Origin of the sequence: Roseibium sp. HPY-6 (assembly GCF_040530035.1) — a bacterium.
GTDB lineage: Bacteria > Pseudomonadota > Alphaproteobacteria > Rhizobiales > Stappiaceae > Roseibium.
In genome coordinates, this window is sequence record NZ_JBEWCD010000004.1 from 230,687 (window position 1) to 285,192 (window position 54,506).

Below are 54,506 nucleotides of genomic sequence, written 5' to 3' on the forward strand. Positions count from 1 at the left end.
CAGGATCGTGGCGACAAGGATCTGTTTCGCCGATGGCATGAACCCCTGAGCGTTGTTGCCCGGAAGATAAAGCAGCGATTCCGCAATGCGCTGCGCTTCCGCGTATCGGCGTTTTTCCGGCAGCGCTGCAACATCTTCTAAAGGATTGTACCGGTGCGTCTTCTCTTCCTCATCGAAGGGAGCAAACTTGTAGATCAGATCGCCCATCTCTTTGCGCTGACGGCTGGTCTTCTCGAAATTCTCGCCCTTCACATCGAGGCAAATGACACTGCCCGGGTAGGTGAGCAGCGTCGGGATCACCACACCGACACCCTTCCCTGACCCGGTCGGAGCAGCGATGAAGGAATGCGGGATATCCTGACTGCTGATAAATTTACCGCGACCCTTCGGCAGCGAGGTCTTGGCATAGATCGGCCCGGCGACCTTTGCGGCCGGAGAAAGCAACTTGTTTTTCTGAAGGTCTTGAAGGCTCGCCCATCGGGCGGATCCATGACTATCAAGCGACGGCCGGACCCCGAGTGCGATCGCGCCAATCATCCCGGCCAGGCCACCACCACCGCAGATCAGGAGAACATGCGTCCAATAGCGCTCGTTGATCAAATCGCCCCATGGGCTGACCCTGAGCGCATCCAGCAACTGGAATTGGTCAAGCGGAACACCAATCCGAAAATCGACATAGGCACCGGCCAACAAGAACCCGACGATGGCTCCCAGAACCAAACCGAAAAGCCCGAAGAACAAACCGTCCTTGATAATCTGGTTCACAATCCAAACCCATCGTCTCTGCTGTCGCCGCGTTTTTTGCCGGAGTTGTCTGTACCGTGCTCATGACCCGCGCCGCGATCCAGCTTGCCAAGCGCTTGCTGCAATTGCCCCTTGCGCGCACCGGTCGCCTCAGAAAGCTCTGTTTCCAGATAGCGCCGGGCCAATTGAGTTTGCACGGCCGGATCCGCGCTCAGTCCCGAAAGAGCACGAACGTCTCCCTTTTCCAGATCCCGCAACCTGGATCCAGTCAACGTCTCTTTCATTGTATCCGCGAACTGCTCATTGACGGCCTGACCCGGGTCCGATCCACCTCCTGCGCTTGCCAGACTGGAAAGCAATCTTGTTTTTCGACCTTCATAAGCATCAATGTCCCGACGGGCTGCGCTGTAGACTGCGCGGATCTCCTTATGCACTGTCTCAAGGGTAGAAGCCGCCTTTGTCTCACTTGCATCTGACGCCAAACCTTCACGAGCCTGAAAAAAGGACGACAACTCCTTGAGCTCCGCTTTCTTCCAGGCCTCATCGAGACTGCGGGCTACCGGCTCACCGCCTCCATACCGTTCTGCAATGATGTCTGCCCGCAGACCCGTATCAAGAGCTAACCTAACAACGCGCGCATTCGCGCTTTTGGCTATTTCACCAGTGAAATCATCATAGGGGGTTACCCCCTGATAAGCTTTATCTGGAGCTGACCGTCGAAACCCCTTCAACGCGTCCACATCCGCCATGAATTGAGCAGCGTCCATCTTTGCAAGAGATATTCGGCGCTCAGCCTGAGCCTTCTGCGCAACATCCGGCATGGTCGCGATTCCAGCATCAAGTTTCTCAAAATTGCTCAAGATCAGGGCACGCTTGGCGTCTATGGTTTGGTTCATCTCGCGGATCTCCTTGATCGTCACGATCTCGGTTGTAACAAGCTCCCCATAAAACTTATAGCCGCTATCGGTGGTTCGTTTAAGGCCAATTTGATGTGCTGGACCAGATGCTTTGAGACGTCGCCCCTCCTCAATCAATTGGGCTGTCTTTCGCAGAAGCGTGCCATATTTCGGATGGTCTTCACTAAGATAGCTGGCATCATCGCGTGCCTGGCGCACAAAGAGACTTTTCGCAATCTCTGCTTTCAACCGCGATATCGCATCATGCGCTCGCGCCCGCGGGGACCGATCTTCACGACGCGCTCTCTGCACTTCGCAATCCGTATAGGGTCGCTCATCGACACCACGCGCAAACCGCGGCGTTGCTTCAAGCTCAATGCCATGATCAGCGGCAACCCGAACCTGCACGAACCGCATTTCGTCATAATCGAAATGACCCCGCTGCGATACCTTCAGCCAGGATCCTTCTTCAAGACCGCGCCGGTTCACCACAACATGCATATGCGGGTGCTCCCGGTCCGTGTGAAAGGCCGTGTAGTAATCGAAATGATCGCCATATTTGCCGCTGGCAAACATTTCTTCAGCCCAGGCACGGCCCGCAAGATAGGCTGACTTGTGATCAGTACCGATCGGAAAACTGACCGTGAAATGACTTGTGCGATCCGCCTTGCCATCGCCGGCATCGGCGATCTGCCATGAAGTCATCATTTCAGCTTCAGCCGCTTCATCGACAACCCCGCCGAAATACCGCTCCGACCGCTCAAGCTCCACCGTGCCGTCTTTACGCAAATAATCCATCTGATCGCGCAGACCACGCACATCCGATGTGCCACCCCTCCGGATCAACTTTGCCATTGCCTGGGGCTTGCGCGCCAGAAACGCCGTCGTCATCCGGTCGGTCCAATTGCTACCTCCGGACGCTCCGCCGCCACCGCCCTTGGCAATCTTTTCCTGAAGGTCCAACACGTATTTCAACATCGGCCCGCGCATGGTGGCCGGGATCTTCAGCACCGCCCAGTTTTCGCCCATCACCGCATCGACTGGATCCAAAACTTTTTCAGCCATTGCCCAAAGCCTTCGCTAACATCGCTCTGGCATCCGCCTTGCGTTTCTTCACATTGAGCAGAATTTGAACCTGTGTCTCTACCCGGGTGAACAACTTTCCAAGCCCTTTCCGATCCTCCATGAATGCAACAAAGTCCGGCTCGCCAGTCTTGTTCGCCTGTTTTGCCAGCTGATTGATGTTGGTCGCGATCCCCGAAACCTGACGTGTCAGGTCTCTCAAGACATTCGTGGTCGCCGTGTCGTAGTCCAAAAACCCGTTCGCCTTAAGAACCAGCGTGCGCAAAACGCGGTTCCGTTTCACCTTTAATTCCGCGCACAGCGCATCCAGCTCAGCCACTTCAGATGCGCGCATCCGCACGCTGAACACCATCCAATCGTCCGCGTCGGCGGTCGATTTCGCGCTGCCTTTTGTCTGATTTCCGTCTTCCGCTTCGCTGCTCATGGCTGCCTTGGTTGGGGTTTGAGTTGTTGGTGTCGTCGCCGAAAGGCGGTCTTCGTCTGCTCGCCCTCGGGCGCTGGTGGGGTACGTGGCAAGAGGGGCGCCAGCCCCTCCGCAGCAAATGTGTTACATTTGCAATATCCTGCCACGTAACACCAATAGAAAGTCTACGACACCAACCATATGCAGTGCAAGTCAAAGCTTGCGCTCTTCCGAATCCCAAACCCTCGTTCGGATTCTTGCGCTTCTACGCCCGTCTCAAATGTTGGCTTGTCAGCATATCAATGTGTCAAACTGTTTTAATGTTGAGATGTCAGGCTGTGCTTCTGTTGATTTGTTGAAACATCAATTTGTCATCTGGTCGAATTGTTAGGACGTTGGAATGTAGATAAGTTGTGATGTCTGGATTTTATAACATCTGGTTGTCTTAGTGTTGCCATATCAAGATGTGCTGATGAGCAAACATCTCGACTTTCCGAAACCTCCACATTCGATCAGATCCCAACATGAAAATCGTCACCTTCATGTCCTTCAAAGGCGGCGCGGGAAAGACAACCGCGCTCATGGCAATTGCCTCCTGCCTCATCAAGCGCGGCAAAAAAATCGCAATCTTCGAAGCCGATATCAACCGACCAATCTCGCGGTGGCGCAACAACGCCAAGGCAAAAGAAACATGGGACGACGCGTGCCAGGTTTTCATTGCAGAAACGCTGGACGCGTTTGAAAGCGCATACGCTCAAGCCGAAGAAAACGGCACTGAACTCGTCCTGGTCGACGCCCAGGGTGGCGGCACCGATCTCAACGACACAATTCTCGTCAATTCAAAGTTCGTCGTCTTGCCGACGGCCCTCACCTCCCTAGACACGGACGAAACCTTGGAGACCTATCAGCACGCCGTGAAGCTCGCGATGCGTGAGCAAATCGCCTTATCCGCCGCCATCCTCAAGACAAGGGTTCCAACCGGCAAACTGACCGTCGCACAAAACCGCACCAACGATCTACTCGACAAGCTTCCCGTCTTCACGAGTGCTTTGCACAGCCGCAATGCATTTGAAGACATGAAATTCCGCGGTCTCCTCCACAAGAGCCTCGAAAAAACCATCGCCAATCCCAACGACAAGCTCTTCGCCAAAAACTTCCAGACCGCGATAGATGAAGCAGATGCGATCACGCTCGACATCCTGGGTGAGTTAGAGGGATAGATGGCGATCAGGAAACCGACTATTTCCCATGCAGAACTTCGCAAGCGAATGCGGGACGAAGACGAAGGAATTTTATCAAGTGAAGCTGCTTCGCCATCTCAAAGCAAAACCCGTGATGGATCGGGAAACATAAAAGCGGATCCCGCAGAAGAAAACCGCGCACCCGTGGATCCGGCCCCGCCAGCCAAAGCCAACAAAAGACCCAAACAGCAGTCATCGGCACAATGCGAAACGTCAAACACCGCCGTCGTATCTGAGCGACAGACCATTGCCGTTACAGCACCAATACCGGAAAGAGGAGTTTCAAAGCTTTTCGATGCTCTTCTGAAAAACCACGATGAACAAGAAGCCCTCCGCCTTGTTCTGAACAAGGCACTCCCGCTTTACGAAACCGCTTTGTTGGATGGCTCGTTCCAAAAATCGCTGATAGACTATCCTGCAAGATCGACGACGGCGACAACTCGCCGGTCCTTGAAGCATGAGGCAATAAACGTCGCAAAGCAGGCCTTTGATCCTCTAGATGTCTACACCGCGAACAAGATTGGCAGGATAATCGCGACAGCAGCCCTTGCCGCTTTTTTTGAAAACGAAAAACAAAAATAGGCTGTGCCAAACCGCCCGCCTTTCCCACAGTCCTACGGCTTCTCTTCGGCGCTTGATGGGGAGCGCGTTCAGCCTCCGGAATGCTCCGCCTGCTTTTCCTCAAAAGCAGGCTACGGCCCTAAAGGGCTGGAAAAGGCTATTGCCATCGCCAAATTCTACGCTGTCGCGAGGGAAATGGGCCGCTCTTAAGAGCGGCCCACTGGAGTTCAGCTCCAGGGAATGATCGCCTGCACCGATGGATCGTCCTGACCGGCGGCCTGGCCGAGATTGGCCTTGAAGCTGCGGCTTGGAATATCAAGCGAGAAGTAACGCTTGCGGGTCTCCTTGGAGACGTTCTGCCAGATGGCGCCGCAGTCAATGCGGTGGCCGGCCGGGGAGCGGCCGTAGAGCCGGTGCGTCGGGGCTTTGTCGTTGCCGCTGGTGACGGGTTCCGCTTCAATTGTCAGGTCCCAATCGAGTGTTGCAATGGTGCCGGTGGCCTTGGAACCGATCAGTTCGTCGCTTTCGAAGTGAAGAATGTTAGCCAACATCGCCGTGTCTCCTTGTTTGGCGTTTCGATGGCGATGACAAGACGGGCGCGCCACGCGACGGCAACCGGCAGGGGAAGGGGCGGAGGCGGCTTTTTTGATCCGCGCGGAATTGGCCAAAGGCCAAGGGGAAAAAAGCCGCCGACAACCTTTTGCCGGAAGCGGCGCCCGTCAAATCTCCATCATCCAGAAACGCCCATCCAGGAGACACATGAATGCCTGGCCAGCCAACGGATTCGAAAGGTGAACCGGGTCGTTCCGATGCTGTCGGGTCTTTACCGATGATCAGACAAGACAAAGGGGCGTTGCCCCTCGCCCCGTCAAGGCGCGGCTCCCGTGGCTCGGCCTTCCGGCCTGCGCCCGCCGCTTCTCGCTTGACGGTGCACACCCCACTGTTCGCCACGAGGCAGGAGTGCAAGTGACTTGCACTCCATATTTCAAAAAGACCGTGACACGGTCTCGCAGATCGGAAAGGTCCGGACCTTCAGCGGGGATCCTGGAACCTCTGAAGGATCTCCTCATGCAACTCTTCGGCCGTCAGGTCTCCGGCAATGAACCGGGCACAAGAGACTTCAAGCGCGCTGTCATGCTGATATCCCTGCCGCTTGATGGAGGCAATTGCCTGCTCGACAGCCTTGCGCCGCACTTCAACGGCAGCATCAGAACGCATTGAACGGTCGGGCACCATGTTAAGAAGACCAGATATCAGATTTGGAAGGGCGATCTAACTCACAGACCGTACCCTTCCTCCCGGCGCGAGGGCCGCCGCAATACGGATTTAGATTGCTGTTCACCGGGATCTTCCGATGCAACCAGGCCGCGATCCTTGGCCTTGACCCTTTCAAGCGTCTCTTTGAAGCTTTGCGCATTGTAGATAAGCTGCTGTTGGGCCTCGTTGCCTTCCCTTGCGGCCTTCTGCAGGCGGTCAAGGTGCTTTTCCTTCAACGCAAGATCGTTGGTCGCCTCGATCTTGCGGGCCTCATCAGTGATGACCACGTCAACCGCCCAGGGCTTCGGAGACTTCAGCGACAATGACATGTCGCTTTTATCGACCACCTCCCGGATATTGGCGCCCTCGCCTTCAAAGAGCTGCACCCTGTCCGCCTTCGCAATGACGTCCGTAAGCGATTTCAGGGCGCTGCGCATCTCATCATCGATCCCAGACTTGCCGGCGAACTTTACATGAACCTCGAACCCGGCCTGTTTGGCCTGATCGATCAGATTGTTCGTCTGTTCATCGCCAAGCGCGCTTGCGATCGTCAGCGAAGTCCCCTTCCCGATCGCTGCCAACTGGCCCGGCCGGTCGGTCACCAGCTCGGATGAAGACCCGAGCTTGGTGTCACGCATGACCGCGTCACGGCTGGCGCTGTCCGGACCGGTGACCAGCGTCAGCACGGGCCGTTCATCCGGTTTGGACATACCCGGAAGCCCGGTGAAGACCTCTTGCCGCTCTGAAAGACTGAGAGACCCTTCCCGCACGAAGGGCTTGAGATAGCTGTCCAGGGCGTTGGAGCCGGGAATGTTGATCTCGTTGGTCAACGCGACCAGATATTCCATCTTGTTGGTCTTCGACCAATCGACGTGGATCCCGGCCCGGGCTGCCAACTCGCCATGAACCGCCATCAACGTCCGGCCGTTACCATCCAGGAACGGGTGCGCGTAGGCCAGATTGCCCATCACTTCACCCGGCGAGGCCCTCATTGTCTCCGGGTTGTTCCCCATGGCCAGGGCATAATCGACGCCGCGCTCGGTATGGCTCGATGGCATGAAGGCCACGGGCCCCTTTGTAATCATCCCGCCAAGGTCTCGTTTCGATGGATCGCCTGTGAGCGCAGTTTCTTCGCGGCCGACAGCAAAGCGGTCCTTGCCCGCCCACGGATACATGTCCTTGAACAGGGTCTCGTGGGTTTTGAGCACATCCTGATAAGTGAGCGGCTTGCCGGTCTGCAGATCGCCAAGCGCTTCTTTGATATTTGAAATCACAGACCGGTGTTCCAGCCGTTTGACCATCTCAGGATCGGAGACCCCTGCGATATTGCGCAAGTAGCCTTCTTCGGCGTGATCGCCGAAGGGATCAAAGGCCATTTATTTGGCCGCTAGCTCAGTCAGATACCGGGCGTGCAGACGGGTCAGATCCTTGCCGTCATAAAGGCCAAGCTTCCCGACATTGGCCAGCATTTGTTCTACCTCATCGAGCTGGACATCGTCGCCGGCGAGACGCGCCATGTCACCGGCATACTTGTCGAGATCCGAGACACTGGCACCAACACCATGCTTGGCGGCAAGCGCCTGAATGATCTGGAGCGCGGATTGCGCCTGATCGTTCCAGTCAACAGCCTGAAGCCGCTCTTCAGAAGACGTCATTTCAAGCATGACAAACCTCACTCTTCTATTCACTCTATATGCTTGTTTTCTATAGCATAAAACGAGTTTTCAGGCCAGCCCGGGACACTCATAAACCGGCAGGAAACCTTGATTTATTGCGGTGTCGCATAGGTCGGAACCGGGGCCCGGAAAACGGCATCTGAGCCATAGATCCGCTGGAATTCCTCATAACCCTCTTTCAGATCGGAAAACGCCTGTGACCGCTCCTGTTCCAGGCACAGCATGTAAGCCTCAAGCTCTTCCAGATAGGTCTGGAACTCTTCCCGGGCCGCTTCATAAAGCGGATCCGACTTGGAAAGCTGATAGTCGAACGGTTTTTCCGGCAGATAGCAGAAAGCGTCCTGCGCCAGAACAGGCGCAGGACCAAGTGCGCTTCCTGCAAGAGCCGCGGTCAGTACCAATCGAAAGATCCGCATCAGCGTTCGATAACGGTTCCGTTGCCGGTGTTGACGTAATACCGCGGCGAAGTGAACGCTGCAGCAGAGCCCGGCTCGACCGTCACCTGTGTGGTGAAGTTGACATGGGTGGCCGCGCTCTTGCCCTCATAGACCGTGATATAGTCATCGCCCTGGCGCACACGCCGCTTGTCGGTGTAGCAGAACGCGTCCGTACGATAGCGGTTATCATCATCGTCTTCCCGGTAGTAGAGCTGCTTTCCCTCCGGGCACAGATAACTGCTGCGGTCCGAAAGGCGGCGCGCATCGGCATCCACGGCTTCATAGGAGCCGCCGTCTTCATAGGTGCAGATCCCGAACGGGCTTTTGCCCTTCCTGAGCCGTTTGAACATATAAGACTTGGCATCGCCGCAGGTTGCCGGGAACCCGCCAGCCAGGCACAAAATGACTTTGCAATCCATGTCATAGTCCTGGGCCTGACCGGGTGCGGCAAGAAAGGCGGCAGCGGCGGCAAACGGCCCGGCACCGGCCAGTAAGGAAATTGATTTCATCAATCCCGTCTCCAAAAAGGATATCTTGAACTAAGCCCCGTAGGTTGAATCTATCGCACAGCACAATCTATTCGTACAGAACAAAAAAGGGGTTCCTGCTTGCGTCAAATGTCCTACGTTAGCAACACGGCAGACTTGGAGCACCCCCGGTTCATTGCTCTCCGCGAGGCCGTACCGGATGGCAGTGATAAGGCTCCCGCGTCCCGTAAGTGGGGCGCGGGAGCGCTCTCATTGTCCGGACCGGTGCAGACATAATCGCGCCGCCAAATCATCAACGGATGGTCAGACTGACCCCGAATTGACGTCACAAAGCCCCGACACTCTTCCTGTGTGCTCATCGGACGATGCTGCCGATGAAGTTGCTCAACTGAGTTTAAGGAGACTATCCATGTCCAAACGTCTTGCATCTGCTGTTGTCCTCGGTGTTCTGTCCGTATCCGCTGCAACATCCGCGCTTGCCGCCGACTTCAAAGAAATGGACACCGACCAGGACGGCTTTCTGTCCCTGACCGAACTGTCGGTCGCCGGCGTTCCGGTCACAGAAGAGACTTACAAAGCTGCCGATGCCAACCAGGACAATCTTCTGGACGAAGCCGAATTCGGCAGTGTTACGCAATAAGGTCTTTTAGGCAGCCGTAATCGTCCGCAAGCGTTTGTTGGCTCCTTCCTCCCGCCAATTGAACCCATGTTTGCAGGACGGTTTTCTCGGCCGGTGCACTCACAAGAGTGCGCCGGCTTCTTCATGTGGGTTGCAGAAACTCGGACGGGAGTTCAAGGCGCTCGATGCGCTGACGCGGTGGACTGGAAAGGGAAAGACATTGCCGCTCGCCAGCCAGTCCAGATGCTCATAAACCGCAGAGGGCTCCCATCCGGTATCGGCGAACATCGCGCAATCTGGCGTGGGACCAATCTCGCCATGAGACACCATGAGGGCCAGGGTCGCACTTTGAACCCCTGCTCCCAACCATAAGACACGCAAATCAGCGTTCGGGACCGTTTCACTCACACCTGGCCAGGTCAGGTGTTTGAACCCGTTTTCACCATTCACATCCATAAGATTTTCCTTGAGTTGGACACAAGAAATCGCATGGCCGCTTCGGGGACGTACCTCGAGACAAGCAAAGCATTGTCTCGTTACGGGTGGGTGGGGATCTGAAGGGGCGGGGCCACCGGGGGCGCCCCTTTTCCGTGTTTGGCGGCCGCTCGATGCGGTGGGCAAACACCCACGGCTTGGCGACTGCGGGCCTCGATCAAGAAGAAATGCCGGTCACGGGGTAGAAAACCCGCGACCGGCGAACAGCTGATTACTCAGCCGCCTCGGGAAAAGGCGTGACGGTCAAATCTCCGTCTTTGTGTTCCGACGCTGTAGGTTCGCCGCAACGGACCGGTTCAGGCAACCAGTTCTTATCTTTTAGGTACTTTTCTGCAAAAGCTGCCCCCTCTGCTTTTTTCATGGAAGCAATACCATCGGCAAAAGAGTCCCCGCAAGCCTCGGCAACCGCTGCCTGAATGCCGGTCCGGTTCAGATGGCGGAAATAGTTCTCCGCCTCCGGCTTGAAATACCGGTGCATGTCGATGCCGACGGCCGTGCCAATCTGGTTGGCGTGGATAGTTTCATTTGGTTTGTCCACCTTCCCTTCAACGGTGTTGAGCGAATGAGATGCGACCCATGCCAGAAGGGTCAAAAGTTCGGACTGACTTTGATCGATACACCAGTCCCAAAGGTCAGCCGGATTGCCCGGAATATGGCTGGTAAAGTTCTCAGACAGGGTTTCCAGCTCCGCCAAGGCCACACAGTTTTCCGGCTGTTTCATGGAGCTGGCAAGATCCGTGTGGGTCAAGGATACCTCAAGCGCCGAATGCTGGCCGATGCCGTAATGACCGGGATAAGCAAGCCGCAAAAGGAAGGCATGCACTACACTCGCCAGAGCGATATCCGCGTTATTAGCAAGTTCCAGTCTGAGAGCTGCTGTTTTCTGGGCTGTCAGGTCTTCAGTGAGGGTTGCCGAATGTTTGAGAGCTGGCGCTTCATCACAAGCGCCCTGCTCCATGTTTTCATTGGAAGGCTTTGACTGGTCCTCATCCGGTGTATCCTCTGGCTTCACAAGACCCCGCTCAACGCGCAACGCGCCACCATGGGTAAGGCTCACAAGAGCGCCGGAATGCTCAAGGTCTTCCGGGGCATAAAGTTCTTGTTCCAGAAGGCTCTCAATTGCCGTGATTTTCTCGCCAAGCTCGTTTAGCTCTGCGTCGTTCTCCGCTGATTGGTCTTCCCGCTCCAACGTCTGATAGCGGGCTTCGAGCGCTTCCAGTTCTTCGGCCTGCTGTTCCGTCAATTCCACATCTTGAGGGTAAACCCGGCTGTAACCTGACAACTGATCATAATCGAGTTCAAAAACCCACTCGACCCATTTCCACCCCTCGGCCTTTACCGTTTCCGCTTCTGCCGCCAGCTTTTCGTCCACTAGCTTGGCAAGCAGGGCGCTGTCCATGGCAAAGCCGCCTGAATGATCGTCAAACAGATCGCGCTTCACATGGCCGCCTGCCTGTTCGTAAGTCTCCAGTCCACCAATGAACCTGATCCGTTTATCGGTGCCCTTGATCCCCTCCCCTTTGAGCGCTTCTTTGATCATGTGCGCGTGGCGATGATAGCTCGGAAGCTCGTTCCAGACCCGCACCTGTTCGTCATGATCGCCGGAGATGGTGAAGGCCGCAAGCTGATCAAGGGTCATCTTGTCCTTCCGGAACAACTCCCGTAGCTCCGGGGACACCCGTCCAAGGGCCAGTCGCTTTTTGACAATGCTTTCTGTGGTGCCAAACTTCGCCGCAATATCGGCAACGGGCTGTCCATCGTCGGCCAGATCCCGGAAGGCTTCGAATTGGTCTGCCGGGTTCATGCTCTCGCGCATGATGTTTTCGGCAAGGCTGAGTTCCTGAGCTTCTTCCTTGCTGATCACCTTGACCGGCACGAGATGGTCAGGATTGATTTTATCCTGTTCAGCCAGATAGAGGGCGGCGTGGTATCTGCGGCCACCAGCGGAGACAAAATAACGCCCGTTGCCCTTGGCCCTGCGAACAAGCAGGTTTTGCACGATGCCATGGGCTGCGATGCTGCCTGCAAATTCCTCAATGCTCTTCTGGCTGTAGGTTTTGCGCACGTTCAGCGGATCGACTTCGAGCTTGTTGAGTGCGACAAAAGTGATTTGATCGTTGGACATGATGGTAACTCCGGTTGCCGTGATCGGCTTAAATGAGATGTTTGGGAAGAATGGGGGAGCGGGCTGGTCCCGCTCCCTGATCTGCGCTTAGGCGGCACGGGACCCTTTGAGTTCCGCCATTTTCTCGGTCAAAACCCAAAGGGCTTTGTTGAGCTTGATATCCTGTTCGATACCGTTGACGGTGCGGGTGCGGCTCCGGCGGCGTCTGCCTTGCGCATCCCGGCTCACAGCCCAAATGCCGCCCCGGATCATGTTCTCTTGCGTGACGTTGAACGTGGTCCAAAGGTCTTTGCTGCGGTCATCGCGGCGGCGCGGCTCTAAAAGCTGTTCCGGTTTGACAGGGGTCTTTGTTTCCCCCTCTGCATCGCCAAACCGCAGAACATGGGCGGCTTCGGCAAAGGCGTGACGCTCATCTGAATTGAGGGTCAGACCCGACCAGTCGGCGGGTGCAACAAGGGCCTTTTCGGCTTCACCCATGACACGGTAGGTGCCTTCAATCACCTTGCCCGGAACATCGCCGCTATGACGCACTTTCACGCTGTCGAAGGTCGATGTTTGAGTGACCAAGGAATTGAGGCAACAGACCCGGAACAATCCGGCCATCAGGTCATAGGCGGATGTGCCGTCATTGGCGTTCTTCAGAAGGATTTCGCAGACCGTATCGCCGACACTGTATTTCTGATCATCATCCAAGCGCCGCAGTCTGATCAGGTGTTTGGTGAAGTTGGTTTTGCTTTCATCGCGTGTGCGGGATTGCTTCGCGCCAACCGGCATGAAGCCTTCATCCATCAAGCCGCGCAGGATGTCGATGGTCGGGATGGGCTGAAAGCGGTCTGACCGGCTTTCGTGGGCTTCCGTTGTAAAGATAGACGGTGCCAGCCGTCTTAGTTCGTCTTCGTTGAGCGCACGCCCATGATCAAATCGGGCTGTGTGGGCATAAACTGTCATGTGGGTTTTCTCCTTTTCCCTATTCCGCGAAGCGGGTTCTGTCCCGAAGGGGCAGGAGCCCGGCTCCTGCTCCTGAGACTTCGGCGGCGAGAACGAAGGGGAGAGGGACAAGGGGAAAATCCGGAGGGGGATCTCCCACCGGGACGGCCGGGTGCAGATCCTCGGGCCCGTGGGGCACGTGGATCCGCACCCGGTCCTGCAGGAATGGAGAGCGCCGGCGTTGCCGGCGATCGCAATGACGAAGGATGGGGAGACCGGATTTTGCCCTTGTGGGAGAGGGGAAGCCGCGCGGCCCCTTTCCCGCCAACAAGTGACAATGACCGCGACAGCGGACCTTAGATCAGGGCAAGCGGAGCGCGCAGGACCATAGTCCGGAGACAAGAGGGATTGTGACCGGATGGCGGAGACGGGCGCTTGCGGCTGGCTCCGTGAGCGGAGCGAATAGAGCCCGGCCCAACGGGATTGCAATTATTAATTAATATTGCTACGCAAAACACGGAATGATTGTCCCCGGATCCTCTCGTCGATCCACTCATTCCCTCCTTGCGAACCCCGGTCGGCACTGACCGGGGTTTTTTCAAGGTTCCGCGGCTGAAATTAGATCAGCCTGACAGTTTTGCGAGGCGCGGTGGCGTTTCGTAGGAAAAACGAAACTTGAACGCCCCGGTATTGTCGACAAGAAGGTCGCAAATGGTCCAGGGGTGAGAACTTGGTTGTGCGGCAGCCATTTCGGAGCGCAACTCTTTGAACAGTCCGCGCAGATCGATGCCGAGCCGAATTTGTTCGCACTGCCCGCCTATATGGACATCGCCGTCAGGGCTGAGCACAAGATCACCGTCAATGGTGTCAATTTCGATATTCACTTCCGCTCGGTCAAATGCGTCTGGCAGTTCGGAAATAAGTTTGCGGGCAATCGCTTCCTGAAGAGCTTGCACCATCGTTATTCCTTTGATTTGCAAGTGTTTAGTCAACGACCTGAGGACTTTGAAACTCTGTATTTGTAACAATGTAGACAGGAGCCCCAACGAGGTTGTCACCAACCTGGTCAGGTTTCAAATGCGCGTAACCGAAAAAATAGCAGCCGTTTTCGAACAGCACGATCGACCCTAAGTGCATGCGGTGCTTCCAACCTGATATCTCGACTGGCAAGGGTGTCACACGCGCCCAGTCATCATCGAAAACAGCGCTGAATTGTGCAGTGATCTCGGCCTCGGAGAGATCTGCGTCCACAGCGAAGGGTCCAAAGACCTGGGCGTCTTGATAGTGTTCCTCGGCATAATCCCACAGCGGGCGCAAAATCTTGCGCGACAATGCGGTTGTCTTTGTGCCGAACGGGACGCGATCGTGTGACGTCAGAACGTCATCGACGGAGAGACAAGGTGCCTCCTCGCTCCAAAATCCGGATGGAAACCCGTTGCAGGCGTAGGCGGATGTTTCCCCTGCAAGTATGAAACATTGAACCAACGAAAAGATCGTCACTGATCTAAGCGTGAGTTGTCTCATTTGAGTCATTGTGGACTTCGCTCCATCAACGGGCTGCCAGAACGTCTTTCTTCCCAATGGATTGTTGCAGCCGACCTGCAGCGCAATTTTCATTTCAAATAGTCTGAGGATGGTACAAAGGTATGACGCCCACTCAAGCTCGCACTTAGTGGAACGTCCGCGCAGCGGAAACGCCCCGAATTATGGGGCAATATTGCCATGGATGCCTAGAAAAATCCGGTGAAGGAGGTGAATTCACCATCGCTGTTCAATGTTGCGTGGCTGGTACCCTGCATCATTTCAGCGCCGTTTTTGCCGCGCAAGGTCCAGCGCGCCAAGGTGTGATTGTGATGGCTTTTGACATCAACAATCTCGAAAAATCCGCCCGGAACGTCCTTTTGAAAGTTGGAGATGTGCGCGGAAAATGCAGCCCGACCTACAACCTCCGCTGTGGGGTCAGTGTAGGTGACGTCTTCCGACACAAGTGTTGCCAGAGTGGCGTCGCGCGCTTCATCCGGCTGGGACCATGTTTTAGCGTAAATACCCCATTTTTCATCAAGCATCGATAACTCCTATGATCGCTGTGATTTCGTCTTTGATAGTGGCGCGCAAAGACGCTTTGTCGTGGCCGTGCCGGATTAGTACCAGCAAGCCCTGATAGTAAGTGAGCAGTCGCAGCGACATGCCGTCCGCCTGAGCTTCGCTAACATCCTGTATTGCCAATATCGTAGCCTTGAAGGCCGTTAGGAACGCTGCAAAGCCATCGTCAATCGCAGTTCTTGCAGCTGTGTCCTGCCCTGCGAATTCAATGGCGCTGTTCGTCAACAGACAGCCAAATGCACCATCATTCGGCTCTTCCAACAAAGATTGAAAGAGCGAGATCAAGCCTGCAAGAGAGTTTGGATTTGCCAGATGCGTACGAATGCGGCTCTTAACAACGGTCTCGTTGTAGTGGTCTAACACTCGCGCGAACACGGCATCCTTGTTGCCAAAGCTGTTGTATAGACTACCGGACGACAACCCTGTCTCCGCTTCCAGTGTTTTCACGGAAACCCCGCCATATCCATACCGTCGAAAGATATGGCTAGCTGCTGTCAGCGCTTTTCCTTCGTCGAATTCTTGAGGACGTCCCACGATTCATATCCATTTTAAAACAGTCGTTTTAAAATATACATTTTAGAATGACTGTCAACCACTGTGATGCGGGCGGCTTGTGAAATCCCGTAGGTTCTAAAGTCCGCACCGATGGACGGTGTTTACGACAGATTGGTGAGAGCAGCGGCGTTCATTTCAGCTCCTCCAGGAGGGATACTGAAGGTTCGTGACCCTGATCAGCAGCCAGGTTGAGCAGGACCTCCGCCCAGCCCCAATCGGTGTCGTTTTCGATGAGGTAGATTGCCAGATTGTAGCCGCCATCCAGATCACCTGCCTGGAAGGCCTTCATCAGCCAATAGATGCAGTCATTTTTGTTGGCTTCGAAGTCGGCCTGGCAGAACAGATTGCCCAGGTTGAAGAAGGCGGGCACGAATTCGGCGGCGGCACTTTCGCCATAGTAGTCCATGGCGGTGTCGAGGTCCTTCTCGACAACCTCTCCCGTTTCGTAGAAGACGCCGACGTTGTAAGATCCGGCCGGACTGCCTTTGCGGCTTGCGAACTCATAGAGCCGAAACGCGATTTCCAGATTTCCGCCCTCCTTGGCTTTCTCAGCCGCGTTCAGAATGCTCGGGATCCCCTGTTTCTCAAACAGGCAATTGATTTTTCGGGAGTCGTCGATCTCGATTTCGCATGCGTCGGGAAACAACGGGTTTTCAATGTTCGATGGATTGGCCTGAAGTGGTGTCGGCGAGCTAGACAGAGCGGCGACGAGACACACTGCATAAAGAGGCTGTTTGGTTGACATTCGGCTGGTTCCGTTTTCCCGTTCGGGAATAGAGCTGCAGCCCCCAGAGCTCTTCCCGTCACACGATCATCTGAACGTCATAGGCGATCAATCGCCACGCTTTCAATCCTAGATTATTGCTGCTGTGCAAAAACCCGGAATGCTCGTTTGCCTCGACCATCTCTCTTTGATGGTTTTGTTCCCGTTTCAACCGCGGTCGGCACTGGCCGGTGTCTTTTATCGCGCCTCCAAGACATTGGATGTATTGATAGTGTGGCACCACTTGGGCACGTCACAGGCGCATCGGAAAGTGTGGTCAGCGCCACGTGCATTTGACGCTCGGCTCCGTAAAGCGGACTGTCAGGGCTGAAGCCGGTCTCTTTTGGCCCTCTGATCACATCGAATATGCCGACGATGGACGGTACGGCCTTGAGGGTCGGCGCAACCTTGTGCTTCAGGAATGTCCCCGCCCGGATCCAAGATCCCGGCTCCTCGCGGACCAAATTCCTGATCACTGCGGTTCTCCACTGGCGTTTCGATCCGGACGGGATGCCCCTCGCCTCTTGGCGGCCGTTCTTTTGGTCCATCGGCAATTCGAACAAGAGGACCAAGACGATGACCGACACCAACCTGACCAACTACATTCAGTTCGCCGGCGACAAGCTGACAGGCAACATTGCAACACTCTCCTTTGACGTCGATGTGAGCGGCGAGGCCTTTCACAGCGACAATGACAAAGCCCCGAAGTTCCAGCTCTTTGCCAAAAGTCCTGCGGGACGCCGGATCCAGATCGGCGGCATTTGGGAGCGGACCAACGCAAAGGGAGATCCCTTCTTCACTCTGACGATCAACACCGGTCACTCAAAGTTCTACGCGAACCTTGGCCGGTATCCGGGCCAGGACGATGACACGCTGCAAGCGGTCATCCCGAATGACTATCTGAACAGCGATCGCCGGGGGTAACCCCGGCGAAAGCCGCCGCATGGCGGGGGCGCATTAGGCCCCTGCACCCAGGATTGGATCGCACTGAACTTTGTTGACATGCTTGATAGGTCAAGACATTGGACAAGCGATCAACGCTGCATGGTGCAACTGACATCGAATGATCCTAAGCGACCAGAGTTAGAAGTCCTTATGAATGCAATTGATATCACCTACGACATTGATCCAGCGCTCTATCGACGCGCGGTAACGCAGCCTCTCAAGGCCCGCAATCGCACAGTGACGGTGGCGCGCAACCTTCTTGCGACAGCCTGCGCGTGCGGCGTTTTAGTGGCACTTAACTTCTTATTGTTCGATGGCGTGTCGATTGTGCCTCTGAGTGTCGGGTTTACACTCGGAGCAAGTATTGTTTTCGTAACCTGGTGGAAACAACACCGCACATTGGTCAAGATCCACGAACAATACAGTGAAAGCGGCGGAACTTCTCGTTTCACTGCAGATTCCACGGGGATCGTGGTTGAGCGCCCCGGCATCGAGAGCCGTATCGCATGGTCTCTAGTGCGTGATGTGCGCCGTATCGAAGGTGCCGTTTTGATCGAATTGCCAACCGCACGCGTGATCTTACCGGAGACTGCTTTGAAGGACAGAGACAGCGCGGATCTTGTATCGCAGTTAAATGCGTGGAAGGGTTCAAATTAATCTATCCTGGCCAGGATCATGGCAGTCTGCAGGCGGTTATTCCGAACGACCATCTGAACAGCGATCGCCGGGGTTGATCCCCGGCGAAAGCCCGTTGTGAGCGCATGAAGCCCCCCGCATTCCGGAAGGGATGCGGGGGTTGCTCTTGTCAGCCGGTTTTGGCGTCTTTCGTGTTGTCATTGTCGGATTTTAGTGGAACGCTCACTCCGAAGCGAATGCTGAACAGTGGCGGCAGTCCGAGTGCTACGCTGATGCTTAACTGACCGTTGGTGCGGCCTTTCTTCAGCAGCTTGCCGAAATAAGCGTAGGCGTTGCGGCTGGTGCGTTTCAGGTAAGAAAAGATCTTTTTCATGGGTGTCTCCGTTTTGTTGAATTTGCCTGATTGCAAAGCAACGAGACGCGGCGGACAGCGGACATATGCACCGCTTGCGGCCGCAACGAAGTGGAGGACCCTTCAGGGTTGCAGATATCCGCGAGCCGCGTACGTTCGCGCCGCAAATCATCAAAGTCTTCAACAAACGAGATGCCTGAAAGTCTTCTCCCTGGAACGCACCAGACGGAACGACCGCTTCCGCTTGGCAAGCTGCTGAAGAAAGGCTGCGGGCCCAAACGCATCGGCTCATATTGATCTGACTGCCGCCACTGTTCGGTATTCACGGGCACGGCGTCTTGAGCTTCTTGCATCAATGACACGAACAGCCAAAACCGGCTGATAAGAGCAGGCCACCCTCCGGGTGCTCTTCTTCATGCGTGGGGGTGGGAAGTATTGAGGGGTGGGGCCGTTTGGGGCGCCCTTGATCCGTTTTTCAGGCGTTCGATGCGCCTGAAAAACGGCCGCGGCTTGGCGATTTCCGAAAGATGTTTTGTGTTGTCCGTAGGTTGTGAGCAAGCCTGCTTAGGACGAACGGTAGTCACGCCTCAATAGTTCAAACTTGGCAATAAGGTCGTCGATAAGCTCAAGTTCTTCTGGCGTCAGCTCAAACTTTAGACCGGCAAAAACCGTTTCGACGCCATTAATTCGGATTTGTTCGCTTTCGCTCAAGGGCTTTTCGAGCGTTATGAAAAACCTATACCCTTCAATAAGTTCGTGCAGGACTTCTCTAACGTCCCGAACGGGTTGCATATTCATTGGCCAATTCCTCCATATATCGGCCTCACGATTCTAGGGATTGCGAGCCGGTATGCTTTGCAAACTTGGCGATTTCGGGAAAATGTCTTATATTAGGTTCCGGAGTGGGATGGCAGGTTTCCCCGCCACCCCGTTTCCTTACACTATGAATTGGACCCGTATTCGCACTGTCCAGGTGGTACGGGTCTTTTTCATTGTAAGGGAAACGCTAATGGGCATGAACCACATTGCATTTCCTCCGTTAGAACGGCAAGGCTGTTGCCACAGCCGGGCTAGCCTATCTGGCCCGGTCGCGCCGCTGGACCGGCGCTGCTGCTTTTGCCGCTCAAAACTGAATCAGTCTTTCGATGTCTTAAACCGAATGATCTTGGTGTGGACCCGGCACGTTGAGAAAGTGTCAACGGGCAGGGTTTCCAGCGTGTCCGCCTCCTTGTGAATGTAAGTGATGGGGACCAGCGCAACAAGTGTGGCCGGTTCCGCGTGACCGTTCCGCCCCAGGAGCGACAGAGCGGCGCGGATATGTTTGCCTACCTGCGAAAAGGGCGGGTTCATCAGGATACGAGGAAACGCAACTTTGCCTTTCGCCTCCTCTGAGTAGTCCAGAAAACAGGACTGGATGACCGGCACACCGAGGGTTGCGACTTTGGCCGCAAGCTTGTGGTGGCGCTCAATGGCGGTTATTTCGGACGGGCTATGACCGGAAGCGAGCAACGCGCAGACAAGCGCGCCCGTCCCGGCGCTCGGTTCCAGAGTGTTGTAATCACCAGCTGACCCGAGATAGCCCACCATGCGCCGCGCAACGCTTTCCGGCGTTACATGGCATTCGCTGAATTTGTCGATGATAAGGGGCTCTGCAATTTCCAGCGTTTTGGGGATGGCCCGTGGGCTTCGCTGCTGAACGGGAATGAACATTGGTTTTTTGGGACGGGCATAGACGGATTTTTTCATGAGCCTTGCCTTTTTTTGAAGCGTCTGAGCTGCTGCAAACAATCTGCGGCTTCGCAGCGGGTGATGTCTTTTGAGATCATCAGGCACCATTTTGGGAACAGCTTCACGGTGCGGTTTGGATAGATCCGCATGATTGCATTCGGAAAGTCGTAGCTTCTGAAAGCGTCAAATCGGCACTTAAGCATGGGGTTGCCTCGTGTTTTCGCGTTCGGATCGATGAGAAACGAGGGGGCCAAGCCCCCTCCTCCCGCCGTTCAAGCAGCTTCCGGGTTGCCTTTGAGGCTTTCCGGTGTTTCGTGTGTCTTGGAATCGGTGAGGAACACGGCAACGCGCGGGCTGGAATAGTACGGGCCTTTGTGGTCCGGATCGGGAGCAACCTTAAACCGGAAGGTTCCGCAAAGGCTGGTTTCCACCCACCGGGCATCGCTGTGAATGGCCGCGTATTGCGCCTTGGTCATTTCCACCTGACGGAATGTGCGGGTTTCGCCGGCGTGGTAGCGGTTTGGCGCGACAAGCTCCCCTGCCCTGAAATTCAGGATCGGCGGCAAAGCCGATTTCTTTTCCGGCACCGAATAGCCGACGCTTTGCATCAAGTCCCGCCATTGATCGGCGGTAAGATCAAGGCTCTCCCCGTTTGCAATATGAAGGGGGAGCGGTGCGGAACTGGTCAGTTCAAATCCGGTTTCGCTTTTCTTGGCCGCTGGCTTGTGGGCTCCATGTTCGCGGGCGAAAGCTTGCAAGATGACGGGTGTCAGTTCGCCTTCGTATCGCTCGACCGGTCCCAACAAATCCCGTTCATAGGCGAGCCGGTTCAAGATATGGTCGATCCAACGGCGGCGGGAAGGGTTTTCCAGGATCGCTTGCGCATTTTTCATCGAGATGTTGCGCAATTCCTGTGCGGCCAACTTTCCTTCTCGGAAGGCGGTCGCATGGTCCCAATAGACCAGATCTCCGGTTTTCAGGCGCTTGTTCGACAGGGCTGTGATGGCTTCGTCGCTTGTGTTTTTCTCCCAGACTTTCAGGCAGAGCCCGGCATGATTTAGGGACCGTTGAATGTCCCTGAGGTCTGCGAGCAGTGTTTTGATACGGTTTGCACGGGTCCGCGGACTGTTTTTCATGTTGGCGAAGCGTTCGACGCCTGCGGCTTTCCACTGCCAATACTGCACGGCCTTTGACGCCCTTACGGATTTATCCATGGCGTTGTGCATGCGTTCTTGTGTTTTGCGGGCTTTGCGCTCCGATTGATGGCCAACAAGGATGGGTTGGCCCATATAGAAAGCTTGGCTTAGATCGTCGGCGACACGCGCGAAGGCGTTTGACTGACGGTCGCGTTTCTCTGCCAGCGCGTCCAACCGTTCGGCTTTCGCTTCGGCCCTTTCGGCGAGTGTGGTCAGTTCCGGGTCTATCTCGCCTGCGAGTTCCAGGCAAAAGTCTTCGCGGGCGGGCGTCCACTTTGGTGCAACGAACAGCTCCTGTTTGGGCGCCCATTTAAAACCCATCTCTTTGACGCGGGCGTATGTTTCTGAATCCAGCCGACGGTCTGCATAAAGACGCAGTTTGTTGTCTTCCGGGCTATAGGTTGCGCTGAAGATTGACTGTTCCATGATCTCCCCTCCCCTTAGTTCGCAAAGGCTAGGCAAACGGCGAAAAGGCCGCACAGGAACAAGCCGAGCCCGATCAGCTCACAGATCATTTTCAAGACCATCATTTGGGTTTTCTCCTTTTCCCTTTTTTCCGCGGAACGCGGGTTCTTGCCCGATCAGGGCAGGAGTCCGGCTCCTGCTCCTGAGACTTCGGCGGCGAGAACGAAGGGGAGAGGGACAAGGGGAAAATCCGGAGGGGGATCGCCCACCGGGACGGCCGGGTGCAGATCCGCCCATGCGGATCCGCACCAGGTCCTGCACGATTGGAAGACGCCGGTTCAGCCGGCGGCTGGAATGAGGAAGGATGGGGAGACCGGATTTTGCCCTTGTGGGAGAGGGGAAGCCGCGCGGCCCCTTTCCCGCCAGGTCAACGAACGACGGCGGCAGCGGGCCTTATCTCAGGGCAAGCGGAGCGCGCAGGACGAATGTCCGCAAGGCAAGAGGGATCGTGACCGGATGGCGGAGACGGGCGCTTGCGCCTGGCTTCGTGCGCACAGCGCGTAGAGCCCGGCCCAACGGGATTGCGCATAATAAATTGATGTTGCTCTCAAAAAACACAGAACGATTGTTTTGCGAACCTTTTCGACATGCCCTTATTTGTTCTTATGATCCTCGGCCAAAAAATAGGCGGTGTTTTTCACGACAATTCAACGGATGGCACCTGGCAACATTGGACGACCTTAATGAAGACCAAAGCTGATCTATTCACTCTGACGTGCAACACTTGTGTAAATTGAAGACGATAGCTGAAATGAGCCGGTGTTTCGCCCGTAAACCGCAGCGTCCCATTGAACCATTTGTCTTGTATTGGACTGTCGATAACGGGCAAATTCGCTTTGTTGCCAAGCGTTCTGTGGTATGATTCGTACCTATTGGGGCAAAGCGGTATCGGAGCAGGCAATGGCGGCGGTGAATTGCCGAAGAGATGACGAGCAGCCTGCACAACTAGAGCTACCTTTCTTCGCGCCCCACACACCAGCGTCTAAGGTTGGTCAACCGGAAAATTCGAAATCTAATCGCATCACGTTTCCGCAGACATACCAGCTCCCGCTTTTTGACTTTAAAGAGCTGCGCAAAGCACACCATCTTTCAAAATTGCGAAGATCAAAGAAGCCTTCTGAAGGTCTTGGGACCGAGCATGAAATTCAAGTATGTCCGTTTCATGCAGGTCTTGGGCGTGAGGTCTGTTTTGATGAACTAGACAACAGGCCTATCAGGTTTGTTCCTCGAAACCTACACGGTTATCTTGATCGCCACTTTCCGTCATTCGTGGTGAAACGACTTGAACTGTTCGACTTGTCTATTGCGTTGGCCGACGAGGGAAAGACGCGCGTTGGGGACGTGGTCCAGATGCGTCACGCGGAAATCGAGGAACTTCTAAACGGCTGCTCAAAGCGGATGGAGTCGCTTTTGACACTGCTTAATGAGGTCGGCCTTGATTTGGATATGAAAACGCCAGGTTGGAAAAGCCCAGGTGGATTGTTCCATTCTCGCTGGTGACTAGCCGCAATCACACACTTCGTAGTCAGATGTGCGTTTGTGGCCCAGCTTCTGCTTGCCAGGTCGAGCTCGAACGTCACCGACATTCACATTGTCTGGCAGATCATCGTCGATTGAAGATTTAATCGCCCTGGCTGTTTCGTATGTAACAGTGTGGCCATTCGCGAGTTCCGCAATTACCGTCTTCTGTGATTGCTTTGACGCCCTTCGCAGTGTTTCTTGGGCGGCCTTGTCCTTTGCAATATGTTGGTTATAGAAATCCGCATCGAAATCGTTGATATTCCAGCAGGCTGGAATGATGGACATGAAACGGTAGATATCTTCTGCTGCGTTAATGTCTTGCAGAGTACGTCCACTCGCGAGCATCTTTTCGGCGGCCAGTTCACACGCCATGATGATAACGGCAGCTTTCTGAAAAAAGAGCGGCTTATGGTTGCGTGCAGCATTAAACTGCTGGCGCGCGATTTGACCGGTCCAGTTGTTATTGGAATTGGGCATATCAGACCAGTTGGTTCGATCTGAAACGGCTTGCACGGCCTCTTCTTTATAGCCAGCGAGCGAGTTTGCGTTGAGGCTTGTCGAACGCATGAACCAGAGGACCCCACCAACATAAAAGCGTGGTTGAGTTCCGTGATCGAATTCCCAGTTGCTATAGCAACTGGCGCCACTTGTTGTGGGATCGTCTGCTATAGGATGGAACAACAAGTCCTCGTAGTTGGCCGGTCGAACTGCTTGGCGTTGCTGTTGGATAATGTTGGCCAGGTAGTCCACTCGTTCCTCCATAGGGTCATGTGTAGCGCAAACAAGTGCGTTGCTTGCCCAAAAAAGCCCCCAACAATTTCGTTCGAATTTAAGACCATCTTTCTGTAACAGTCGTGTGACAGGGCAAACTTACCCTTTGTAAGGGTGACTTGCCCTTACACGACCCATCAAGCACAGACATCGCTGAACTTGCTCTAAGCCAACTTTGATTTTGTCAGGGTATGTGGGCCTAACACAGGGCGCAGCAGCACAATGCGCGGCCTGTTTGACGACATAAGTCTATGATTTTAGGTAATTTTGTGGCTTTGCAGAAGGCTATCGAAGAGGCACTATTATCGTATGCCAACGGGCCAATATACGTTCGGCAAGGAAGGATTTGGGCGACGCCTCGGTCTGCAAACTAAGTCCGCCGCCCAATCTCTCCGACTAAATGTGGTCGTACCGAGAGGACTTAATAATGCTCTACAAGGCGCTGACTTGCAATGTTCTGATTGTCACAGCGATGGCAGCAGCAATCCACCTTAAGCTGTATTACGCCATCGACACGGTACTGTATGTGAGTCTCAATATCGCTTTGTCGGTGTGCTACGGCATTCTGGCCGTCGCTGTGATCCGGCATCGCAAGGAAATCGAGGCTCAGGCAATGATGATGCTGATGGTCGTCTATAACAGCACCGCTGTCTTGAAAATCTGTCAAATAATAATGCTCTACTGAGGGTAGAGATTACCTAGAAAAAGGCCGGAGGACGCTCCGGTCTTTTTTGCGTTGTAGGGTTGATGCAAACGGTCTGAAATTTGAAGTGGATCTGTGGCTGGGCCTAGAAAACGCATACCAATGTGACCAGAACGAGAGCACTTCTGACGATAAGTTGCCAAACAAGGCTCCGCTCGACGTTGACCCCAATCGAACGGTGTTCGCGCCGAGCCAGACGATGAGACAAGTCCTGCGCATTTGCACTCTTTACGGAAAGTTGGGGCTTTACCACACAAGATCTCCTTTGTTTCGAGTACGGCAAGACACAATCCAGCGATACCGATCGCAGATGACGCCTACAGTCTCCCCCACTTCCATCGAGGCTTACTTCGCGGCCAGTCCAAACAGCGACTTCGCCAACGCGAGTTTTCCTTCCGCAGCCCGATCGCAACACGCGCGGAAGTATCCGCCTGGTGAACTAATTTTTTCCGGATCGCGCAGGGCCTTTTCAGTTACCATTGTCAGAATGGCGGCAGCCGCCTGCCTTCCTAGCCGGCCGCAAGCCTCAGCGTAGGCAGCTTCGCTGAGGCCTATCCCAACGCGCATGACCTCCGCCGCTGACATCAATTCCGGCCAGTTAGCCAACGAGAGCCCAAAATCGCTTTGAACGGTCTTGGACGCGCTTTCCAATAAGGAGATCGAAACTGCGTCCAGAAGTGCTTGCGGTCGGAAATCCGCTCCATTAGAGGGGTTCTTCGGGTGTTTGGAGGCTGTTTTACCCCCTTCCGGCTCCGCTTGCTCCTTTTCAGGAGCTATTTCGACGCTGTAGGCGTCGTTAGATTTTAAGTCAACTTCATCCGCGTTAGCGGATGTCCGATTATTTAAGTAAGAGTCAAGTGAGCTTGTATTAGATATAGGGGTGACACTTTTGTCATGCTCGCCTGACTTTTTATTTGTTTTTGCTCGGTTTTCGGCTGCCTGAGCCGCGGCAACATCTTCAAGCAATAAATCGTACAAGTCCTGCAGCGCGACAGCCTTCTCCTGGATATCCCCCTCCCCTGCAAAGATTACGTCCATCTGGCATTGAAAATCCGAAAGAGACAGATCGGACGTGACATTTAGGATATCGATTATCGCTCGAGAAACCCTGGCAACTGTGCGTTTCGCTTCCCGTCTGGCATTTAGTTCAGCCTGCCATTCATCTGCCATCCGCTTGATTTCATGATAACGAATGCGTGCCGGCGTAAAATCGAGACCGTAAGCAAAAGTAATATCGCCTCTTCCGTTCCGATGCACCCAACGACGACCTGTAGAACTATCTCTGTAGGCGAGCACCTGCGCTTCAACGAGCTGCTTGATGGCGCGGATCACAGTGCGCTCGCTCCGGCCGACATAAGACGCCAGCTTTTCGTTGGAGATCGCGACGATCGGTCGGGCTGCGCCCTTCCAGTCTTCTGACTTCGACAGCCCGAGCAGAATGTCGAGCACATGATATGCTGTTGAACTGAGTGCCAGCGGTTGAGCAGCTCTTTTGAGAGCAATTGCGACTTCTGACTTTCCGACGTCTGGAATGTCGTTTGACATAGCCAGGCGTTGAGATGCAAGGATCCCAGGCGTTATCTTCCGGAAGGAAGAAACGTTCGAAACAGTAGGCATAAAAACCTCCGTTCGCCGTAGCCAAGTGGACTGCGGCGCTGATTTATTTGGGAGGTTCAGTGATGGGAAATCGGCACAAATCCACTGTTCACACAAGATCGATCTTGCGTGTGATTCGGAATTCGCCTAAAACAAGGACGTGTTGAGGTTCCTGTTTGGGTTTTCCCGGCTGAACCGTGATTAAAGAGATCGAACGGTTGCCGCCGTTTCGGTCTCTTTTCATTTTGCCCTAACTTTTCACCCGTTCCTCCGTTTTCGTTCCAGTGTCTTTACCTATCGGCTGTAGGCAGCTTACGGGTCTCGTAAAGACCGCTGTCCCCAGTGTTCACCAAGCGGGTCACAACGTCATGGTGCCCACAACTATTGCCTAGCCTTTTTTGTCATAGTTTCGTCGTTGCGCTGCCGTTCGAAATCCTTGTAGAGATCCAGCAAATTGTCGCCAAGCCATTGGCCAAAGGCCGATTCCACTTTCGGGATGGAAATCGTCGTCGCCGAAGCCGATGTTTTTATTCTGGCAAAAACCTTTCCGTTTGAATCGACGTCGACAATCGAAGCGTCAGGGCGCACGACATTTTTGTCACGTGATTTGGCAGCACGCGTTGCCATTGAAATCCTGTCCTGCCCGGAAGCCGCTTTAAACTCGTCGCTTTCCAGGAGTTTACGGACTCGCTTTTCGGCATCTGGGTTACCAAATTGCTTGGCAAGGTCCAGCCAGGCGGGTCGACCCACATTTTTGGCTCGGCCGATCGCATAGATGATGTCATGCGGAATGCTGTCGGCAATTTTCCGCATATTTGAAATCACCGTTTGAACCTGCCCTAGAACAGGCTGCATTTCCCGTTGCTTGAGACCCGCCTTGCGCAGCTGCTCGGCCCACAGCACCATTTCGGCAAAAGTCAAGTTCTCACGCACACCGTTTTCTAGGGATTGCTCCTTGATCAGCTCCGCATCACTTAGCTCGCGGACATACGCTTTGACCTTGAATGTCTCAGGTCGAGCGGACTCACTCATCAGTGATTGAATGGCCAACAAACGCCTATGACCGTAAGCAAGCTGGTACCGGTCTTTTTCGCTCGCGTGCGGTCGCACAAGGACGGGGATTTTCTGACCTTCGTCGTGAATGGAAAGCTTCAGTTCCTCAAGAGCGTCGCCAGCCTCTTCATCCGTCTCAAACCGGTCGGAGAATGGGCTCGGATCAATTTTAGAAGGATCTAGCGATACTATGCTGTCCTCGCGCATATGCGACAGAGCACGCCCCATGGAACTCACCACCGGCGCCGTCGTTGCCTTTTGGCTCCGCGCCGGCGCGTCGCTATTTTCACCTGCTGCTGCAGCGGCATCGGACATCATTTTGACGATAGACTTCTTCATCATCAAACTTCCCTATCCCAGACACCCTTGATTAAGTCGAGAATTTCCGCATTCACACGGTCAGCACTTTCAAGAGCTCGTTTCAAGGTTTCGCGACCAACTTCACCTGGCTCAATCTCATAAAGGCTCTTTTTGGCAACGCCAGCCGATGCGATTGCAGTAGACTCAACTGCTTCGGCGACAAGAACATCTGTTCCGAAAAGATCCCGCATGGTGCCAGACATGATTTTTTGCGGACCGTCATTTGGATTTACACGGGTCAGCAGGAATTTCGTGAAGTCGTGTTCGAAGACAGCTCCACCTTCGGAAAGTGTATGTGTCACATCGGCAATCATCTTCAGAAACTGCGAACAAGACGACACATCGAGCATCGCCGGATGGACGGTGATGATAAGGCCTGTCGCTGCATAAAGAGCCGCCATAGTGGTGTAGCCAAGCGACGGCGGCGTATCGAGAACCACGACGTCGTAATTGTCTTCGACTGACTGGATGACTGCGTCCAGACGCTGGAAGAAGAGACCGTGTTCATCGGTTCGCCGTTCTGCTAAAGCGGTTGGCGTATCGTATTCAAAATCCATGAGACGCAGATTGCCACAGGCAAGGTGGATCCCCGGGAAGTAGGTTTCACGGACGACCTCGGCAAATGGGATGCGATAATTGTCATAACGCAAAGCGTCGTATGCAGTGTCCGTACGTTCGTCATCCCCCTCCCCTGGTCTCAGGTCTCGGTCCGGCTGTATTCCGAACGTCGTCGTCATTGAAGCCTGGGGATCCAGATCGACGCAAAGGACCCTATAGCCCTGTAGGGCCAGGTAATGAGCCAGATGAACCGATGTTGTCGTTTTGGAACTTCCGCCCTTGAAATTTGCCGCAGCGATCACTTGCAGCTTCTCGCCACGGCGACGCTTGGGCACCAGACGCAATGCATCGTCTGGACGCAGGTCTGCAAGGAAGCTGCGCAGTTCCCAGACCTGGTCAACGGTATAAATCCGGCGATTGTTTTCAGCCCGATGCGGCTGAGGTCCCCTCCCCTCCAGCGTCAAAGTTCGGAGCGTGCTTTCAGGAACGCCCAGCAGACGCACCAGGTCGGTGGTTGAAAACGTCCTGCCAAAAACCTTGCGCGCTTCCGGCGGATAGGTCATCTCGCGCATGGTCTGCAAACGATCTGACAGCCGATGCGTGAAATTCTCGATCTTTGCGGTCGTATCGCGTTCACCGGATATTTGCTCGATAACGGCCATGAATGCCCTCTGACGGTTTATGACCCATAGTGACAGATCACTCCGTCAGAGTGATGCCGGATTCCCACCAAACCTGCAAGGCATTTTTCGTTAACAAATACCTAACGGAGTTATCGTGGGGGCAAAACGGCATGACAAAGAAGCGGCAGCATGTATGCCGCCACGCATTTCCCGTCCGAAAACGACACCTAAAGAGGCCGAAACAAGCAATTGAGTCGGCGGAGCCTGCTTCAAAAAGAGGGCGAAATAGCGTCCGAATTGACAGCCTTGGAAAATCATCAATAGTGCTTAAGAAGAACAGAGTCTGATTCTATAAGATTATTGTGGCCTTTGACGGTGTGATCTCTTTCAATTCAACACAACAACACTGGGGAAACCATGACTGACAATCCGATCGAGACCAACATCATCGACCTGACCGCGGATGTTGTCGTCTCCTATGTCTCGAACAACACGGTTCCCGCGGCAGAGCTGCCTGCTCTGATCCAACAAGTTCACACCGCGCTTCATCAAACGGCCAGCAAAGCCAACGAGCCGGAAGTCGAAGAGCTCAAGCCTGCTGTTCCGATCAAAAAATCCATCACTGATGACCACATCATCTGCCTAGAAGACGGCAAGAAATTCAAGTCCCTGAAGCGTCACATCAGAACGCACTACAATCTGACACCAGATGAGTACCGTGAGCGTTGGGGATTGGGTGCCGACTATCCGATGGTCGCACCGAACTATGCGGCAGCGCGATCGGAACTCGCGCGTAAAATGGGTCTTGGGCAACAGCGCAAGAAAACTACGAAGAAAAAGAAGTAATTCACTCAATCTGAATTTTTGACAATAAAGTGTCGCCGTGGGTGCGCGTCTGCCATGTTTGGGAAAGACAAAAAGGACGCTTTGGTTCGTTCGTTGGGGCGGCGCTCTTGCGGAATTCAGCTTTGCTAAGTCGTAGGCCCGCGCTGCAAAACTTTACAACAATTTCAGAGGAGCTCTCCAGGCGACAACTTGCTTCTCAACTTTTGGCGGAACCAGTGTAGCAAGAGCGACAAAGCGCTGTGCAAAGGTCGCGATGTCCGGACCCGAAGATGCTGCGGAGTGTAACTCGGTAGCGTCAATAAATTGAGTGGCAAGTACACTTTTACTAGTTGTGTCGATTGACTATCCCTCGCTCGGAGGTGGTTCATTTTCTTGGGGGCCTCGGGCACAGGCAATCCCATCTACCACTGAGTTCGGCATCGCCGCGCTGAAAGCCGGCAGGAGCGCTTACCGAGCGACACAAACAGATCACATCGAGGCACTCTCCATGGCTTCACGTAAGGGACGCCTGATCGACAAGAACTGCCTCCTCCACACTCAGGCCCCGCTACTGATCATCGACGAGACCCGTTTGGGCTAACCACATCACAGAACGTCAAATACACTACGTTCTGCCAATGAGACATGGCCTGTAATGTCCTCGCACCAAATCGACAAACCTCGCTCGAACTGGGCCTGAGGGTTGCTGATCAGGTCGAACAACTCTTGTTGTAGACCTGATTGGCCGATCTGTAGTTTGCAATAGGCCAGGTAATGCGACAACCGTGTCAGCTTGAAGATTCTTTGATTCTGGTCATAAAACCTCAGGTCCAGATGGTTCAAAATGGTTTTGTTGTCTGTGGCGATCGACGCGATACGTAGCCGCCAGAGATGCGGGTCGAATATGTCATCCCCGTCCTCCACCGAACCTGGGTTCCAATTCGAGAAGCGGGGTCGCAAATAGGCTTCAAATGGCAACAATGCTTGCGCATCGGATGCATATCCAGCAGCTGCTACAATGGGCGGCAGCCTTAAAGAAAGCGCTTTGTAATGCGCATCAGGCGGAACGCTGGGGAACGGTGCCCAATTCCGGACGGTGCGAATAAGGGACAAGTAATCGGGATGTGGCAATATGTCTGTCCACCAATCCTGCGTGCCCGACAATGCCCTTCGATCTGGTCCTGCCATCCTCGAATACAGAAAGACATGCAAACTGCCAGTTGCGGGCTCTGCGACGCAGCGAACCATTTGAACAACCGGTGGGGTAAAGCGCCGCACGCGTTGACCGAAACTGAAAAGCGCATTTGGTGTGGTTGGTATCCCTCCCCCACCACTGATCACCTGCATCGTCGCCTGCTGAGAAGGCCGCAGCGCGCTGACCTCGTCACCGCGCTTGTCAGCAAATGTGGCGATCTCACCCCAAGGGCCCCTGCGCCGAACGTGAAAGGCCAGGCGTTCGTTGTAAGGCGAGCGGACAGTGGTTGTTGCGACATCCTGGTTGTTGGCGAAGGCGAGAGACTGGCTGGTTTCCTCCCAGATCATGGGGCTGTCTTCCGCGAAAATCGCGTCAAAATCCTCGCGTCGAAAGGTTTCAGGCCGGATGTCTGGCATTAGATAGAACTGGCAGCGGCTGTCGACACGGTCGTAAATTCCAAGATGCAGGAACCGTTCGGAAACGTCCCATGCTGTCTCGCCTATAAAACGCCAATCATGGCGGTAGGCTTGCGCTGGAGCCTTGCGTGAACTACGTAGTGCGCGTGCTTCGGGCGCTTCGATGTTGTTGGCGGGCAGGTATTTCTGGACCCAACGCCCCGGCACTTTCTGGCGGGCCCAGGGCATCTGCGCCGTACCGAGAAAAACCAGGCTCATATCCTCGCGGAATTGCAATGTCCGCGGCAAAATTGTGGATCCAGAGCCGGTGATATCTGCCCATTGGAGCCCTGCGGAATCGACCATCACACCTGGCGGAAAGTCTCGCCAGCGCCATGTGCGATCCATTGTCCCAAAACTTGCGTTGATCGTGTAAAGGACTGGTCGTTCGCGGCCATCAGGAGCATCACTGGCTACCAGCTTCCCGGTAACGGCAATGACTTGACGGGAGACTTGCATGCGGCTGTGATCATCAAAACGTGGCGCACCATTGTACCAATGCTGACGGAAGGGACACCACCACTGTCGGATATCGAATGCCCAGTAGCGCTCGTTAAATGTCTGCGAGGTTTTACCCAGCATGCTGTCGACGAGCGCATAAAAGGGCTTGAGCAACGCTCTTGTTGTGGCGCTCAATGCACCTCGGACCACCTGCCCCTGCGCCGAAAATCGCTTGGCCATGGTCCAGTAGTCGTCTTCCATCGACAGCACATGCCAACGGTCTGTCGGATAGGTTTGTTCGTCGACCCATAATACGCCATAAGCGTCGCGCGGATCCTGCCCTTCAAACCTGATTTTGATCTTTGCCAGCATGTAAAAGTTGCAAGTACCGTCGACATAGCCTCCAGCATCCTCGATCGGGCCAAAGATCGCTTGATACATGCGCATGATCCGAGGTCTGAGCGTATCCAATTCGCCGCCGATCGTCTCGTCGTAGGCCCGGTGGCGATATACATGGCCAACCCCAATATCCAGAACGCCATCGATCGCGACGCCCGGTTCAGAGACCTCCTTACCCGTTTTGTCGTCCCAATAGGTGATTGCATCTTCGGTCACAAAGGGCATCCATCGGCGGGACACCCCGCTTGGGTCATAGGGCGGGCGTGGATCGAGCTGATACCATACGTTCTTGTGCACCCGCATCATCATCACGTCAGGAGACAGGCCAAGCTCTTTGAGCGTGCGTGGTAAGGATTGGCCGCCGAGGGTCACAAGATATATCGATATGAAAGTTGCTGCCGCAGCAATCAGTCCGCCGAATATCAGCGTTAATACTGCCAGCGCCCAGCCGATCACTGGCAACCAAACGACGGCCCCCGCAATTGCCCCGGCAGTTACACCCAAAAGCCCAAAAAGAATGACCAGCACCTTGGCAAGGAACCCGGCCTTGATCCTGGGGATGGTGAAGGGTGCGGCGGAGGGGTGATTGTTGAAGTCAGGCAGCACTGGCCACGCCATGCCGGGGGTAACAGTTTGCTCCATTTGCGCATCAAGGCCGTTATAGTAGCCGTCGATTGGGACATCGGGCCCGCCCCGTGGCAGGGTTTCGCTGTTCGACGGATCGACATGCAGAAACTCGTCGCCGATTGACATAAAGAAAAACCTGTTTTTGTCCTTCTGCTTGACAAAAACACGCGCGCCATTGGCAGCAATCAGATCAAATTCCGGCGCTTCCTTCCATTCGCCTTCCCGGCGGCGCTGATAAGTGACGGCGATCGGAACACCTGCGGGCACCGGCGGCTCGCTCAGACCAGCAACGTCCTGGTCGGGGAGGGGATCGAATACAACCTCGTTTGCTGGATTGCGAACCGTCAACCGATTCCCGGCCAGAAAGTACTGACAGGGGCCCGCTGAATCGTGATAGCTAAAGCGGTCTGCGACCAGCGAGGCATTAAAGGCATCGGCCCTGTCCTTGCGGTCCGTCTCAATAGATGGACAAGATGCACCTGAACGCTGGAAATCCATGCCTTCTGGCGACTTTCTCAGATCTGTTCGAGCGCCACCCAGGACATCAAGGTCGCGGAGAATGGCGATCCGTTTTGTAGCGTTAAAGAGTGTGAGCAGCGCCAATAACAGCGCCCTACCGATTTTCGCAGCCATACCAAATCCCTTTATAAAATAACTTTGAGAAAAAGAGGCTGAGTCTCTTTACATATGGCAACCCTAGCTGGTGTGGAACTACTATATCGCCCACATTACGCGAACAAGACATTCAAAACAGAACCCAATCCCCGCTAACAGCCCAACTTGTGCGACATTGAACCCTTCCGCGAGCTGCCTGCCGGCGCAAAACGTCATCTCTTACAACCGTTTATCGAATATAGCAGTTGCTATATCGCACCTCTCAGCGCCGCGATGCTCAATTCGACCAAGCGGAATTTCCACCTTTGATCGGTTTGCGAAGGAGCATTGAATTGATGTTCGGCGACGCGAATTTGGCAAGCATTTGGGACATCTGCAAGGCAAGGGAAAGTTCGCCCTGCTTGAATGCCCACCGTTATAGGCATGTGAAAGACAAGGGTTGCTGTTACGTTGAGCCGGTTACTGCCTTCGCGTTCTTCGTCAAACAATTTGCTTACAGCTGACTGACCTGCATGACTAAGAATCCTCATCAACCCACTCGTAAACTGGCGAAGACCAAGCGTCGAGAGAAGCTTCAACCCAATCACAATGGTTCCTGTTTACACCCAAGGGAATTAACGCGGCCTGCTCGGCGTCGATACGAACTACGATTTAGCGGCCTCTCGCTGACCAAAAAGGTAGGTTAGCAAATCTAGGTATACTACCGTCTCTAGTCTTTCCGCTTTTAGTCGCTCTTCCTAACTGGCGCGCACATTGAAATGCGATTTTTGGCGAAAACGGCAACCAACATCCTTTGTTCGGCAGGGCAGCGTGAGTTCAAACATCTTTATTCAAGGATCCGTGCCGACCGCCGGCGCTGGCAGTTGCCATTGTTGTAGTAGGCAGAGGCTTGGGATAACGATCGATGCCGCGGCTGTTGCATGGCATCATGGAGCGGGATTCCCTGGTTCGCTGCTTGTGTCAAAAAACCAGTGCCCAGTGCGTGCCCACTAAAATCATTGGGATCCAGATCTGCGTCCTTGCAGAGTTTTTTTCAAAATCGCATAGATGGACTGCGGAGACAGCGCGCGCGTTTTAACGTTGCCCCACTGATCGATCGCCCGAAAAACTGGGCCGTCATCAATCCCGGAGGCGTCCAGCCAGACTTGTAGAGCATCGACAGGTTCTGCTAGCAGCAAAACATGGTTGTCGACTTGAGATGCGTCTTTCGGTTTGGGCCGGCGAAGGTGGATGGTGGCACAGGGGAGGGGAGGGCTGTTCGGCTGATCCGGATCGCTTGGCAGCGGATCCTCGAATTGGACACGGTCAATACGGCGTCCCGCAATTTCAGAAAGGCGCCGGCCGCCAGAAGCGAAGTCGAACGTCTAAAGGGTCCGATCGTACGTACTAACAGTTCAAAACTTGAAGGGCCGCTGGTGGTACGAGCACCACGCGCTTGTATAGAACAATCGCCCTAAATTACGCGGCCATCCTGACAAAACCTTTCTGAACGCAGCCACTATTAAAGTGCACACTCAGCACCGGTCGGGTAGCGCCGTCCTCATCCACGCAAGTAAAAAATCGCACCCGAATGAGACAAAGTGGTCAATAAGTCTTTGATTGAAAATAGCAGGTTATTTGTTCCCTTCATTTTCACCTTAAAGTTGATATAACCTAGAGTTGTTAAAGAAGTTGATCAAATCCTTTATAAAATTCGGAGATCGAAATGGCTATATCACTGCGAGTTGTTGGAATTTTTTACCGTTCTGACGTAGAGTTGCCATCAGGCGGATCTGTAAAAGACGTACTTGATGCGGCAAGTGCGCAAATCACACCCGGCAATTCTTTTTCGTATTCAACTGTCACGACAAATGGAATGACCTCTCCCAACATGTTTCGCGCATTTTATGAGGCGTCGTTCAAAAGCGGGTCCAGCGGTATTGAATACCCGAGCGGTGAATACATGCTCGCGGAAGACCTTTTGGCGCGACCGGCATACTCGGTTTGGCAATACTATATTTTTGACGCAGATGGGAAATTTATAAATCGCGACAAAGGTTTCGTACCGTTTGACGACAGTGCCAACGCCAGAGTTGAGGACGGGCAGTCCGTAACATGGCGACTTGTAAACGTCCTTGCCGAGCCAACCACACGCACAGCGCCTAGATTGGTTCGCGCTTTGACTTCCTAAAGTTGCAACCCTGTCTTTAGAAGCAGCACTTAGTGGGCGCAATGCGCTTACTGAGTGCTCAATTTATTGCTGCAATTTTAAATTGATTGGAACCGTCATTAGATATGCTTGGTGATTTTTGGGATGTTTTGACAAACGCGGTTATGTTGGTCGGGGTTGGAGTAACAGCCGACACTCTTGTCAGAAACTCGATAAGACAAAAGTACTCCGAGCTCACATTTCAGTATAGGGAAAATTTTGTTTCAGAATCTGCTCAGGTTATTGTTGACTTGTTTTCAATCGTTTTTGAGGGAAAAAACGGTCGTATTTCGATTCTGCGATCATTGCTTGCTTCGTTGGTTTTGTTCCTTACGCTTTCAGTTATTGTTTCTAGTGTTGCTGGTCGAAGTTTAGTTCAGCTCTTCACAAATGCGTCTCCTGAAAACTTGATTGGTCTTGGTGCGGTCATTGTTGCCAACGGAATTGGTGACTACCTGTCGCTGATTCAGACTAAGTTCTTTATGAAGAAACTGATTGGATCGAACCGAATTGTTCAATTGATTGGTTTGTTAGTCGATATCGTGCTCACGTTCATCATTATCGCAGGTTTCATAGCGATATTCTTTTGGACCCTTGCAAAGATAGATGGACGAACAAGTTGGGAAGGTTGGAGGCCAATTCTTTGGCAGATGTGTCACCAAGCAAACTCTACGTTTATCGTATTCGCAGAAAACCCTAAGGACTATCTCGAGACTTGTTCGCCGATTATGCGAAGCGATCCAAATATATCCGGCCCAGCTCCGAATTTTGAGCACATTTTCAATGCGACCGCGCTCTTGACAACATTCGCAACAACCGCATGGCTATTGTTGTTTTTTGTAGCGCAAGTCTGTTTGGGCCCGCTTCGTTTTTTGTTTGCAAAGTTCACCAAAAGCATTACCAAACATATCAACTACAAACGATTTCCGTTCTCTATTACATCGTTGTTTTTCGGTCTTTTTTATCTTGTACTGGCGCTCTTATCGACATTGTTGACTTGATGACGCTTTGCCCCACTCTGACACCGTGCCTTGTAAAAAAGCGCCAGTCAATCGACGCCTGCGACGCCGAAGCAATCCGCCCCAAGGGAACCTCCAAGCGCTTCCGCTATGCAATAAGCCTTGCCGACTTCCGTTTCCCATTGTTCGCCTCGTTGTAGTAGGCTGACGCTTGGGCAAGTGATCGGTGCCGCGACTGTTGCATGGCGTCCTGGAGCGGAATCCCCTGATTGGCCGCCTCCGTCAGAAACCCGGACCGCAGACCATGAGCACTGAACTCTGCAGGATCCAAACCCGCATCGGCACAGCGCTTCTTCAAAATCGCATTGACAGACTGAGATGACAATGGCCTCGCCTTAAGGTTCCCCCATTGATCGATCGCCCGGAAGACGGGACCGTCTTCAATCCCGGCGGCGTCCAGCCAGGCTTGCAGGGCATCAACCGGCCTACCGAGCAGCAAGACATGATTGTCATCTTGAGAGGCATCTTCCGTCTTTGTGCGGCCAAGACGGATGGTCGCACAGGGCAGGAGAGGGCTGTCCGGCTGATCCGGATCGCTTGGCACCGGCTCCTCAAACTGAATACGATCCATACGAAGCCCGGCAATTTCAGAACGGCGCCGGCCGCCAGAGGCGAAGCCGAGCAGCAAAACCGCGCGATCGCGCACATCCATAAGCGATGGCTTCTGGACCTCCGATCCTTCGCAGGTTGCCAAAAGCTGTTTCAGAACATCGGCCGTGACGGCTTTTTTGCTTTTCCGGACCCTTGGCCGGTCCGCAGTTCGAACGGCCAGTCGCTTGGCCGATCGAATTTGCGGCGACGAAAACGCGCCGTCCAGGCCGCGCCAGCGGTGCAATGTCGACCAGGTCGCCAACCGTCGTTCCACGGTCGCCGGCGCATGCGGCCGCCGGAGGCGGTCTGACTTTGGCGCTTTCAAGACTCTCAGCCTCTCGAGTTCTTTGGCAACTTCATCCGGCATGCCGTGCGCCGGATCAATTTTTCTCTTCTCCGGGTCCCATAGATGATGTGCCAAAAACTTGAGGATCAGAGATTCCGGCGCGGGCCAGGGCAGGGGAGCGCCGGTCGCTGCCTGGCACCAAGCGTCCAGATACGAAAAGTCCGAGGTGAGGGCGCGGAGCGTGTTTTCGCCCATGCCTTCCTTGGCCAGATGCCGGAGAGTGTCGACGTCGTCGTCTGTGAGGAGGTGAGCCAGCTGCTCGCTACGATCGGCCGGCAGGATGGCCGCTAGAGAGTCGAGTTTTTCCAGTTTTCCGGACAAAGCGTCGCTGGCAATGAGTGCAGGTGGGTTTTGAGACATCGTTTTTCGCGGTGCTGGGCTGTATCTGAGCCTCATTATAGCGAGAAGGGCGCTGAAATCAATAACCATCGATAAGGGTTACTTATCGATAGTCATAGACTGTGTTTTTGGTGTATCACTGTACTGAAACTTTTTTGCTATATAGCGTTCATTAAGCAAATCAAGTAACAAAAAATCAATGGCTTACGATCTGACTAAAATTCCGGTTCGCGCCCTGCTGCAGCCCATCGCCGAGGCAACCGCCGCACTCGTCCGCCTCGACGAGCGCCTCAAAAATTCACCACTCGGGCCCGGGTGCCTCGAACGGCTGCACTTCGTTGACGCCTGCGCCTCGCTCTGGATCGACGGCGAACTGGTTCATATGGAAGACCTGGTGCTGCACGATGCGTCCCGGGACATTCGCTCGCCAACCCATGAGCTGACCATTGCCCACGCGGTGTTGCGCGCTCGCAAAAAGATCTTGCGCCATCCACCTACTTGGGCCCTCAGCCCTGAGGGGTTTTTGGCGCTGCGCGGTGCCGAGGATTTCCAGGAAAAAGAAGAAGAGGGGAGGGGGGGCACCGAAGTTTCGACGCACTCGGATCCGCAGGTCGAAACGGCATCTGATCAGGTCGATCCGCTGGCGCAGGACCTGGCAGCCCTGGACGCGGTGCTCGAACGCAGCACGGCGATTCTGTCCGGCGCACCTGTTCCCCAGCGTGAATCCCCATGGCAACGTGCTGAAATCGTCTACGATCCGGACTGGAATGAAGAAGACCGTTTGGCCGAATGGCGGGAGGTTCTGCGCAGAACAGAAAACATGCCGCCCGTTCTGCGCGCTGTCCTTTTGCTCGACGCCTGGAATTTTTTGGATGTTCTGGAGCGCACGCCCTGGCTTGGCCGGCTTCTGGCCGCCAGCAGTCTGTTGGAAGCAGGCCTGACATCCGCAGGACATCTGGCGACGGTAAATCTCGGTCTGAAGCTGATCGAGCGGGACAAGAGAACCAGCAGAAATCTGGAGACCCGGCTAACGGCGCTCTTATCCGCGCTGACCGCTGCGGCCGAGTTCGGGCTCAAGGAACACGACAAGCTTGTGCTTGCGAGGCAGACTTTGGAGTATCGATTGAAAGGCCGGCGACGATCGTCAAAGCTGCCGGCGCTCGTCGATCTGGTGCTGTCGCGACCAATGGTGTCGGCCAGCATGATTGCAAAGGAGATAGGCGTGACGCCGCAGGCCGCGCTACGCCTTGTTGAGGAGCTGAATTTGCGAGAGCTCACAGGCAGGGGGCGGTTCAGGGTCTGGGGAATCGTTTAGACAAATTGCCTCGGCATTCGACGTCTACTTCGCGCCGACACTTCGGAAATTTGGTGCTTTCCGGCCCATCCCCAAAAGCATACGTTTCTTGAAGCTCGAGTAAGGGTCTGGGAAGGGCGGCAAGCGGACCTTCGTTGCACTCGGGGCGAAGGACCGCTTAGCGGGACAGAGCTGCTGGAGTTCATCCGAACACCCATTACTTCGGTTGCAGGATCCCCGCCCTTGTAAAAGCGCGCGACGTAATCGACATCGGCCGCGTCCACCTCAGCCTCCAAAGCCGCGACAAGGGTAGGGACGCCATATGGGGCTCACGATGTACTCCCAAAACAGCCTCCATTCCCAAGTACGCAATGGGCATGAAATCCGACATAAGGACAAACGTGTAAATGTGAGGCGTCCTGAAAAAAGCTGCGGGTTCGCTGAACAGCGACCATGGCTGCACTGTAGTGATCAGGCGACAGTGCAGCGATCTTCGGCTTTTTCATCGGCTTCAGTGATGAAAGCCCGCTCTCCACCAAGGTCGGAGAACGCCCGCGTGCGACAACTCAGAACGATGATTTGCTGATCCCGCGCAACCTGGGCCAGCATATTGAACATCGTTGAAATGCGTTCGTCATCCGTGTGGACGATGGCGTCATCGAGAATAATGGGAACATGACTGCCTTGTTTCGCGAATAGTTTCGCAAAGGCAAGCCTCGTTAGGACAGCAATCTGTTCAAATGCGCCACCTGAAAGAACATCTACCCTGTCCGTCACGCCGTTCCGGGTGATCGTCTCAATCAGCAGTCTTTCAGCATCGATCTGGAACTCGGCACCCGCGTGCAGTTGGCGCAATAAAGGCAGCAGTTCGTTCCGGATCGGCTCAAAATAGGTCTCCTGCGCGTCCGCCCTGGCCGCCTCGAGGTGATTGACCAGCAATTTTAACGCCTTTGCGTGGCTAGCGAATTGCGTTGCCCTGTCCTCGGCGCGCGCAAGCTTGCCTGTGACTTCAGCGAGCTGTTCCTCAACAGCACCCTCTGACTGTGTTTGGATTGCCCCATTTAGTCGAGCAAGTTCCTTTTCGTGCCGATTGATCTCCTTCGCGTCTTGCTCGTCTGCCTTCTGCACCCGTTCATACGCAGCCTTTGCGGCAGTAAGATCGGGAGCGCTCTCTCGGAGGACCTTGAGTGCCTCGCGTACCTCTGCCACTTTTTTCGCCTTATCAATCTTGGACTTGTTGAGCGTCTGAAGCTGTTGTTCTTCATCAGCCGGAGCAACAAGCTCTGCCTTGTCCGTACGCAACCTTTTCAGAAGAACTGCTTCTTCTGTCAGGGCTCCGGTTACTTCGGTCAGATAGCGTTGTAACGCCGGTAGTCCGTTGCGAAGCTCATCCAATTCGTCTTCAAGGTCCGCGATCGCCTTCTCGATCGCCTCTGAAGTGGGCTCTCCATCTATTAAATCATCGGACACCGCTGGTGCCGTTTTTTCGGTCGGGTGCCCAAGCTCCGAGCAAAGTTTACGCCACTCCATTTCAAGCACTTCCACGCCATCAGGCGCCATCGCCCGCACTTGCGCTTGTGCAGTCTGTTTTTCCTGCGAAGCCCTTTGACGCGCTTCATGGGCCTTCCATGCTGCCTTAACGTCATCCAAACCAAGTGTACTCAGACCTGTTTCCAATTCCTCTTGCAAGGCATCGGGATTTTCGAGCCCCTGTCCCGAACCTTCGGCAGGTCGCAAAAAGATCGAACCAAATCCCGGTAAAGACACATCCAGGGGGTGGTCGATGAGGCACGGCTCGCCGTTTGGAAGCTCTGTTCCCTCGATGCTCGCCGTTGACTGATCCCCTTTAACGACAAAGCTGGAGAAGTGAATCTTTCGCTTTTCGATAGCAATGTCGCGCCGCCGCTCCAGGTCGGACAACCTGTCCACAACAGCCTTTGTCACTTCGACACCCTGCAAGATGTCCTCGGCCTCTTCGAGCCGCTTTCTTGGTTCCTGCAATTGCTGTCGAAGATCATAAAGTGCTGACAGTCGTTTCCGTTTAGCCTTCTTGCGCTCGGTCTGTCTTGCCAACGCTAGAGAATCAATTTGTGTGCGTCGCTCTCCCTCTTTATGTGAGATAACATCCTGCGCCTTATTTAAGGCGTCTTGAGCCTCGGATCTTAAATGGGTCGCTGCGCTGACAGCGTGTTCCTTTTCCTCGATCGCTTCTGCAACGGATTCGCGTCGCTTTTGCACGTCGGTGATAATCGCGATATCGCGGTCAAGATCCCGCTCCTCACCCAGCAAGAGCTGAAGATCTTTATCGATGTCCTGAATTTCCCGGTCGTGTTCACGCGCCGCATCCAGCGCCTCAGCTGCGTCCTCAATTTCGCCTTTTCGCTGCTGTCGCAATTCCGGATCGTGGAGTTCATGCAGGCGAGCCGTAACGCGCTTCTTCATATCGAGATCGTGCCTTAATGCATCTACGGACCGAGCTAGCTTCTCTCGCTCTTCACGAAGAAGCTCCACCCGGTCTTCTGCCTCTTTCCACCGGCTGCCGGCCTTCGGCTTGTCCTGCTTGGTACTGATGGCATCAAACTCTTGCTTGCACCGCTGTAGAATGTTGTCCATCTGTCGTCCGCCGGTGATGGCATCAATCTGACCACGAACACTGGACATCACGTCCCGCCGTGCATCAATGCCTTCCGCTGCGTTCTTCGCGTCAGCATCCACCCCGACAGTACCCTGCCGTACCCAAAGAAGCCCAACAGGGCCCTTTTTCGTGGTCAGGATGTTCTGTTGGATCCACTGCTCTGCATCGTCTGCCTGTTTGAGGACCGTGCCGGTGGCCAGGGCGGTGATCATCGCCGACGAACCCGCCTTCTTCAGGTTGAAGACCTTTTCAATCAGGTATTCCGCGCCGTCGATTTCGACCTCGGCTGAGATCCGCATCGCTCCACCCGAATAGGGTTGCATCTCTTTCAGCTCTCGTTTCCCGGATCCGTAGTCATGAAAAAACAATGCGTGAAGCGCATCGAAGAACGTGCTTTTCCCGCTTTCGTTTTCCGCAGTTATCGTCGTCAGGCCGTCTCCAAACGGGCCGAGGATAGCCGTCTTGCCGGCGAAGCGACGAACATTTCGAAGCGTCAATTTGCGGAGCTTCACTTCGTCACCTCTTGCGCCAGGTGGAAAAGGTGCGAAAGGGCCAACCGCGCGATGCGGGCATCATTTTCTGTTCGCCCCTCGATAGAGGTCTCGGCGAAAATATTTTCTGCGGCCACTCGCAACGCACCGCCTTCCGCGATCAGGTTCAAATCATGGGCATTCTGCTCGATCCCCACATTCCTTAGATTGGCTTCGAAAAAGTGGAAATCGTCCGCGACTTTGTCGCAAGCCTCTCGCAGAGCGGCGAGTTCAGACAGTCCCAGACGCCCTGTTCCGACGAAACGCACAAGCACAAGCTCGCGATCGAACTTGGGGAGCGTCTCTTCCAGGACTTCGACGGGGTCGCTGCCGGCAAAGAAGTCCGTTTCAATTCGATGCCATTGGTACTGTCCAATGGGAACTTGCTCAACTCGCGGCGCTTCACCGGGCGCATCGACTTCTACCAGCAAAACTCCGGCTGCCGCTTGCCCCTTAAACCCATCCGCTTCCGGTGCTCCTGAATACCAGGTGCGTGGGCCAATGCGCATTTGACCGTGCCAGTCGCCGAGGGCGAGATAATCCAAATCTGACTGTTCGGCTCGATCGGGAGGTATCGTCGCAAGCCCACCATCCTCTGATCCGAAATCGGTCACGCCACCATGTGCGAGGCCAATTCGGATCCGATTGCCGGTGTCGGCGGAACCCATCCAATCGGTCAGATCGTATCCTGGAGCCTTGACCGATGGCGGTGCTGGGAGGATTGCCACGTCTTGCCCGATATCAATCACCTCTGCGTAGGTTGCCAGAATGACATTGTCCGGCTTGTCCCGCTCAATGCGTTCCCAAAGGTCGACCGCAGCAAGGGAGTCATGATTTCCAGGCATCCAGACCCAGGTCACATCCGGAAAAGAAGCCATTGCGTCCAAGACGCGTTTCACAAGCCTAGAAGGTGGCGCGCCAGCGTCGAAGGTATCACCTGCAACGACGACAAAATCCGCACCACGGTTTACGGCAAGCTCACCGGTTGAACGCAAAGCCTCCAGACGGGCGGCTTTCAATGCCGCGCGCGTGTCTTCGTCAAAGTTTCCGAAGGGTTTGCCAAGATGAAAGTCTGCCGCATGTACGAAGCGCATTTGGAAACAACTCCTGATAATCCATGGGCCACAGTGCCTTCGCAGCGAAAAGTTGTAAACAACTGCAACTTTCGCTCGTCATCAAAACTTTGGCGTTCCTCAATCTACTGGCCGTGCGGAGTAACCGACGTTCCGATTAAGTTAGTTTGGATGAGATTGAGCGGATCGGCATCTAAAAGCTTTCACCGCTGGAACCAGCAAATAATGCGGCTCAAAAGAGAACCACTATTTAATCGTTCGACAGCAGGTGACGCGGAATTCGTATCATCTTTGGCCACAGTTTGCATCTGATGACGCTTTCGGCGTCGGTCTGCTTCTCGTCCTAGTTGAATTTGCTCGTCGCTCCAAGCACCAGCCCACCGAATACGCCCATCGCGGACAACGTAGTGCGAGCGGCAGGGCAATGACCAACTACCGATCGAGGGATGCAATGATACGGTTTGCCCGTTGAAAGTCATTTTCCAATCATTGGGGGACAATGGAGTGACGACTTTTCGACCGCACCCGCAAGCGCATAAATGAAGGACCGTCGCATACTCAAACGAGACATAAAGAATCCCGGATTCAAGTTCGCGGGGCGCACTTTTTACGAAGCGGTGCTCCAGTCGATCAATCTTCGTCACGCCATATCCTCACTAAGAATGTGGTTGTCGGCCACGCGAAAGATCGAATGAAACTCGTGCTCAGTATCGCGGTAAAAACCACAGAGCTGCTTCCACTGGATTACGGCATGTGCCGCATTGACCATGTTTAGTTCACTGACCTGGATGTTTCGCGCATATTCGTTGTTGCCCGCTGCATGACGCATCGGGATACGACATCGCTTATGGACATGAGCGCGATTTGCAGGCGTACTCGTTGTTGTCCGGACAGCAGCGGTGAGCCCTTCGTCAACCAAGTTTACACCTATTCCTACGTCAATGAATGACGCCTCAAAGCCTTCCAGGCCCGCAATTATTGTGGCTTTGACTTCATTTGCATCAAGACAGAGAAATACGATGTCAAACCCTTGGAGCAAGTCGATATTCTCTGATGTAATGAACTCACCATGTGCCACTATTCCGCGATGCATATTTCGGTAAATTGATTGCAGATATTCTACCTTGAGCGGCTGCTCTTTGAGCTGGTGAATAGATGCAGCACCTGGTGCGCGATAAGCATTGTGTTGTTTGAGCACATCACCGTCGAATAAGTGAATTTCGTCGACTGGCGTCTTCGCTACCAAGTCGAGCAGATAGGAACCGGTTCCACCCAATCCGACGATTGCGACCCTTTGACCTGCAAGTTTTCGACTGACGGCACTAATTCCAGAGCGACCAGATGCATTGTCAAAATAGACGAAGGGCGAATCGTCTGACATTTCGATTACCCGAAAGCTCTTGGGCGTTGATGTTGGATCCAGCGCAGCTGCTTGGTTACTCAAAATTGCTGCGTACGTTGACATCTTTTCGTAGTAGTCGGTGTAGAACCCTCTCTTTGGCTTGCTTGAAAAGCGGTGATTAACAACCCAGCGACCAGCAATGTTTTCGTCTCGAGTTGTATTTCGGATCGTTTCAAGTGGACGACCGTTGCGATCACATGGATATTCACCCGCGAACATAATCACATGGTCACTGACCCGAAGGGTCGTTTCAGCAAACGATCCTTCGAGTGTGCTAACCAGAGTTCCCTTCTTTACGGCGCCAGATGAGTTTACATATGGCACGTTGTAAAGAACGAGATGCTGTTGTTCGATTGAGGCCTCATAGCCCTCATCGATCAAGCGTGTGACATCCGCTCTAAGATTTGTCGGTTTCCGAGACATCGAAGATCATCCCTTTCTTCAATTTGACGCTTTCACCGGCAATCAAGGAGCCCTCTGGCTGGTCACGACGCCCTTTGCGATAGCTGACGGTGTATTCAGTGTTTGGAGTTTCTTCGCTGTCAGGAAAAGCGAGCTTGGCCAACTCCTCAAAACTAATCTTTCCCGGCTCGACATACTCTTCTATCGTATTGACAATGATGCAAATTATCGCCGGAAGTCTTGACAAGACCCGTTCGACTCCTTTGCGGCTCAACCTGATGATTTCATCGTCTGCGATTGGCTGATCGCGCTGGCTATCAAGGATCAGTTCGTGATCATCGGGAACACCTGCATAGCGGCGAATGTCCTTGGCAGAGAGCTCTTCAGCACCCCATTCATAGCCACGTTCGTTGATGGTGAGTGAATAGGTGCGATCTCCTTCAAACGAAAGGTAGCGAGCATTCTGCGCCACCCGCAGATCAACCCATTCTTCCAGCCCCAATGAACGAGACGTCGCAGAGCCCAGCTCAATGATCACATAGTCACTTACGGGATTTAGCCCCGCGCTCGACCGGATCATGCGGCCATTAATGATGGGATCGTTGGTACTGATGGTCTGTCCATCAACTTCGAATGCGTAAATTCCGCTTCCTGGCATTTCAACCTCCATTTTAAGTGGCGCATTCATCATATATTTAGTTTACGGCTAATTTCAAGCTATTATTTAGCTATTATTTGATGTTTTTTTATTTGACAAATATGGTGATAATAGCTATAAACTATTGACACGTTGGGGAGACACATCATGAAACGAACAATGACGCTCAATCTTTCGGAAATGGAAATGAGCGTTTTAGAAACAATGTGCGAAGAAAAAGGCCTGTCAAAAACGGCGTTAGTCCGACAGGCTCTGCGGCTTTACAAGTCTGTTGACGAACGGCTTGCGCGCGGTGACAAGATTTTTGTCGAGAATTCGGACAAGTCCGAAAAAGCAGAGTTGATGGTTTTATGAAGAAGCTAATCGACCGCGTTTTTCTGCTGAATCGCACAACGGGACAATACGAAGGCGCAGAGCTTTTTCACGGCTTCGATATGAGCAACCTTTCTCATATCGAGGGGCGGTGGCGTCCCATGTTCGAAGTCCGGCGCAACGAGGCAAAAGAAACAAGACAAACGTTAGCAAGCATTAATGCTGAAGATGCCCACTGGGATTGGGGTAAGAAGGCACTGGCAGCGATCAACGATCCATTTTTGTTCGACTTCTTTGTGCTGGAATGCGGTGGCAACACGCAAGCGATCATGATGACACGAAAAGGTGGCGTCGATTGCTTTAGCCGCCACGTAGAGCATGAACGCAAACCGTTGATTTATGTTGAGTTCCTCGCGACAGCTCCGTGGAATAGACCCGGTTTTGTTGCTGAACCAACCTATAAAGGATCTGGCCGAGTGCTTATAGCGACAGCGGTCAGCTTAAGTCTGGAAGAGGAAATGGGAGGCCGTGTTGGCCTGCATTCACTTCCTGCCGCAGAGCAATTTTACCGAGATGCGATCGGCATGAGCGATCTCGGTTTAGACGAAGAAGGAGTGCATGAGGGGCTACGGTACTTTGAACTTCCGGCGAGCCAGGCTGCAATCTTCTTATCCGTGCAACACTAAACAAGAGGAGTCGACTATGAAGCTTCATTTCACCCATGACTGGCTGCGCAGCCATATTGAAAATGACCCGGATGTTGATTGCGATGCGGGTCTCCCACTTCGCGACACGACTCCGCTGCATCGATTTGTATCAGATCAGACGGAATCCGGTTCAAGTACACCGCAGCAGGCCGACGCTACAACCGGGCAAAAGTCACTTGTGCTACATATGCTCGTCTATCAGTTACGACGCAAAGAGGGCCTGAGCATTGCCAAGCTTGCTGAGCAACTTCGTGTGGATGAGGCAGAACTAAAGCAGGTCGAAACAAATCCATCTTATATTCCAAAACCTAGAACCATCCATCAACTTGCGATACATCTTAAAGTACCCGCAAAAGCGATAGAGCTACTAACGGCTGCCTCAAGTGCGCAAAATGATAACCTCACAGCTGCCGCACATCGCTTTGCGGCCAGATCAGAAGACCTATCGAAGCTAAGCACATCGGAACGCCGAGAGTTTAACGATTTTGTAAAGGTACTGGCTTCGATGGATAAGGATAAATGAGGAATGGCAGTATTAGAGCCAATGATCGGCGACTATGAACGACGTGACATTCATGATCACGTCGCTCGGCTGCTCAGAGACTTGGGCAATCCAGAGCCTCCCCTGCGATTGGAGCAAGTACGGGAGTTGCAGAAACTCGATCTCACCTACTATAGCAAGGCCGATCTTAATCTCTTAGATGAGATCGCACACAAAGCTCGGATGGCTGGCCACGTAATCTCTAGCTCCGCAAAACGTATGGTTGATGTCGTCAGCGAGCATGGCTTGCGCGGAATGCTAATGCTGCAGGAAGGTGACAAACGCATTTTCATTGATGATGATGCTGTGCCACCGCTCAAGCGTCGCTTCATCATTGCTCACGAAATTACTCACGATCTGTTACCGTGGCACCGTTCGCTGCTTCTCGGAGACAACGAGTCAACGCTCAATCCGACCTTTCACCAGACAATGGAGGCTGAAGCCAACTATGGTGGTCGGCACCTAATATTTATGGGTGAACGTTTCCAGCCAGAGGCACTGGACCATACATTTGCTTGGAAGACGATTGATCAGCTCCGAAAGCGCTACGGCAACACGTTGACCACGACGCTCTGGCAAATGGTGTGCGAGCGCGATCCTTTATGCCCTGCGTTTGGTCTAGTCAGCCGCCATCCTTATCACGCTGAAATCTGCGCAAAGGCTGGTGACGAAAAAGTTGCGTATTTCCCGAGGTCAAAGGCACTCATCGAACGTTTTCCTGGTGTGACCACGGAAAGCGCCTATGCAGCTGTTTGTGAACATGCCACAACTCGCAAGAGAGGGCCCGTCGGCGAAGGAGAAAGTGTATTTCTCGATGCCAATCATGATCCGCATTTGTTCGAAATTTCTTGTTTCTCTAACACTTACGACCTTCTGACCTATGGGATTTATAAAGGGCCTTCGAAACGTATTTTTGCCTACAAAAACAGAGCTGCCTAAATGATGAGCGCCGCTGCCAATGCTAGCTTAGCCCGAAATTTTCAGTGATCAACTTTAACTACAAAGAGTTTCTATAGACAAAAAGAGCATAAACTTAATTCATGAGGACAGACCCCATGGTCGTGACCTCCGAGCGGTACCTCCAGATTTTAAATTTGATCGACCTGCGGACAGTTGTTAGTTTCTTTGACCGCTCAAGGAATATTACTCAAGACGTGGTAAGCTTGCTAGTCTTGTCAACTTGTGAAAACAAAGAATCGGCAAGCGTCTCACAGACAAAACCATTTTGCAGACCGACGAGAGTGAGGGCCAATATGCCTGCGAGGGAAATATTTTCTAGATCGACTGCTTGAAGTAGAACAACATACACAACCGGGGAAGCGAACACACCAATCCAAAAATCGATTTGTTTGAAAGCCCCCCGGAGCACAGACCAAATATTCACTTTGGTCTTCCCCCGCGATCTTGCCGCCTTCAGCTCCTTATAGACAACTCCCAGAAACACGCCGCCAAGTAACGTAACATATCCATAAGTGAGAAAGGCAATTTGAGCCCCAAGACTCGGGGCACCACCATCTGCCAAAAACAGCGGAACGCCGAATACGTAGCGAATGACATAATAGGCCCAAAAGACCAGTCCGAGAATCGCCAGAACACGCGCCATATTAATATTCAGAATCTTACCCACGGTCGCCCTCCCTAAATACCAAAATTCTGTTGCCGTATTTTCGATACAAGATCCAATCTCCCCTCTCGTTAGAAAGAACTTGCTCCATCTGGCTAAACCCTTGACGATTGAGCGGAGCAAGCATCTTCGCGTTAAAATTAATCAGGTAGGCGCCACCCTCAACCAGATTTACAATCATCCTGTTGCCACCTAACAGATGAATACTTCGTATCGATACGATCTGCGCCAAGCGCGGTTCATCTATTGAAGGTGTAAGGTCGACCGCGGCCCAGGCCGCGGCCTTCATATCTCCAGCATCCAACAAGTCAAATTCTCTGAAAAGTGGTGATCCCCTTAGGAAAAATGATTTGCCGGCATCGTCTGTGACAAAAGTTTTGGGAGTGATCCGCGCACCGCGAAAGTTCATACTTTCGGGAAGGGTTACAGGATCAAAATCTAGCCTGTGAACAGATTGCACGTGGAAGGTTTGTGACAGCAAAATGAGAAAAAGAGCGTTTTCCGCAACTACGTGAAGGGCGGGGCTGCCTGCGGCGTCCAAATCAAATCCCACGATACGCAGCGTTGGCTGTGTGGCACGGGCTGCCAACAGGCCGGCGTCCTGAAGCGCGTCACTGGACAACTCTTGAAGATTAAACGCAGCGGTCTCTTTGTTGCGATTGAGCGTTGCAACATGGTCGACACCCTCCACGCAGAAATATACATACACGAACGAGGCAGGCGCTGGCGCTAAGATGATACGCTTCACGCAACTGTTGTCGCCAAACTGTCCGTTGAGAGTTCGTTGACTCAGCACTGCGCCACTTGAATTTCGGATTGCTTCTAAGGTTCCTTCTCGTCGCAGCACCAAAGTCTCGCCTGTCGCGCCAGGCCACGCATAGCGGACCGTGGCTTCGCGCTGCGGAGGCTTGTTTTCTATTCGGATAAGCGTCCCAGGGGAAAGGTCATCAAGATTTCGGGTCAGGACCCCAGTGTTGTCGTTACCAACTATGCTAATGTGTTCATTATCAAGAAATGCGAATTGGAATGGGTGTTCCAGCTCTATTTCAGCCGGCTTTAACTCCATCAGCGCGGCCGTTGCGGACATAATGCTTCTGATGACGCGCAGCTGACGGAGTGCTTCCTGATCATCGAGAATGCGCGCTTCTGCTGCCAACTGATCAAGTAATCGCGACATTCGCCCAAAAAAAGCCGGGTGCGTGTCACTGCGGGACAAGAGAGGAAATGCATTTTCAAAAACTTCTTCAGATAGAAAAGCAATAGCGTATCCTAGATGGTCCGTGAGACGCTGCAGGGATGTTTCTTCTCCATCCAACAGCCCGATCATAGAAGAGACCGGTTCGGGAATACCCGCTTGACGGCGGCTGTCTTCAGAACTGTAAAGAGCGCTGAGTATCTTGATAGCAAAGTCGTCGGCTTCTAATTCTCGCCTGTGCCATAAATCGCCCCAAACCAATATGTCCGGCCAAATAGATCTGTGAAGTTTCCGATGTCCGAATTCGTGCGCGAGAACGAAATAAGCGTAGACTCTCAAAGGCGTGAGCACGCCCGCGGTTAGAGAGTCCGTAGGATCGGCGAACACTCGTTCAGCGCCAAACCGAAAATAGCTAGCGTCAATAAAGATGATGTCACTGTGGGAAACGTAGGCAGCATTCCCGACAGGAAATGGTGTATCTGGAACATCCGAAGTTTCAACAATATAGAGATTTATATGTCGAGCATCATAAGGCGCATTGATCGAAAATGATTTATTCGATCCTGTAACAATTGCCATTTCGCTCAGAAATGCCTCTAGGTTAGATCTTTCATCGGAAGTAACCTCATAGAGGCGGCCATCGTATTGAAGCTGGCGAGCGAGCCGAACACTACCATCCGGTGCATAGAACAGGGAGCCCCCCATAAGAGCAAAGAGGGTGCAAATGAGAAAAAATCGCATTTGTGACAACCAGTTTCTTCAAATGCCCGACTATATCACATCTTCTGGTTTCAATAGAAGTTCGGTTGCTCCAATGAGAGGTGTGTAGCAAAATGCGCCCAGCTCAAAATATGAGCAGTTCTTTCGTCGCCCGCGGGAGGACATACCAGGTCTCTGGTCCAAGTTGATGCCCTCCGCGCGACAATCCGTGTGTTTAGTGTTGTCTGTGTTAGGCAATTAGATCGACCAGTGTTTCTCTACGTGACAGACGCGCAGTGGTAGTTAACTCATTGCAACAGCATTTGATTAATTTGAGCTGTGCTCCGGCCTGTGGACCGGGGCGTGTTTTAGTCAAGCTTTTGAATAATGTTTAATAAGCGTCTACCTTCGCAAGCGTGTCGGCTCCTGCAATAGCTGAACTCAAGGAAATGTCGGATACTTTGGTGTAAACTTCTGTTGTCGCGATGCTTGCATGCCCGAGAAGACGTTGGACAAGTCTTATGTCTACTCCTTCCTCAATGAGCATAGTTGCAGCCGAATGTCGAAAGCGATGAGGTGTGAGATGAGGTTCTATTCGAAGCGACTTGGAAAGTGATTTCAATCTTTTTCGATATGACTGAGAAGTCAATCGACGCCCTCTCGAGTTGGTAAACAGCCACGCATGTGAGCCAGCGACGTCTAGGCGAACCTCCCAGAAATGACGAAAATCTGTCAAAAGATTTTCGTTTGCCACATATACCGTTCGCTCCCTATCACCCTTGCCGCGAACACGAATGCGGCTCGCAGCAGCGGATACATCAATGACTCTCAAAGAAGTGAGTTCTCCAATACGAAGACCAGTTACAACTAAAAGTCTTGTAACCAAACCAGTGATCTGGATCGCCGAGAACTCGTTTGAATTGGCCTGTTTCGTAGTAGGGTCCAACTGCACAATGTGGCGAGCTGATTGAAATACAGCGCTGAGTGTGGGTCGGTCGACTGGCCGCGGCAGTCGTTTCGGCACCTTCATATCCAAACGTAAGCCTTCAAATGGCGACAAGGACTCTGGATCGGCTACTTGAAGCCAGCGAAAGTAAGATCTGAGCGTTACCAACCTTCGACGGATGGTCGCCGGGCTTGAGCCTTGCTCTTCGCGAAGATCACATTGGTAGTTGATGATGTCGGAAGCGCAGACGGGACCGGTCAATTTGACTTTTTGCTTGAACTTCGAAAAGGCAGTCAAATCTTGTCGGTATGCCCTTAAGCTATGTTGGCTTAGCCCCAGTTGTTCGCGGCAATAGAGTTCGAACTCGCTGATTAGAATGTCGCACATGTGTCCTCGCTTCCTATGTCTGGAGCCGTCGCCAAATCCGGCAACTGAAAACCCCAATGCTAGATGCAGAGGATTTCGCTAAAAAATCTTTTGGAACAGCAGCATACAAACAAAAATGCAAGCGAATTTCGTAGTGACTCCTAGCTCATGCAACTATAGAGTGATACCCGAGTTTAACCTAGGCAGACGTTTCGAACGGCTGTCCTACTGATAACCGAGAATTATGATGCTTGATTTGGGAATTTTTGCTGCACCATTGGTCAGCTTCCTTGTCGGCGGGTTCGTAGGTAAAGAATTTTACAGATATCTTGATAAGCCAAAGGTGGTAATCCGAATTCAGCATCAAGTGTTGTTTACGCAACCAGATGGCTTTTTTGTTTCTGTCAGGATTGCCAATGCCGGAAGGACGGCGGCACAAAACTGCAAAGGCACGATCACGCTATTCGGTATCACCGATGAGCAAATCATTGATCCTCAAGAAGGCGCCGTAAATGAGAACCTTCATGAGTATCGCGAAGAAAACTATAAGTTTGAAAACCCGCGCCCTCAGTTCATTACAAAAGGCGCCGATTATAAACCGGTAGACGAACCGCTTTGTTGGGCGGATTTGGGAAACCCTCACCTAGTAGACATAAATCCCGGAACAACCCATAGGCTGGATATCTGTAAATACTTCCAAAGCGCCGATAATAATTATTTTATCTTTCCGTCTGACAGAGGCTGGAGAAAACTCCGTGTTCGTATCAAGGCGGAAGTCATCAAGGGAAGAATACTAATCTGCCCAGCAAATGATTTCCCAACAGCTGTTTACTTCGAGTTATCGGTCGAAGACGATGGGAAACCAAACCTGAAAATGACTAAACCTGGTGCTTTTGAGCGGGTAAAAAATGTATTGTTCCGTTCAAATGCTTTTAGCTCGCAAATCTAGATAATGCTGAGCGTAACGCTTCGCAAATTCATCAAAATCGCTTTTCAGCCTAAATTGCAGTGTTTTTTCAATAGGTGTTTCAGGCTCTAGATATGCGCTTTCGATAGCATCAGCGCATTGAGTAATACTATTTTTTTCAAAGTATTGAATATTGAGCGATCCATACTCGATCTCATGATGAGGTGGAATGTTCGAGAGAACTAGCTTTAGGCCCATAGCTGCGGCCTCCCGAATTGATATGCCGTAGGAACAATACTGTTCCGGCGAAACTAAAATGTCATGGTTTTGGAACTCAACCTCGATACTGTTCGTTTGCTTTATGTGTACTTCGCTTCGCAGGTTAAGTTTATTTAAGCGATTTTGAAGTATTTTTGCTTCACCGATGTACCTGTCGTCAGCGCCGGTAAGGGTTGTATTGAATGACCGACCTCGAGACTTGAGCAAGCCCAGGGCTTCAATTAAAATGTTCTGACCCTTTTGTTGTGGGAATAAACGGGCGGGGAGTAGTATCCTGTTTCCTCGTTTTTGCTTTCTTGAGCCGATGTCTCCAATATTTGTCCAAGGCACACCTATTGGGTTAGGAAACACTTCTTGACCGAAATATTTTGAGTACTCTCTTGCATAGTGTCTTGAAGGGGCGAATGTAAACCTCGGTAGCTTAAGATCTCCGCATTGGATGAATCGGGCCAACTCAGCAAACGCGCCGTCATGCCAAAATGTATCAAGTTCTTCTGGGTTCTCATGAATCGTTAGGATAGCGTTTTGCGGGATATCGTCGAACAATGACGCTGAGAATGTATTCAGATGGACAATGTCAAATGAGTATTCTTGTAATTGTAATCGAACAAATTCATTAAGAGAACGGATGGAATTAATCGTAGAATCTTCTCCATAAAGAATTTCTTTGATTAACTTATTTGGATTATTTTCAAATCCAGTTAGTCTATTCTGATAGATTCTTGGAATACACCCAAAAACGTCGACACCTTCGATTTCAGTTTGATAAGTTGTATTTGAGCAAAGTACGAAAACGTCGAATCCATATCGCTTCAGAGCTTTTGCGGTGTCGATTATGAATCTTTCAGTTCCCCCGACAAAGAGTGTCTTGATCGGCCAGATCGTGTGCAGACAAATTCGCAATGATAATTCTCGGTTATCATTACACGTTGGCATACGGGAATTGGTCTTGACGTCCTGCTTCCGATGATTAGGACCGTTTGACATGAGCATCTTCTCGTAAATTGCCAAGCGGT

51 protein-coding genes and 1 pseudogene (1 of these 52 cut by a window edge) are annotated in these 54,506 nt (G+C 53.1%); 16 read left to right on the forward strand and 36 right to left on the reverse strand.

The window, feature by feature from the left end; translation table 11 throughout:
* The 3 genes in view from virD4 to ABVF61_RS31305 are tightly spaced (each overlapping or abutting the next) and all read right to left on the reverse strand, a layout consistent with a single transcriptional unit that may run on beyond the window.
* Nucleotides 1-765: the start of a type IV secretion system ATPase VirD4 gene (gene virD4, locus ABVF61_RS31295; protein ID WP_353997528.1), read on the reverse strand. The gene continues 1,140 nt to the left of window position 1, outside the view; the window shows 765 of its 1,905 coding nt (coding positions 1-765); its start codon is at nucleotides 763-765; its stop codon lies off the left edge, out of view.
* Entirely contained in the window at nucleotides 762-2,705 is a 1,944-nt protein-coding gene (locus tag ABVF61_RS31300) for a relaxase/mobilization nuclease domain-containing protein (protein ID WP_353997529.1), read from the reverse strand. Before ABVF61_RS31300 ends, virD4 begins: the two co-directional genes overlap by 4 nt.
* Nucleotides 2,698-3,147: a DNA mobilization endonuclease VirD1/MobC family subunit gene (locus tag ABVF61_RS31305; RefSeq protein WP_353997530.1), complete on the reverse strand. Its 450-nt coding sequence runs from the start codon at nucleotides 3,145-3,147 to the stop codon at nucleotides 2,698-2,700. Before ABVF61_RS31305 ends, ABVF61_RS31300 begins: the two co-directional genes overlap by 8 nt.
* A 503-nt stretch (nucleotides 3,148-3,650) precedes the next feature.
* On the opposite strand from ABVF61_RS31305, the gene ABVF61_RS31310 reads away from it, so the two are divergent.
* Together ABVF61_RS31310 and ABVF61_RS31315 are read left to right on the forward strand one after the other, a co-directional pair.
* Nucleotides 3,651-4,346 (forward strand): nucleotide-binding protein, encoded by a 696-nt coding sequence (locus tag ABVF61_RS31310; RefSeq protein WP_353997531.1) that lies wholly within the window; start codon nucleotides 3,651-3,653, stop codon nucleotides 4,344-4,346.
* Entirely contained in the window at nucleotides 4,347-4,949 is a 603-nt protein-coding gene (locus ABVF61_RS31315; protein WP_353997532.1) for a VirC2 family conjugal transfer protein, read from the forward strand.
* Nucleotides 4,950-5,155: 206 nt separating this feature from the next.
* On the opposite strand, the gene ABVF61_RS31320 is transcribed toward ABVF61_RS31315, so the two are convergent.
* The 6 genes from ABVF61_RS31320 to ABVF61_RS31345 form a co-directional block, all read right to left on the reverse strand.
* Nucleotides 5,156-5,479, reverse strand: coding sequence for a DUF736 family protein (locus ABVF61_RS31320; protein ID WP_353997533.1), 324 nt, complete (start codon nucleotides 5,477-5,479; stop codon nucleotides 5,156-5,158).
* Between the two features lie 481 nt (nucleotides 5,480-5,960).
* Complete coding sequence (locus ABVF61_RS31325; RefSeq protein ID WP_353997534.1) at nucleotides 5,961-6,146, reverse strand: antitoxin VbhA family protein; 186 nt, start codon at nucleotides 6,144-6,146, stop codon at nucleotides 5,961-5,963.
* Between the two features lie 59 nt (nucleotides 6,147-6,205).
* The gene (locus ABVF61_RS31330) at nucleotides 6,206-7,561 is read right to left on the reverse strand and encodes a Fic family protein (protein WP_353997535.1); all 1,356 of its coding nucleotides are present in this window, start codon (nucleotides 7,559-7,561) and stop codon (nucleotides 6,206-6,208) included.
* Nucleotides 7,562-7,849: a hypothetical protein gene (locus tag ABVF61_RS31335; RefSeq protein ID WP_353997536.1), complete on the reverse strand. Its 288-nt coding sequence runs from the start codon at nucleotides 7,847-7,849 to the stop codon at nucleotides 7,562-7,564. It lies immediately after the preceding gene.
* Between the two features lie 104 nt (nucleotides 7,850-7,953).
* Nucleotides 7,954-8,262 carry a hypothetical protein gene (locus tag ABVF61_RS31340; protein WP_353997537.1) on the reverse strand — a complete coding sequence of 103 codons (309 nt, stop codon included), beginning with the start codon at nucleotides 8,260-8,262 and terminating at the stop codon, nucleotides 7,954-7,956.
* Between the two features lie 14 nt (nucleotides 8,263-8,276).
* Nucleotides 8,277-8,807 carry a hypothetical protein gene (locus ABVF61_RS31345; RefSeq protein ID WP_353997538.1) on the reverse strand — a complete coding sequence of 177 codons (531 nt, stop codon included), beginning with the start codon at nucleotides 8,805-8,807 and terminating at the stop codon, nucleotides 8,277-8,279.
* Between the two features lie 388 nt (nucleotides 8,808-9,195).
* Between ABVF61_RS31345 and ABVF61_RS31350 the strand changes: the two genes are divergently transcribed.
* Nucleotides 9,196-9,426, forward strand: a complete 231-nt coding sequence (locus tag ABVF61_RS31350; protein ID WP_353997539.1) for a PLC family EF-hand domain-containing protein — start codon at nucleotides 9,196-9,198, stop codon at nucleotides 9,424-9,426.
* Between the two features lie 159 nt (nucleotides 9,427-9,585).
* On the opposite strand, the pseudogene ABVF61_RS31355 reads toward ABVF61_RS31350, so the two are convergent.
* From ABVF61_RS31355 to ABVF61_RS31390, 8 genes and pseudogenes are all read right to left on the reverse strand, one after another.
* Nucleotides 9,586-9,861 (reverse strand): annotated as a pseudogene (locus tag ABVF61_RS31355) (hypothetical protein); the annotation flags it as partial.
* A 250-nt stretch (nucleotides 9,862-10,111) separates the two neighbouring features.
* Nucleotides 10,112-12,025 (reverse strand): ParB/RepB/Spo0J family partition protein, encoded by a 1,914-nt coding sequence (locus ABVF61_RS31360; RefSeq protein ID WP_353997540.1) that lies wholly within the window; start codon nucleotides 12,023-12,025, stop codon nucleotides 10,112-10,114.
* Nucleotides 12,026-12,112: 87 nt separating this feature from the next.
* Nucleotides 12,113-12,973 (reverse strand): DUF932 domain-containing protein, encoded by an 861-nt coding sequence (locus ABVF61_RS31365; protein ID WP_353997541.1) that lies wholly within the window; start codon nucleotides 12,971-12,973, stop codon nucleotides 12,113-12,115.
* A gap of 602 nt (nucleotides 12,974-13,575) precedes the next feature.
* Nucleotides 13,576-13,911: an antitoxin YezG family protein gene (locus ABVF61_RS31370; RefSeq protein ID WP_353997542.1), complete on the reverse strand. Its 336-nt coding sequence runs from the start codon at nucleotides 13,909-13,911 to the stop codon at nucleotides 13,576-13,578.
* Nucleotides 13,912-13,936: 25 nt separating this feature from the next.
* A complete protein-coding gene (locus ABVF61_RS31375) occupies nucleotides 13,937-14,485 on the reverse strand; it encodes a hypothetical protein (protein WP_353997543.1) in 549 nt (182 codons plus the stop codon).
* Between the two features lie 197 nt (nucleotides 14,486-14,682).
* Nucleotides 14,683-15,018: a nuclear transport factor 2 family protein gene (locus ABVF61_RS31380; RefSeq protein ID WP_353997544.1), complete on the reverse strand. Its 336-nt coding sequence runs from the start codon at nucleotides 15,016-15,018 to the stop codon at nucleotides 14,683-14,685.
* Complete coding sequence (locus ABVF61_RS31385; RefSeq protein ID WP_353997545.1) at nucleotides 15,011-15,589, reverse strand: TetR/AcrR family transcriptional regulator; 579 nt, start codon at nucleotides 15,587-15,589, stop codon at nucleotides 15,011-15,013. The genes ABVF61_RS31380 and ABVF61_RS31385 overlap by 8 nt, the downstream gene beginning before the upstream one ends.
* 151 nt (nucleotides 15,590-15,740) lie before the next feature.
* Complete coding sequence (locus tag ABVF61_RS31390) at nucleotides 15,741-16,355, reverse strand: tetratricopeptide repeat protein (protein ID WP_353997546.1); 615 nt, start codon at nucleotides 16,353-16,355, stop codon at nucleotides 15,741-15,743.
* Between the two features lie 594 nt (nucleotides 16,356-16,949).
* On the opposite strand from ABVF61_RS31390, the gene ABVF61_RS31395 reads away from it, so the two are divergent.
* A complete protein-coding gene (locus ABVF61_RS31395) occupies nucleotides 16,950-17,297 on the forward strand; it encodes a DUF736 domain-containing protein (RefSeq protein ID WP_353997547.1) in 348 nt (115 codons plus the stop codon).
* A gap of 171 nt (nucleotides 17,298-17,468) precedes the next feature.
* Nucleotides 17,469-17,975: a hypothetical protein gene (locus tag ABVF61_RS31400; RefSeq protein WP_353997548.1), complete on the forward strand. Its 507-nt coding sequence runs from the start codon at nucleotides 17,469-17,471 to the stop codon at nucleotides 17,973-17,975.
* A gap of 148 nt (nucleotides 17,976-18,123) precedes the next feature.
* Here ABVF61_RS31400 and ABVF61_RS31405 read toward each other — a convergent pair whose 3' ends face one another.
* From ABVF61_RS31405 to ABVF61_RS31420, 4 genes are all read right to left on the reverse strand, one after another.
* A complete protein-coding gene (locus ABVF61_RS31405) occupies nucleotides 18,124-18,327 on the reverse strand; it encodes a trans-acting factor B (RefSeq protein ID WP_353997549.1) in 204 nt (67 codons plus the stop codon).
* Between the two features lie 543 nt (nucleotides 18,328-18,870).
* Nucleotides 18,871-19,104, reverse strand: coding sequence for a hypothetical protein (locus ABVF61_RS31410; RefSeq protein ID WP_353997550.1), 234 nt, complete (start codon nucleotides 19,102-19,104; stop codon nucleotides 18,871-18,873).
* 336 nt (nucleotides 19,105-19,440) lie between these two features.
* Entirely contained in the window at nucleotides 19,441-20,052 is a 612-nt protein-coding gene (locus tag ABVF61_RS31415; protein ID WP_353997551.1) for a methyltransferase type 11, read from the reverse strand.
* Between the two features lie 254 nt (nucleotides 20,053-20,306).
* Complete coding sequence (locus ABVF61_RS31420) at nucleotides 20,307-21,656, reverse strand: DUF3560 domain-containing protein (RefSeq protein ID WP_353997552.1); 1,350 nt, start codon at nucleotides 21,654-21,656, stop codon at nucleotides 20,307-20,309.
* A gap of 897 nt (nucleotides 21,657-22,553) precedes the next feature.
* Here ABVF61_RS31420 and ABVF61_RS31425 point away from each other — a divergent pair.
* Complete coding sequence (locus ABVF61_RS31425; RefSeq protein WP_353997553.1) at nucleotides 22,554-23,195, forward strand: hypothetical protein; 642 nt, start codon at nucleotides 22,554-22,556, stop codon at nucleotides 23,193-23,195.
* On the opposite strand, the gene ABVF61_RS31430 is transcribed toward ABVF61_RS31425, so the two are convergent.
* A complete protein-coding gene (locus ABVF61_RS31430) occupies nucleotides 23,196-23,966 on the reverse strand; it encodes a hypothetical protein (protein WP_353997554.1) in 771 nt (256 codons plus the stop codon).
* 448 nt (nucleotides 23,967-24,414) lie between these two features.
* Here ABVF61_RS31430 and ABVF61_RS31435 point away from each other — a divergent pair, with 448 nt between their 5' ends.
* Nucleotides 24,415-24,672 (forward strand): hypothetical protein, encoded by a 258-nt coding sequence (locus ABVF61_RS31435; RefSeq protein ID WP_353997555.1) that lies wholly within the window; start codon nucleotides 24,415-24,417, stop codon nucleotides 24,670-24,672.
* 363 nt (nucleotides 24,673-25,035) lie between these two features.
* Here ABVF61_RS31435 and repC read toward each other — a convergent pair whose 3' ends face one another.
* From repC to repA, 3 genes are all read right to left on the reverse strand, one after another.
* A complete protein-coding gene (repC, locus tag ABVF61_RS31445) occupies nucleotides 25,036-26,307 on the reverse strand; it encodes a plasmid replication protein RepC (RefSeq protein ID WP_353997556.1) in 1,272 nt (423 codons plus the stop codon).
* Between the two features lie 360 nt (nucleotides 26,308-26,667).
* Complete coding sequence (gene repB / locus ABVF61_RS31450) at nucleotides 26,668-27,681, reverse strand: plasmid partitioning protein RepB (RefSeq protein WP_353997557.1); 1,014 nt, start codon at nucleotides 27,679-27,681, stop codon at nucleotides 26,668-26,670.
* Nucleotides 27,681-28,919 (reverse strand): plasmid partitioning protein RepA, encoded by a 1,239-nt coding sequence (gene repA / locus ABVF61_RS31455; protein WP_353997558.1) that lies wholly within the window; start codon nucleotides 28,917-28,919, stop codon nucleotides 27,681-27,683. The genes repB and repA overlap by 1 nt, the downstream gene beginning before the upstream one ends.
* Before the next feature lie 378 nt (nucleotides 28,920-29,297).
* Between repA and ABVF61_RS31460 the strand changes: the two genes are divergently transcribed.
* Nucleotides 29,298-29,726: a Ros/MucR family transcriptional regulator gene (locus ABVF61_RS31460; RefSeq protein WP_353997559.1), complete on the forward strand. Its 429-nt coding sequence runs from the start codon at nucleotides 29,298-29,300 to the stop codon at nucleotides 29,724-29,726.
* A gap of 585 nt (nucleotides 29,727-30,311) precedes the next feature.
* Here ABVF61_RS31460 and ABVF61_RS31465 read toward each other — a convergent pair.
* Nucleotides 30,312-33,455, reverse strand: a complete 3,144-nt coding sequence (locus tag ABVF61_RS31465) for a hypothetical protein (RefSeq protein ID WP_353997560.1) — start codon at nucleotides 33,453-33,455, stop codon at nucleotides 30,312-30,314.
* 1,687 nt (nucleotides 33,456-35,142) lie between these two features.
* Between ABVF61_RS31465 and ABVF61_RS31470 the strand changes: the two genes are divergently transcribed.
* Both ABVF61_RS31470 and ABVF61_RS31475 read left to right on the forward strand, forming a co-directional pair.
* Entirely contained in the window at nucleotides 35,143-35,607 is a 465-nt protein-coding gene (locus tag ABVF61_RS31470) for a hypothetical protein (protein ID WP_353997561.1), read from the forward strand.
* 104 nt (nucleotides 35,608-35,711) lie between these two features.
* Nucleotides 35,712-36,626, forward strand: coding sequence for a hypothetical protein (locus ABVF61_RS31475; RefSeq protein ID WP_353997562.1), 915 nt, complete (start codon nucleotides 35,712-35,714; stop codon nucleotides 36,624-36,626).
* Nucleotides 36,627-36,732: 106 nt separating this feature from the next.
* Here the strand turns inward: ABVF61_RS31475 and ABVF61_RS31480 are convergent, their stop codons facing one another.
* Nucleotides 36,733-37,941 carry a site-specific integrase gene (locus ABVF61_RS31480; RefSeq protein ID WP_353997563.1) on the reverse strand — a complete coding sequence of 403 codons (1,209 nt, stop codon included), beginning with the start codon at nucleotides 37,939-37,941 and terminating at the stop codon, nucleotides 36,733-36,735.
* 178 nt (nucleotides 37,942-38,119) lie between these two features.
* Between ABVF61_RS31480 and ABVF61_RS31485 the strand changes: the two genes are divergently transcribed.
* On the forward strand, nucleotides 38,120-39,235 hold the full coding sequence (locus tag ABVF61_RS31485; RefSeq protein WP_353997564.1) for an RHE_PE00001 family protein: 1,116 nt from the start codon (nucleotides 38,120-38,122) through the stop codon (nucleotides 39,233-39,235).
* Nucleotides 39,236-39,685: 450 nt separating this feature from the next.
* Here ABVF61_RS31485 and ABVF61_RS31490 read toward each other — a convergent pair whose 3' ends face one another.
* From ABVF61_RS31490 to ABVF61_RS31510, 5 genes are all read right to left on the reverse strand, one after another.
* Nucleotides 39,686-42,361 (reverse strand): AAA family ATPase, encoded by a 2,676-nt coding sequence (locus tag ABVF61_RS31490; protein ID WP_353997565.1) that lies wholly within the window; start codon nucleotides 42,359-42,361, stop codon nucleotides 39,686-39,688.
* On the reverse strand, nucleotides 42,358-43,473 hold the full coding sequence (locus ABVF61_RS31495; protein WP_353997566.1) for a metallophosphoesterase family protein: 1,116 nt from the start codon (nucleotides 43,471-43,473) through the stop codon (nucleotides 42,358-42,360). Before ABVF61_RS31495 ends, ABVF61_RS31490 begins: the two co-directional genes overlap by 4 nt.
* A 182-nt stretch (nucleotides 43,474-43,655) precedes the next feature.
* Entirely contained in the window at nucleotides 43,656-44,096 is a 441-nt protein-coding gene (locus tag ABVF61_RS31500; RefSeq protein ID WP_353997567.1) for a ubiquitination-like system serine protease family protein, read from the reverse strand.
* Nucleotides 44,093-45,235, reverse strand: a complete 1,143-nt coding sequence (locus ABVF61_RS31505) for a ThiF family adenylyltransferase (RefSeq protein ID WP_353997568.1) — start codon at nucleotides 45,233-45,235, stop codon at nucleotides 44,093-44,095. The genes ABVF61_RS31500 and ABVF61_RS31505 overlap by 4 nt, the downstream gene beginning before the upstream one ends.
* Before the next feature lie 16 nt (nucleotides 45,236-45,251).
* Nucleotides 45,252-45,914: a multiubiquitin domain-containing protein gene (locus ABVF61_RS31510; RefSeq protein WP_353997569.1), complete on the reverse strand. Its 663-nt coding sequence runs from the start codon at nucleotides 45,912-45,914 to the stop codon at nucleotides 45,252-45,254.
* Between the two features lie 159 nt (nucleotides 45,915-46,073).
* On the opposite strand from ABVF61_RS31510, the gene ABVF61_RS31515 reads away from it, so the two are divergent.
* Genes ABVF61_RS31515 through ABVF61_RS31530 form a run of 4 tightly spaced genes read left to right on the forward strand, consistent with a single transcriptional unit; the run spans nucleotide 46,074 to nucleotide 48,413 of the window.
* Nucleotides 46,074-46,268: a ribbon-helix-helix protein, CopG family gene (locus tag ABVF61_RS31515; protein WP_353997570.1), complete on the forward strand. Its 195-nt coding sequence runs from the start codon at nucleotides 46,074-46,076 to the stop codon at nucleotides 46,266-46,268.
* Nucleotides 46,265-46,912 (forward strand): hypothetical protein, encoded by a 648-nt coding sequence (locus ABVF61_RS31520; protein WP_353997571.1) that lies wholly within the window; start codon nucleotides 46,265-46,267, stop codon nucleotides 46,910-46,912. Before ABVF61_RS31515 ends, ABVF61_RS31520 begins: the two co-directional genes overlap by 4 nt.
* Nucleotides 46,913-46,928: 16 nt before the next feature.
* Nucleotides 46,929-47,456, forward strand: a complete 528-nt coding sequence (locus ABVF61_RS31525; RefSeq protein WP_353997572.1) for a helix-turn-helix domain-containing protein — start codon at nucleotides 46,929-46,931, stop codon at nucleotides 47,454-47,456.
* 3 nt (nucleotides 47,457-47,459) lie between these two features.
* On the forward strand, nucleotides 47,460-48,413 hold the full coding sequence (locus tag ABVF61_RS31530) for an ImmA/IrrE family metallo-endopeptidase (protein ID WP_353997573.1): 954 nt from the start codon (nucleotides 47,460-47,462) through the stop codon (nucleotides 48,411-48,413).
* 208 nt (nucleotides 48,414-48,621) lie between these two features.
* Here the strand turns inward: ABVF61_RS31530 and ABVF61_RS31535 are convergent, their stop codons facing one another.
* From ABVF61_RS31535 to ABVF61_RS31545, 3 genes are all read right to left on the reverse strand, one after another.
* The gene (locus ABVF61_RS31535) at nucleotides 48,622-49,101 is read right to left on the reverse strand and encodes a hypothetical protein (protein WP_353997574.1); all 480 of its coding nucleotides are present in this window, start codon (nucleotides 49,099-49,101) and stop codon (nucleotides 48,622-48,624) included.
* Nucleotides 49,094-51,034 carry an ImmA/IrrE family metallo-endopeptidase gene (locus ABVF61_RS31540; protein WP_353997575.1) on the reverse strand — a complete coding sequence of 647 codons (1,941 nt, stop codon included), beginning with the start codon at nucleotides 51,032-51,034 and terminating at the stop codon, nucleotides 49,094-49,096. The genes ABVF61_RS31535 and ABVF61_RS31540 overlap by 8 nt, the downstream gene beginning before the upstream one ends.
* A gap of 349 nt (nucleotides 51,035-51,383) precedes the next feature.
* Complete coding sequence (locus tag ABVF61_RS31545) at nucleotides 51,384-52,325, reverse strand: tyrosine-type recombinase/integrase (RefSeq protein WP_353997576.1); 942 nt, start codon at nucleotides 52,323-52,325, stop codon at nucleotides 51,384-51,386.
* A 226-nt stretch (nucleotides 52,326-52,551) separates the two neighbouring features.
* Here ABVF61_RS31545 and ABVF61_RS31550 point away from each other — a divergent pair, with 226 nt between their 5' ends.
* The gene (locus ABVF61_RS31550; protein WP_353997577.1) at nucleotides 52,552-53,253 is read left to right on the forward strand and encodes a hypothetical protein; all 702 of its coding nucleotides are present in this window, start codon (nucleotides 52,552-52,554) and stop codon (nucleotides 53,251-53,253) included.
* Here ABVF61_RS31550 and ABVF61_RS31555 read toward each other — a convergent pair.
* Nucleotides 53,227-54,506: glycosyltransferase family 4 protein (locus ABVF61_RS31555; protein ID WP_353997578.1), on the reverse strand; the 1,280-nt coding region annotated here is incomplete at its 5' end. The two genes, ABVF61_RS31550 and ABVF61_RS31555, sit on opposite strands and share 27 nt — an antisense overlap.

Coding starts and splice junctions, on each gene's coding strand:
- ABVF61_RS31300 (WP_353997529.1), bottom strand. CDS start 2,705: ATGGCTGAAAAAGTTTTGGATCCAGTCGATGCGGTGATGGGCGAAAAC.
- ABVF61_RS31305 (WP_353997530.1), bottom strand. CDS start 3,147: ATGAGCAGCGAAGCGGAAGACGGAAATCAGACAAAAGGCAGCGCGAAA.
- ABVF61_RS31310 (WP_353997531.1), top strand. CDS start 3,651: ATGAAAATCGTCACCTTCATGTCCTTCAAAGGCGGCGCGGGAAAGACA.
- ABVF61_RS31315 (WP_353997532.1), top strand. CDS start 4,347: ATGGCGATCAGGAAACCGACTATTTCCCATGCAGAACTTCGCAAGCGA.
- ABVF61_RS31320 (WP_353997533.1), bottom strand. CDS start 5,479: ATGTTGGCTAACATTCTTCACTTCGAAAGCGACGAACTGATCGGTTCC.
- ABVF61_RS31325 (WP_353997534.1), bottom strand. CDS start 6,146: ATGCGTTCTGATGCTGCCGTTGAAGTGCGGCGCAAGGCTGTCGAGCAG.
- ABVF61_RS31330 (WP_353997535.1), bottom strand. CDS start 7,561: ATGGCCTTTGATCCCTTCGGCGATCACGCCGAAGAAGGCTACTTGCGC.
- ABVF61_RS31335 (WP_353997536.1), bottom strand. CDS start 7,849: ATGCTTGAAATGACGTCTTCTGAAGAGCGGCTTCAGGCTGTTGACTGG.
- ABVF61_RS31345 (WP_353997538.1), bottom strand. CDS start 8,807: ATGAAATCAATTTCCTTACTGGCCGGTGCCGGGCCGTTTGCCGCCGCT.
- ABVF61_RS31350 (WP_353997539.1), top strand. CDS start 9,196: ATGTCCAAACGTCTTGCATCTGCTGTTGTCCTCGGTGTTCTGTCCGTA.
- ABVF61_RS31360 (WP_353997540.1), bottom strand. CDS start 12,025: ATGTCCAACGATCAAATCACTTTTGTCGCACTCAACAAGCTCGAAGTC.
- ABVF61_RS31365 (WP_353997541.1), bottom strand. CDS start 12,973: ATGACAGTTTATGCCCACACAGCCCGATTTGATCATGGGCGTGCGCTC.
- ABVF61_RS31370 (WP_353997542.1), bottom strand. CDS start 13,911: ATGGTGCAAGCTCTTCAGGAAGCGATTGCCCGCAAACTTATTTCCGAA.
- ABVF61_RS31375 (WP_353997543.1), bottom strand. CDS start 14,485: ATGACTCAAATGAGACAACTCACGCTTAGATCAGTGACGATCTTTTCG.
- ABVF61_RS31380 (WP_353997544.1), bottom strand. CDS start 15,018: ATGCTTGATGAAAAATGGGGTATTTACGCTAAAACATGGTCCCAGCCG.
- ABVF61_RS31390 (WP_353997546.1), bottom strand. CDS start 16,355: ATGTCAACCAAACAGCCTCTTTATGCAGTGTGTCTCGTCGCCGCTCTG.
- ABVF61_RS31395 (WP_353997547.1), top strand. CDS start 16,950: ATGACCGACACCAACCTGACCAACTACATTCAGTTCGCCGGCGACAAG.
- ABVF61_RS31400 (WP_353997548.1), top strand. CDS start 17,469: ATGAATGCAATTGATATCACCTACGACATTGATCCAGCGCTCTATCGA.
- ABVF61_RS31405 (WP_353997549.1), bottom strand. CDS start 18,327: ATGAAAAAGATCTTTTCTTACCTGAAACGCACCAGCCGCAACGCCTAC.
- ABVF61_RS31410 (WP_353997550.1), bottom strand. CDS start 19,104: ATGAATATGCAACCCGTTCGGGACGTTAGAGAAGTCCTGCACGAACTT.
- ABVF61_RS31415 (WP_353997551.1), bottom strand. CDS start 20,052: ATGAAAAAATCCGTCTATGCCCGTCCCAAAAAACCAATGTTCATTCCC.
- ABVF61_RS31420 (WP_353997552.1), bottom strand. CDS start 21,656: ATGGAACAGTCAATCTTCAGCGCAACCTATAGCCCGGAAGACAACAAA.
- ABVF61_RS31425 (WP_353997553.1), top strand. CDS start 22,554: ATGATTCGTACCTATTGGGGCAAAGCGGTATCGGAGCAGGCAATGGCG.
- ABVF61_RS31435 (WP_353997555.1), top strand. CDS start 24,415: ATGCTCTACAAGGCGCTGACTTGCAATGTTCTGATTGTCACAGCGATG.
- repC (WP_353997556.1), bottom strand. CDS start 26,307: ATGCCTACTGTTTCGAACGTTTCTTCCTTCCGGAAGATAACGCCTGGG.
- repB (WP_353997557.1), bottom strand. CDS start 27,681: ATGATGAAGAAGTCTATCGTCAAAATGATGTCCGATGCCGCTGCAGCA.
- repA (WP_353997558.1), bottom strand. CDS start 28,919: ATGGCCGTTATCGAGCAAATATCCGGTGAACGCGATACGACCGCAAAG.
- ABVF61_RS31460 (WP_353997559.1), top strand. CDS start 29,298: ATGACTGACAATCCGATCGAGACCAACATCATCGACCTGACCGCGGAT.
- ABVF61_RS31465 (WP_353997560.1), bottom strand. CDS start 33,455: ATGGCTGCGAAAATCGGTAGGGCGCTGTTATTGGCGCTGCTCACACTC.
- ABVF61_RS31470 (WP_353997561.1), top strand. CDS start 35,143: ATGGCTATATCACTGCGAGTTGTTGGAATTTTTTACCGTTCTGACGTA.
- ABVF61_RS31475 (WP_353997562.1), top strand. CDS start 35,712: ATGCTTGGTGATTTTTGGGATGTTTTGACAAACGCGGTTATGTTGGTC.
- ABVF61_RS31480 (WP_353997563.1), bottom strand. CDS start 37,941: ATGTCTCAAAACCCACCTGCACTCATTGCCAGCGACGCTTTGTCCGGA.
- ABVF61_RS31485 (WP_353997564.1), top strand. CDS start 38,120: ATGGCTTACGATCTGACTAAAATTCCGGTTCGCGCCCTGCTGCAGCCC.
- ABVF61_RS31495 (WP_353997566.1), bottom strand. CDS start 43,473: ATGCGCTTCGTACATGCGGCAGACTTTCATCTTGGCAAACCCTTCGGA.
- ABVF61_RS31510 (WP_353997569.1), bottom strand. CDS start 45,914: ATGCCAGGAAGCGGAATTTACGCATTCGAAGTTGATGGACAGACCATC.
- ABVF61_RS31515 (WP_353997570.1), top strand. CDS start 46,074: ATGACGCTCAATCTTTCGGAAATGGAAATGAGCGTTTTAGAAACAATG.
- ABVF61_RS31520 (WP_353997571.1), top strand. CDS start 46,265: ATGAAGAAGCTAATCGACCGCGTTTTTCTGCTGAATCGCACAACGGGA.
- ABVF61_RS31525 (WP_353997572.1), top strand. CDS start 46,929: ATGAAGCTTCATTTCACCCATGACTGGCTGCGCAGCCATATTGAAAAT.
- ABVF61_RS31530 (WP_353997573.1), top strand. CDS start 47,460: ATGGCAGTATTAGAGCCAATGATCGGCGACTATGAACGACGTGACATT.
- ABVF61_RS31540 (WP_353997575.1), bottom strand. CDS start 51,034: ATGCGATTTTTTCTCATTTGCACCCTCTTTGCTCTTATGGGGGGCTCC.
- ABVF61_RS31545 (WP_353997576.1), bottom strand. CDS start 52,325: ATGTGCGACATTCTAATCAGCGAGTTCGAACTCTATTGCCGCGAACAA.
- ABVF61_RS31550 (WP_353997577.1), top strand. CDS start 52,552: ATGCTTGATTTGGGAATTTTTGCTGCACCATTGGTCAGCTTCCTTGTC.